Annotated in this window: 54 protein-coding genes and 1 tRNA gene (2 of these 55 running past the window's edge); 31 read left to right on the top strand and 24 right to left on the bottom strand. The window is 61.2% G+C overall.

What is annotated here, in order from left to right:
• The 4 genes from BM222_RS21005 to BM222_RS20990 all read left to right on the top strand — a co-directional run.
• On the top strand, positions 1-1,210 hold the 3' portion of the coding sequence (locus BM222_RS21005; RefSeq protein ID WP_092231438.1) for a substrate-binding protein. The gene continues 125 nt to the left of window position 1, outside the view; 1,210 of the gene's 1,335 nt are visible here — the last part of the coding sequence; the start codon falls outside the window, past its left edge; its stop codon occupies positions 1,208-1,210.
• Positions 1,211-1,310: 100 nt separating this feature from the next.
• The gene (locus tag BM222_RS21000) at positions 1,311-2,186 is read left to right on the top strand and encodes a branched-chain amino acid ABC transporter permease (protein WP_092231306.1); all 876 of its coding nucleotides are present in this window, start codon (positions 1,311-1,313) and stop codon (positions 2,184-2,186) included.
• Positions 2,187-2,197: 11 nt separating this feature from the next.
• Positions 2,198-4,042: a branched-chain amino acid ABC transporter ATP-binding protein/permease gene (locus BM222_RS20995; protein WP_092231304.1), complete on the top strand. Its 1,845-nt coding sequence runs from the start codon at positions 2,198-2,200 to the stop codon at positions 4,040-4,042.
• Positions 4,039-4,737 (top strand): ABC transporter ATP-binding protein, encoded by a 699-nt coding sequence (locus tag BM222_RS20990; protein WP_092231301.1) that lies wholly within the window; start codon positions 4,039-4,041, stop codon positions 4,735-4,737. Before BM222_RS20995 ends, BM222_RS20990 begins: the two co-directional genes overlap by 4 nt.
• Here BM222_RS20990 and BM222_RS20985 read toward each other — a convergent pair whose 3' ends face one another.
• Positions 4,738-5,163, bottom strand: a complete 426-nt coding sequence (locus BM222_RS20985; RefSeq protein WP_092231298.1) for an HIT family protein — start codon at positions 5,161-5,163, stop codon at positions 4,738-4,740.
• A 90-nt stretch (positions 5,164-5,253) separates the two neighbouring features.
• On the opposite strand from BM222_RS20985, the gene prmC reads away from it, so the two are divergent.
• On the top strand, positions 5,254-6,150 hold the full coding sequence (gene prmC / locus BM222_RS20980; protein WP_092231294.1) for a peptide chain release factor N(5)-glutamine methyltransferase: 897 nt from the start codon (positions 5,254-5,256) through the stop codon (positions 6,148-6,150).
• 462 nt (positions 6,151-6,612) lie between these two features.
• On the top strand, positions 6,613-7,401 hold the full coding sequence (locus tag BM222_RS20975; protein WP_092231291.1) for a DUF4167 domain-containing protein: 789 nt from the start codon (positions 6,613-6,615) through the stop codon (positions 7,399-7,401).
• Between the two features lie 139 nt (positions 7,402-7,540).
• Here the strand turns inward: BM222_RS20975 and BM222_RS20970 are convergent, their stop codons facing one another.
• On the bottom strand, positions 7,541-8,281 hold the full coding sequence (locus BM222_RS20970; protein ID WP_092231288.1) for a methyltransferase domain-containing protein: 741 nt from the start codon (positions 8,279-8,281) through the stop codon (positions 7,541-7,543).
• A gap of 108 nt (positions 8,282-8,389) precedes the next feature.
• On the opposite strand from BM222_RS20970, the gene gloB reads away from it, so the two are divergent.
• From gloB to BM222_RS20955, 3 genes are all read left to right on the top strand, one after another.
• Positions 8,390-9,157 carry a hydroxyacylglutathione hydrolase gene (gloB, locus tag BM222_RS20965; protein WP_092231285.1) on the top strand — a complete coding sequence of 256 codons (768 nt, stop codon included), beginning with the start codon at positions 8,390-8,392 and terminating at the stop codon, positions 9,155-9,157.
• Positions 9,158-9,194: 37 nt separating this feature from the next.
• Positions 9,195-9,617, top strand: coding sequence for a cupin domain-containing protein (locus BM222_RS20960; protein WP_092231282.1), 423 nt, complete (start codon positions 9,195-9,197; stop codon positions 9,615-9,617).
• A gap of 129 nt (positions 9,618-9,746) precedes the next feature.
• Positions 9,747-10,430 (top strand): flavin reductase family protein, encoded by a 684-nt coding sequence (locus BM222_RS20955; protein ID WP_092231279.1) that lies wholly within the window; start codon positions 9,747-9,749, stop codon positions 10,428-10,430.
• Positions 10,431-10,437: 7 nt separating this feature from the next.
• Here the strand turns inward: BM222_RS20955 and yddG are convergent, their stop codons facing one another.
• The 3 genes from yddG to BM222_RS20940 all read right to left on the bottom strand — a co-directional run bounded on the left by yddG (position 10,438) and on the right by BM222_RS20940 (position 13,556).
• Positions 10,438-11,307, bottom strand: a complete 870-nt coding sequence (gene yddG, locus BM222_RS20950) for an aromatic amino acid exporter YddG (protein ID WP_092231275.1) — start codon at positions 11,305-11,307, stop codon at positions 10,438-10,440.
• Between the two features lie 99 nt (positions 11,308-11,406).
• Entirely contained in the window at positions 11,407-12,132 is a 726-nt protein-coding gene (gene phbB / locus BM222_RS20945) for an acetoacetyl-CoA reductase (protein ID WP_092231271.1), read from the bottom strand.
• Positions 12,133-12,377: 245 nt separating this feature from the next.
• On the bottom strand, positions 12,378-13,556 hold the full coding sequence (locus tag BM222_RS20940; RefSeq protein WP_092231435.1) for an acetyl-CoA C-acetyltransferase: 1,179 nt from the start codon (positions 13,554-13,556) through the stop codon (positions 12,378-12,380).
• A 303-nt stretch (positions 13,557-13,859) separates the two neighbouring features.
• Between BM222_RS20940 and phaR the strand changes: the two genes are divergently transcribed.
• Both phaR and BM222_RS20930 read left to right on the top strand, forming a co-directional pair.
• Entirely contained in the window at positions 13,860-14,456 is a 597-nt protein-coding gene (phaR, locus tag BM222_RS20935) for a polyhydroxyalkanoate synthesis repressor PhaR (protein WP_092231269.1), read from the top strand.
• A gap of 102 nt (positions 14,457-14,558) precedes the next feature.
• The gene (locus tag BM222_RS20930) at positions 14,559-15,179 is read left to right on the top strand and encodes a class I SAM-dependent methyltransferase (protein WP_092231431.1); all 621 of its coding nucleotides are present in this window, start codon (positions 14,559-14,561) and stop codon (positions 15,177-15,179) included.
• 2 nt (positions 15,180-15,181) lie between these two features.
• Here BM222_RS20930 and BM222_RS20925 read toward each other — a convergent pair whose 3' ends face one another.
• A complete protein-coding gene (locus tag BM222_RS20925; RefSeq protein WP_092231265.1) occupies positions 15,182-16,069 on the bottom strand; it encodes a branched-chain amino acid aminotransferase in 888 nt (295 codons plus the stop codon).
• Between the two features lie 152 nt (positions 16,070-16,221).
• Between BM222_RS20925 and BM222_RS20920 the strand changes: the two genes are divergently transcribed.
• The 3 genes from BM222_RS20920 (at position 16,222) to BM222_RS20910 (ending at position 19,975) form a co-directional block, all read left to right on the top strand.
• The gene (locus BM222_RS20920) at positions 16,222-17,157 is read left to right on the top strand and encodes an alpha/beta hydrolase (protein WP_092231262.1); all 936 of its coding nucleotides are present in this window, start codon (positions 16,222-16,224) and stop codon (positions 17,155-17,157) included.
• Between the two features lie 160 nt (positions 17,158-17,317).
• Complete coding sequence (locus tag BM222_RS20915; RefSeq protein WP_092231259.1) at positions 17,318-18,190, top strand: hypothetical protein; 873 nt, start codon at positions 17,318-17,320, stop codon at positions 18,188-18,190.
• A gap of 201 nt (positions 18,191-18,391) precedes the next feature.
• Positions 18,392-19,975, top strand: coding sequence for a sensor domain-containing diguanylate cyclase (locus BM222_RS20910; protein WP_092231255.1), 1,584 nt, complete (start codon positions 18,392-18,394; stop codon positions 19,973-19,975).
• Between the two features lie 67 nt (positions 19,976-20,042).
• Here the strand turns inward: BM222_RS20910 and BM222_RS20905 are convergent, their stop codons facing one another.
• Positions 20,043-20,507: an Lrp/AsnC family transcriptional regulator gene (locus tag BM222_RS20905; protein ID WP_092231252.1), complete on the bottom strand. Its 465-nt coding sequence runs from the start codon at positions 20,505-20,507 to the stop codon at positions 20,043-20,045.
• A gap of 157 nt (positions 20,508-20,664) precedes the next feature.
• Here BM222_RS20905 and BM222_RS20900 point away from each other — a divergent pair, with 157 nt between their 5' ends.
• Entirely contained in the window at positions 20,665-21,681 is a 1,017-nt protein-coding gene (locus BM222_RS20900) for a 1-aminocyclopropane-1-carboxylate deaminase (protein WP_092231250.1), read from the top strand.
• Between the two features lie 189 nt (positions 21,682-21,870).
• Here the strand turns inward: BM222_RS20900 and recQ are convergent, their stop codons facing one another.
• From recQ to BM222_RS20870, 6 genes are all read right to left on the bottom strand, one after another.
• Complete coding sequence (gene recQ / locus BM222_RS20895) at positions 21,871-23,730, bottom strand: DNA helicase RecQ (protein WP_092231247.1); 1,860 nt, start codon at positions 23,728-23,730, stop codon at positions 21,871-21,873.
• Positions 23,731-23,832: 102 nt separating this feature from the next.
• Positions 23,833-24,576, bottom strand: coding sequence for a polysaccharide deacetylase family protein (locus BM222_RS20890; protein ID WP_177243345.1), 744 nt, complete (start codon positions 24,574-24,576; stop codon positions 23,833-23,835).
• Positions 24,577-24,700: 124 nt separating this feature from the next.
• Positions 24,701-25,702, bottom strand: coding sequence for a homoserine O-succinyltransferase MetA (gene metA / locus BM222_RS20885; RefSeq protein WP_092231236.1), 1,002 nt, complete (start codon positions 25,700-25,702; stop codon positions 24,701-24,703).
• 11 nt (positions 25,703-25,713) lie between these two features.
• Entirely contained in the window at positions 25,714-27,015 is a 1,302-nt protein-coding gene (locus BM222_RS20880; RefSeq protein WP_092231233.1) for an O-acetylhomoserine aminocarboxypropyltransferase/cysteine synthase family protein, read from the bottom strand.
• Positions 27,016-27,303: 288 nt separating this feature from the next.
• Entirely contained in the window at positions 27,304-28,194 is an 891-nt protein-coding gene (locus tag BM222_RS20875) for a LysR family transcriptional regulator (RefSeq protein ID WP_092231230.1), read from the bottom strand.
• A 90-nt stretch (positions 28,195-28,284) separates the two neighbouring features.
• The gene (locus BM222_RS20870) at positions 28,285-29,241 is read right to left on the bottom strand and encodes a MurR/RpiR family transcriptional regulator (RefSeq protein ID WP_092231227.1); all 957 of its coding nucleotides are present in this window, start codon (positions 29,239-29,241) and stop codon (positions 28,285-28,287) included.
• Positions 29,242-29,477: 236 nt separating this feature from the next.
• Here BM222_RS20870 and BM222_RS20865 point away from each other — a divergent pair, with 236 nt between their 5' ends.
• From BM222_RS20865 to BM222_RS20845, 5 genes are all read left to right on the top strand, one after another.
• The gene (locus BM222_RS20865; protein WP_092231224.1) at positions 29,478-31,019 is read left to right on the top strand and encodes an ABC transporter substrate-binding protein; all 1,542 of its coding nucleotides are present in this window, start codon (positions 29,478-29,480) and stop codon (positions 31,017-31,019) included.
• A gap of 74 nt (positions 31,020-31,093) precedes the next feature.
• Positions 31,094-32,038: an ABC transporter permease gene (locus BM222_RS20860; protein ID WP_092231221.1), complete on the top strand. Its 945-nt coding sequence runs from the start codon at positions 31,094-31,096 to the stop codon at positions 32,036-32,038.
• Positions 32,035-32,895: an ABC transporter permease gene (locus tag BM222_RS20855; RefSeq protein WP_092231218.1), complete on the top strand. Its 861-nt coding sequence runs from the start codon at positions 32,035-32,037 to the stop codon at positions 32,893-32,895. The genes BM222_RS20860 and BM222_RS20855 overlap by 4 nt, the downstream gene beginning before the upstream one ends.
• Before the next feature lie 3 nt (positions 32,896-32,898).
• Positions 32,899-33,867, top strand: coding sequence for an ABC transporter ATP-binding protein (locus BM222_RS20850; protein WP_092231215.1), 969 nt, complete (start codon positions 32,899-32,901; stop codon positions 33,865-33,867).
• Positions 33,864-34,829, top strand: coding sequence for an ABC transporter ATP-binding protein (locus tag BM222_RS20845; RefSeq protein WP_092231212.1), 966 nt, complete (start codon positions 33,864-33,866; stop codon positions 34,827-34,829). The genes BM222_RS20850 and BM222_RS20845 overlap by 4 nt, the downstream gene beginning before the upstream one ends.
• Positions 34,830-35,270: 441 nt before the next feature.
• On the opposite strand, the gene BM222_RS40135 is transcribed toward BM222_RS20845, so the two are convergent.
• Positions 35,271-35,450, bottom strand: a complete 180-nt coding sequence (locus BM222_RS40135; RefSeq protein WP_143106011.1) for a hypothetical protein — start codon at positions 35,448-35,450, stop codon at positions 35,271-35,273.
• 74 nt (positions 35,451-35,524) lie between these two features.
• Between BM222_RS40135 and BM222_RS20840 the strand changes: the two genes are divergently transcribed.
• The 6 genes from BM222_RS20840 to BM222_RS20815 all read left to right on the top strand — a co-directional run bounded on the left by BM222_RS20840 (position 35,525) and on the right by BM222_RS20815 (position 44,726).
• Positions 35,525-37,138 carry an anti-phage dCTP deaminase gene (locus tag BM222_RS20840; protein ID WP_210188511.1) on the top strand — a complete coding sequence of 538 codons (1,614 nt, stop codon included), beginning with the start codon at positions 35,525-35,527 and terminating at the stop codon, positions 37,136-37,138.
• Between the two features lie 315 nt (positions 37,139-37,453).
• Complete coding sequence (locus BM222_RS20835) at positions 37,454-38,911, top strand: class I SAM-dependent DNA methyltransferase (protein WP_092231209.1); 1,458 nt, start codon at positions 37,454-37,456, stop codon at positions 38,909-38,911.
• Positions 38,908-40,155, top strand: a complete 1,248-nt coding sequence (locus BM222_RS20830; protein WP_092231206.1) for a restriction endonuclease subunit S — start codon at positions 38,908-38,910, stop codon at positions 40,153-40,155. Before BM222_RS20835 ends, BM222_RS20830 begins: the two co-directional genes overlap by 4 nt.
• A complete protein-coding gene (gene hsdR, locus BM222_RS20825; protein WP_092231203.1) occupies positions 40,152-42,470 on the top strand; it encodes an EcoAI/FtnUII family type I restriction enzme subunit R in 2,319 nt (772 codons plus the stop codon). The genes BM222_RS20830 and hsdR overlap by 4 nt, the downstream gene beginning before the upstream one ends.
• A gap of 34 nt (positions 42,471-42,504) precedes the next feature.
• A complete protein-coding gene (locus BM222_RS20820; protein ID WP_092231200.1) occupies positions 42,505-43,716 on the top strand; it encodes an HNH endonuclease in 1,212 nt (403 codons plus the stop codon).
• 89 nt (positions 43,717-43,805) lie between these two features.
• A complete protein-coding gene (locus BM222_RS20815) occupies positions 43,806-44,726 on the top strand; it encodes a metallophosphoesterase (RefSeq protein WP_092231197.1) in 921 nt (306 codons plus the stop codon).
• A gap of 333 nt (positions 44,727-45,059) precedes the next feature.
• Here BM222_RS20815 and BM222_RS20810 read toward each other — a convergent pair whose 3' ends face one another.
• Positions 45,060-46,151, bottom strand: a complete 1,092-nt coding sequence (locus tag BM222_RS20810; protein ID WP_092231194.1) for a DUF4268 domain-containing protein — start codon at positions 46,149-46,151, stop codon at positions 45,060-45,062.
• 154 nt (positions 46,152-46,305) lie between these two features.
• On the opposite strand from BM222_RS20810, the gene BM222_RS20805 reads away from it, so the two are divergent.
• Positions 46,306-46,761 carry a DUF2971 domain-containing protein gene (locus BM222_RS20805; RefSeq protein WP_143106010.1) on the top strand — a complete coding sequence of 152 codons (456 nt, stop codon included), beginning with the start codon at positions 46,306-46,308 and terminating at the stop codon, positions 46,759-46,761.
• Positions 46,748-47,074 (top strand): DUF2971 domain-containing protein, encoded by a 327-nt coding sequence (locus BM222_RS40130; protein WP_143106009.1) that lies wholly within the window; start codon positions 46,748-46,750, stop codon positions 47,072-47,074. The genes BM222_RS20805 and BM222_RS40130 overlap by 14 nt, the downstream gene beginning before the upstream one ends.
• A gap of 218 nt (positions 47,075-47,292) precedes the next feature.
• On the opposite strand, the gene BM222_RS40125 is transcribed toward BM222_RS40130, so the two are convergent.
• Together BM222_RS40125 and BM222_RS20795 are read right to left on the bottom strand one after the other, a co-directional pair.
• Positions 47,293-47,541, bottom strand: coding sequence for a hypothetical protein (locus BM222_RS40125; protein ID WP_143106008.1), 249 nt, complete (start codon positions 47,539-47,541; stop codon positions 47,293-47,295).
• Between the two features lie 37 nt (positions 47,542-47,578).
• Entirely contained in the window at positions 47,579-48,238 is a 660-nt protein-coding gene (locus BM222_RS20795; protein WP_177243344.1) for a hypothetical protein, read from the bottom strand.
• A 148-nt stretch (positions 48,239-48,386) separates the two neighbouring features.
• Here BM222_RS20795 and BM222_RS20790 point away from each other — a divergent pair, with 148 nt between their 5' ends.
• The gene (locus BM222_RS20790) at positions 48,387-48,773 is read left to right on the top strand and encodes a hypothetical protein (protein WP_143106007.1); all 387 of its coding nucleotides are present in this window, start codon (positions 48,387-48,389) and stop codon (positions 48,771-48,773) included.
• A gap of 332 nt (positions 48,774-49,105) precedes the next feature.
• Here the strand turns inward: BM222_RS20790 and BM222_RS20785 are convergent, their stop codons facing one another.
• From BM222_RS20785 to BM222_RS20775, 3 genes are all read right to left on the bottom strand, one after another.
• Positions 49,106-49,399, bottom strand: coding sequence for a MerR family transcriptional regulator (locus BM222_RS20785; protein WP_092231178.1), 294 nt, complete (start codon positions 49,397-49,399; stop codon positions 49,106-49,108).
• Positions 49,400-49,413: 14 nt separating this feature from the next.
• On the bottom strand, positions 49,414-49,881 hold the full coding sequence (locus BM222_RS20780) for a hypothetical protein (RefSeq protein ID WP_092231175.1): 468 nt from the start codon (positions 49,879-49,881) through the stop codon (positions 49,414-49,416).
• A gap of 240 nt (positions 49,882-50,121) precedes the next feature.
• On the bottom strand, positions 50,122-52,731 hold the full coding sequence (locus tag BM222_RS20775; RefSeq protein ID WP_092231171.1) for a bifunctional DNA primase/polymerase: 2,610 nt from the start codon (positions 52,729-52,731) through the stop codon (positions 50,122-50,124).
• Positions 52,732-52,796: 65 nt separating this feature from the next.
• Here BM222_RS20775 and BM222_RS40120 point away from each other — a divergent pair, with 65 nt between their 5' ends.
• Complete coding sequence (locus BM222_RS40120) at positions 52,797-53,042, top strand: hypothetical protein (RefSeq protein ID WP_143106006.1); 246 nt, start codon at positions 52,797-52,799, stop codon at positions 53,040-53,042.
• Positions 53,043-53,122: 80 nt separating this feature from the next.
• On the opposite strand, the gene BM222_RS20765 is transcribed toward BM222_RS40120, so the two are convergent.
• From BM222_RS20765 to BM222_RS20755, 3 genes are all read right to left on the bottom strand, one after another.
• A complete protein-coding gene (locus BM222_RS20765) occupies positions 53,123-53,809 on the bottom strand; it encodes a hypothetical protein (protein WP_092231164.1) in 687 nt (228 codons plus the stop codon).
• 2 nt (positions 53,810-53,811) lie between these two features.
• Positions 53,812-55,101, bottom strand: a complete 1,290-nt coding sequence (locus tag BM222_RS20760; RefSeq protein WP_092231161.1) for a tyrosine-type recombinase/integrase — start codon at positions 55,099-55,101, stop codon at positions 53,812-53,814.
• Between the two features lie 162 nt (positions 55,102-55,263).
• Positions 55,264-55,353: transfer RNA gene (locus BM222_RS20755), tRNA-Ser, on the bottom strand.
• A gap of 196 nt (positions 55,354-55,549) precedes the next feature.
• Between BM222_RS20755 and BM222_RS20750 the strand changes: the two genes are divergently transcribed.
• Positions 55,550-55,891 (top strand): hypothetical protein, encoded by a 342-nt coding sequence (locus tag BM222_RS20750; RefSeq protein ID WP_092231158.1) that lies wholly within the window; start codon positions 55,550-55,552, stop codon positions 55,889-55,891.
• A gap of 17 nt (positions 55,892-55,908) precedes the next feature.
• Here the strand turns inward: BM222_RS20750 and BM222_RS20745 are convergent, their stop codons facing one another.
• Positions 55,909-56,199, bottom strand: partial view of a trehalose-6-phosphate synthase gene (locus BM222_RS20745; RefSeq protein WP_177243343.1) — the 3' end only. It continues 1,173 nt past the right edge of the window; 291 of the gene's 1,464 nt are visible here — the last part of the coding sequence; the start codon falls outside the window, past its right edge; it ends in the stop codon at positions 55,909-55,911.

The following is a 56,199-nucleotide window of genomic DNA, read 5'->3' as shown; positions in this document are numbered from 1 at the left end:
CACCTATCCCGCGGGCGTATCGGGTTCCACCGCCTTCATCGGCATCTCCGTGCCGCGCACGGGAACCTACGCCGTGCAGGGCGAGGACGAGCTCAAGGGCTATCAGCTCGCGATCGAGCACATCAACGAAGGCCACGAGTTGATCAAGAAGATCTCGCCCAAGACCAGCAAGGGCGTGCTCGGCAAGGAGCTGAAGTTCGGCGTTGCCGACTCCGCGGCCAAGCCCAATGAGGCGGTGCAGGCGCAGCAGCGCTTCATCAGCGAGAACAAGGCGATCATGATCACCGGCGGCACCTCGAGCGCCGTCGCGGTCGCGCTCAACAAGCTCGCCCAGCGCGAGCATGTGATCTTCGTGTGCGGCATTTCCGGCTCGAACGACACCACCGGCAAGGATTGCGTGCGTTACGGCTTCCGCCAGAATTTCTTCGGCCAGACTGCGGCTGCGGCGATCGGGCCGGTGATGGTGCGGGAGTTCGGCAAGGGCAAGAAGGCCGCCTATCTGACGCCTGACTACACCTACGGCCATACCGTCACCAAGTCGATGCAGGACTTCCTCGCCACTGCCGGCTGGACCACCGCGACCAACCAGGTCGCCCCGCTCGGTGCGCCCGACTATTCCTCATATCTGCTCAACGTCGCCAATTCCGGCGCCGACGTGCTCATCAACGTCAATTGGGGCCACGATGCGGTGCTGTCGACCCAGCAAGCGAAGCAGTTCGGCGTGCTCGACAAGATGAAGCTGGTCGTGCCCTACCAGGTGCCCTTCATCGCGCGCGAAACCGGCGGCCTGATGCAGGGCGTCTATGCCGCGACCGATTATTGGTGGACGATCGAGGACAAGTTCCCGCTGGCCAAGATGTTCAACGAGGCCTTCGAGAAGAAATACGGCTACAAGCCGGAATGGGGCGCCGAGAACGCCTATGTCAGCTTCGCCCATTGGGCCCGCATGTGCGAGGAGGCCGGCAGCTTCAATCCGCCCGACGTGATCAAGGCCTATGAGAAGGGCGAGACCATCCCCTCGCTCGTCGGCGACGTGCACTACCGCCCCGAGGATCACCAGTGCGTCCGCCCCGTCATCATCGTCAAGGGCAAGCAGCAGAAGGACATGAAGAACAAGGAAGACTGGTACGACGTCGTCGAGATCGTCCCGGGTGAGAGCCTGATGCAGAAGCCCGACGCCTTCGGCTGCCATCTCGGCGACTACACCTGAGCCCGCGCTAACCCCCTGTGACGCCGCAGGCCTCGACTCTGGACCTGCGGCGTCGCCTTTTTGACGCAAGCTCTTCGCGCGTCACAACAGCGGTCGCCGCATGATAAGTTGGCCCAATCTCGTTTCGCAGCTTTTCAACGGGCTCGCGCTCGGCGCCCTGCTTGCGCTGATCAGCTCCGGCCTGACCATCATCTACGGCACGCTCGGCGTGCTCAACCTCGCGCATGGCGCGATGTTCATGATCGGCGGCTATGCCGGCTTCGTCACCTACCAGTACACGGGTTCGTTCATCCTCGCCGTGATCGCGGGCTCGCTGTTCGTGATGCTGCTCGGCGTGGTGATGGAAAGAACCATCATTCGGCATTTCTATCATCGGCCCCACGAGGACCAGTTGCTCGTCACCTTCGGGCTCGGCATCTGCTTCGTCGAGATCATCCGGCTGATCTTCTCCAGCCAGTCGCAGATCGTGCCGCCGCCGGCACTGTTCCAGGGCATCACCAATCTCGGCTTCATGTTCTATCCGACCTACCGCCTCGCGGTCGTCGGCATCGTCGCGATCGCGCTTGGCGCGCTGTTCATCATCCTCTACCGGACCCGGCTCGGCATGATCGTGCGCGCCGGCATCGAGGATTCGGTGATGGTCGATTCGCTCGGCATCAACGTCTACCGCGTCTTCATGATCGTATTCGGCATCGGCGCAATGGCCGCGGGCTTCGCCGGCATCGTCAACGCGCCGGTGGTTTCGCTGACACCCGGTATCGGCGACGACATCCTGGTCCAGACCTTCGTGGTGGTGGTGATCGGCGGCGTCGGCTCGTTCCCCGGCGCGATTCTCGGCGGCCTGATCGCCGGGGAGATCATCAGCGTCACCTCCATGTTCAACCCCGGCTATGCCTATGTGATGCTGTTTGCGGCGATGACGATCGTGCTCGTGGTGCGACCGCATGGCTTGCTCGGCGTCCAGGGCCGCGAGTAAGTGATCCGCTGATGCTCAAGCAACGCCCGTTCCTGATCGAGACGCTGACGGCCATCGGCCTGATCCTGGCTCCCTTCGTGCTGCCCCATCTCGGCTTCGCGCCGAACACCGTGAACCGGATCCTGGTCTGGGGCCTGTTCGGCCTCGGCTTCGACATCCTGTTCGGCTTCACCGGCCTGTTGTCGTTCGGCCAATCCGCCTTCTACGGCACCGGCGGCTTCGTCGCGGCCTACCTCCTGACCCGCGCCGGCTTCAGCAACGTGCTCGGCGCGCTGGTCATCGGCATGATCGCGGCGGCAGCGACCGGCTACCTGATCGGACTGATCGCGCTGCGACGTACCGGCATCTACTTCGCCATGATCACGGTGGCGATCGCGGAGGTGTTCTTCTTCGTCGAGTTCAATCCGCTCTCCGATTTCACCGGCGGAGAGAACGGCCTGCCGGGCGTGCCGACGCCGAGCTTCAATCTCGGCTTCACGACCCTCCACTTCACCGATGGCTGGTCGCTCTATCAGTTCATCGCGCTGTGCTATTTCATCGGCGTCATCATCGCGCTCAGGATCGTGCGATCGCCGGTCGGGGCGATCTTCAGCGCCATCAGGGACAACCCGCTGCGCGCCACGGCCGTGGGTCACAACATCCACGGCTACAAGCTGACCGCCTTCGTGATCGCCGCCGCTTACGCCGGCTTCGCCGGTGGCCTGCTCGGCGTGCTTCAGGCCTTCATGCCGCCCGACGCCTTCACCTTCGACACATCAGGCCAGCTCGTGATGCAGACGGCCATTGGCGGCCGCGGCACGCTGTTCGGGCCGCTGGTTGGCGCAACCGTCTGGCTCTTCCTGCAGGATTTCCTGCAGTCCGCGCTGGGCTTGGGCGCGGCCTGGAAGCTCGTGCTCGGCGTCGTGTTCGTGCTGCTGGTCTGCTTCCTGCGCGGCGGCATCGTCGGCGGCCTCGTCGATCTCTACGGCCTCTTCTCCGGCAGGCGTCGGAAGGTCGCGGAGAGGGAGGAGAGGGAGGCGGAAGCCGGGTTTGCATTGGAGGCGCCGCCCGCGCCGATGCAGGCCAAGGAGGTCCAGCACCCCGCCTATTCCGGGCCGATCCTGAAAGCCACCGGTCTCACCAAGCGCTATGGCGGCCTCGTCGCCAACAGCGACATCGATTTCAGCGTCGATCAAGGCGAGCTGCGCGGCATCATCGGGCCCAACGGCGCCGGCAAATCGACCTTCTTCAAGATGCTGACCTGCGAGATCCCGCCGACCTCCGGCCGGATCGTGTTCGAGGGGCGCGACATCACGGGATTGAAGGTCACTGACGTCTGCCAGCTCGGACTGACCAAGAGCTACCAGGTCAATCAGCTCTTCACCGGCCTCACGGTGCGGCAGAACCTGACGATCGCAGCACTCGCCGAGCTACGCGGAAAGTTCCGGCTCGACCTGTTCCGCTCGCTCTCGGGCGTCAAGGGCCTGACGGAACAGGTGGAGCACACGCTGGCGCTGGTCAACCTGACGCGCCGTGCCGACACGCAGGTCGCCGAGCTCGCCTATGGCGAGAAGCGCAGGCTGGAGATCGGGCTTGCGCTCGCCACCTCGCCCCGCCTGTTGCTGCTCGACGAGCCGCTCGCCGGCATGAGCCCGCGCGAGCGTGTCGAAACGGTCAAGCTGCTCAAATCGATCGCGCGCGGCCGCACCATGATCATCATCGACCACGACATGGATTCGCTGTTCGAGCTGGTCGAACGCGTGACGGTGCTGCAGGAAGGCCGCGTGCTGGTCTCCGGGAGCCCTGAGGAAATCAAGACCAACGCCGCGGTGCAGGAAGCCTATCTCGGCGGCGTGCACGGAGAGATCGCCGCATGAGCCTGATCGAGGTGAACGGCCTGAACAGCTATTACGGGGACTCCCACATCCTGTTCGACGTCGCCATGCGCGTCGAGCAGCACGAGGTGGTGGCACTGCTCGGCCGCAACGGCGCCGGCAAGAGCACGACGCTGAAGAGCCTGATGGGCGTGGTGACGCCGCGCAGCGGCAGCGTGAAGTTCGAGGGTATCGACATCGCCGGACGCAGGAGCCACAAGATCGCGCAAGCGGGCATGCAGCTCGTCCACGAGGAGCGCCGCATCTTCGGCAGCCTCTCGGTGGAGGAGAACATCCTCCTCGCCGGGATCACCGCGCCGAAACGCTGGCCGCTCGGACGCATCTACGAGATGTTTCCGCGGCTGAAGGAGCGGCGCAACAACCGCGGGACCGAGCTCTCCGGCGGCGAGCAGCAGATGCTGGCGATCGCGCGGGCGCTGGTGCGCGATCCCAAGATCGTGCTGCTGGACGAGCCGTTCGAGGGGCTCGCGCCGGTCATCGTCCACGACCTCGTCAAGGCCTGCCGCGAGCTCGCGGCTGCCGGGCAGACCATCGTGCTGGTCGAGCAGAATCTGGCTGCGACGCTGGCGCTGGCGAGCCGGATCTACATCATCAACAATGGCCACATCGTGCACGAAGGCCCTGCGAACGAGCTCAAGGCTCAGCCGGAGCTGCTACAGCGCTATCTCGGCGTTTGATCAGCCGCGCAGCGCCGCGATCATCCGCTTGGCATGATCGGCAAGGACGGCCATGTCCTCCTTGCGCGTCTGCGCCGGCAGCAGCTCGACGCCGGCCCTGACCGGCATGACGTGCATGTGGAGGTGAAGCACCACCTGCCCACTCGCCGGCTCGCTGAACTGCTGCAGGATGATGCCCTCCGCCTCGAACGCCTTCATGGCCGCGACCGCGATCCGCTTCGCGGTCCGCGCGACTGCGGCGAGATCATCGTCGGCGATGTCGAGGATGCCACGCGCCGGCGCCCTCGGAATGACCAGCGTATGGCCGGGCGAGCGCGGCATGATGTCGAGGAATGCGAAGCTGCGCTCGTCCCTGAACACCTCGAAGCAGGGGATCTCGCCGCGCAGGATCTTTGCGAAGACATTCTGATCGTCATAGGCCGTCATGGATGTCCTCCCTTCGCTGCGCGGTAATCAAACGCGCTCCTTTCCGTTGACGCAAGCAAGGTCGCCGATCTATCCACGATGCCAGGCAGGATGGTTCCATTGGCGACAGGCTTCGAGTCCGGACACAGCATCGAGAGCGCGCGGCGCGCGCTCACGGCGCGGCTGCAGGCGGCCGGCATCGAGGAGCCGTCTCTCGATGCGCGCCTGCTTGTCGGCGCCGTGCTGGGGCTGGATCTGACCGGCCTGATCACGCAGGCAGCGCGATACCTCACGCCGGAGGAGGCTACGCGGCTCGAAGGATACGCGCAGCGAAGGCTCGCGCATGAACCGGTCGCCCGCATTCTCGGCGTCAGGGAATTCTGGGGGCTGCCATTCCGGCTGTCCGAGGCGACGCTGGTACCGCGGCCGGATACCGAGACCGTGGTCGAGCTGGCGCTCGAGATATTTCGCGAACGCACGATCTCGGGACGGCGCCCGCGCATCGCCGACATCGGCACCGGATCCGGCGCCATTCTGCTCGCACTGCTGCACGAGATCCCGGACGCATTTGGCGTCGGCACCGATCTCAGCCTCAGCGCCCTCGACACCGCCAGAGGCAACGCGGATGCCCTCGGCCTGGCCGATCGCGCCGCCTTCGTCGCCTGCTCCTATGCGTCGGCGCTTGGTGGCCCGTTCGACCTGATCGTGTCGAATCCGCCCTACATTCCGGCGGGGGAAATTCCGAAGCTGAGCATCGAGGTGCGCAAGCACGATCCGCATCTGGCGCTCGACGGCGGGAATGATGGCTATGACGCCTATCGCGCCCTGATCCCGCAGGCCGCCGAACGGCTCGTGCCCGGCGGCGCCCTGATCGTCGAGGTCGGCCGAGGCCAGGTCGGAGATATTGAAACCTTGATGGCCGCCGCCGCGTTATCGATCGACAGGCCGCCCAGATCGGACCTGGCGGGCATTCCCAGGGCCGTCTCGGCCCGAAAAATGCCCCCATAAAAGCCGGATTGGGCGCTAAAAACCTCTTGGAATATCCCGTGGGAACGACTACGTTCCGGTCAACACATCGGTACCGGCCCCGTAGACCTACGGAGGAAAGCCGGGCTCTCGGGCGAGAGCTTTACTGATTAAAGGTTCCAAGCCGCAGGTCCTGTTGAGCGCGATAGCTAGTCAAGCTGCGCTGCTTACCGACCGCAAAGTGAACGAAAGCCTGATATTGCGCTTGAAGACTTACGCAACAAAGCTGGGCTTGTTTCGGCAGGTGATATGAGTGGGTTCGCTGGCAATGAATGCTGGCGGGTGGGGAACGCGTCTTTGTTGAACGCGACGGTCGACGAACATCGGCAGGGTGTAATTCGCTCTTGCGCGCGGTGCGCGTGAGAGATGTGAACCGCTGTCATCGCGTCACTCTCTGCAATCGGTAATGCGTGCAACCTTTAGGGCTGGAATTAAAGGCAGGACATGAGAAACGGTCAGAACAAGCAGCGGATGCGCAACCGCAACAACAACAATAACAACAACAATAACCGGCGCGGCCAGAACCCGATGACCCGGGTCTATGAATCGAACGGACCCGACATCAAGATCCGCGGTACCGCCTCGCACATCGCCGAAAAATATCTTCAGCTTGCGCGTGACGCGCGCTCCTCGGGTGACCCGGTTGCCGCCGAAAACTACTATCAGCACGCCGAGCACTATTTTCGGTTGATCGCAGCGGCCCAGGAACAGTTCCGCCAGAATCAGCAGCCCCGCGGCGACGAGCCGATCAGCACCAGCAGCGGCGACGATGGCGAGGACGACGGCGAGAATTTCTCGAATTTCGGCCAGGAGCCGGGCTTCGTTCCACAGCCGCCGCAACAGCAGCCCTTCATGCGTGACCGCGACGGCCAGCGCGATCATCAGCGCGACTACCAGCAGCGCGATAACCAGCAGCCCTATCAGCGCGATCAGCAGCAGCCGCGCGAGCACCGCGAACGCGACCATCGTCCGCAACCGCAATATCATCAGCAGCCGCAACCGCAGAACCAGCCGCAGCCCGTCGTTGCCGATGCCGGCAACGTCGATCGCCTGCCGTCCTTCATCACCGGTGCGCAGCCCCAGACGAATCCGGCTCCGGGCGGCTTTGAGGGTGGCAATCCCGGCGGTGGCGAGCGCTATCCGCGGCGCCGTCGCCGGCCCCATAATGGCCCGCGCCCCGAGCGCGAGGCGGCTCCGGCCGCGACCAGCGACGACCTCGCCCCCGGCGAGTAAGGCGCAGCAAAGGTACTGATTGTCATGGACTTCAATCGTCCCGGCCTCGCCGGGACGATTTGTTTTTGAAGCTTCAAATTGGCGGAATCGACGGCAGCGACAGGCACAGTTCGCCTCTGCCGAGCACCGAGAGGGGAAGCTAGGTCCGGGTCACCGTCGAGGACGGCACCAGCACCGGCTTCAACGAGGGAATCAGCCGCGCCCGTTCGCGCTTGGCGGGGATCGCACGATAGACCTGCTTGGTCGCTTCGACGATATGGACACCGGCAAAAGGCAATGACAGCGCCGCGCCGGCGCGCTCCCACATCTGCGCCGATTTCAGGACCCAGCGGCCCGCATAAGGCGGCATGAACAACGCCTCGCCCCAGGCGGTCGGCGTGAACCAGGTCTGACGCAGCAGATCCGTGATCTGCGAGCGTGAATAGGGACGGCCGTGGCCGAAAGGCGTGTTGTCGCTGCGAGTCCAGACCCCGCGCCGGTTCGGGATCACGGCAATGACGCGGCCGGACGGCGACAGCACCCGCCAGACCTCACGCAGCAGCGCGGCCGGATCGTCCGACATTTCGAGCGCATGGACCAGCAGGATGCGGTCCACCGCGGCTTCGGGAAGTGGCAGCGAGAACTCGTCGACCAGTGTGGCGAGCGCCGGTCTCCCGGTCGGCCATTTCAGCACGCCCTGGGCCGCCGGCATGAAGGCGATGCAGCGCTCGGCGTCCTCGCGGAACAGCCCGAGATAGGGCGTGGGGTAGCCGATGCCGAGCACGCGCTGACCCGCGGCATTCGGCCAGCGCTCTCTTATGCCGCGATTGATCATTTGCCGCGCCACAATCCCCAGGCGACGGGAATAGAACTCGCGGAGGTCGACGACATCGATGCTCATGGCGGCAATGTAACATGCACAAGGTGGCGGCTGTGCGCGGAATATTGCATTGCCTGCGCAACGTTAACGCCATATTTGTCTGGCGGGGCTGAGCGCGATGGAGATGTCATGGCCGCCGAAATTCGTACTTTCAGCTGTTTAAACGACAATTTCGGTTACCTGATCCACGATGTGGAAACCAGGGCCACCGCATCGATCGATGCGCCGGAAGCCGGTCCCATCATCCAGGCGCTGGAGCGCGAGGGTTGGCAGCTCACCGACATCCTGATCACCCATCACCATGGCGATCATGTCGGCGGGGTCGCCGAACTCAAGCAGAAATACAATTGCCGCGTCGTCGCGCCGCACGACAAGTCGGCCAAAATCGCTGACGTCGATTTGCGCGTCGCCAATGGCGATGTGGTCAAGGTCGGTACGCTGCTGGGGCGCGTGCTCGAGACCCCCGGCCATACGCTCGATCACATCTCCTACGTATTCGACACTGAGAAGACGCTGTTCGCCGCCGACACGTTGTTCTCGATCGGCTGCGGCCGCGTGTTCGAGGGTACCTATCCGATGATGTGGGACTCGCTGTTGAAACTGCGAGCCCTGCCCGACGATTTCAAGCTCTATTGCGGCCACGAATACACGGCGTCCAACGTCAAGTTCGCGCTTACCGTCGATCCCGACAATGCGGCGCTCCAGGCGCGCGCGGCGGAGGTCGCGAAGCTGCGGGCGGACAACAAGCCGACCATCCCCTCAGTGCTTGGTGAAGAGAAGCGAGCAAACGTGTTCCTGCGTGCGGATGAACCCTCGATCGCAGCCAGGCTACACATGAAGGGTGCAGAGGCCGCCGCGGTGTTCGGCGAATTGCGCGAGCGCAAAAACAAGTACTGAAGACCAAGTCCTCAAGAACAAGCCCTGACGGGGATCGATGCCGACCGCAGCCGAGATCATCGCGCGCCTCGAACTCCGCCCGCATCCCGAGGGCGGGCATTACCGCGAAACCTTTCGCGACCAGACCACCGACGCCAACGGCCGGTCGCGGTCGACCTCGATCTATTACCTGCTCGCGCGCAACGAGCGCTCGCACTGGCATCGCATCGATGCGGTCGAGACCTGGCACTTCTACGCCGGCAGCCCCTTGATGCTCCGTATCGCCCACGAGGGCTGCTCCCAGCACGAGGTGCGGCTCGGCACGGACCTTGTGAGCGGCGAACGGCCACAGGCGATCGTGCCGGCAGACGCGTGGCAGATGGCGGAGACGTCAGGCGAGTGGACGCTGGTCGGCTGCACCGTGGCACCCGCCTTCGAGTTTGCAAAATTCGAACTCGCGCCCAAGGGTTGGCAACCGTAGAGATTCTTGTTTTGACGCGTTTTCTTCACGCGAACCGGTATCCACCGAAAACGCTCTGCTATCCGGAATCGGGTGGGTTCGATTAACTTCCCCCACTAGGACTGCGCTTCCAGTCAACAGGAGCGTACGATGCACGGAACACACGGTCCCGCCGCCGTCCAGATCGACCCGGCCATTTTATATTTTGGAACGCCGGTCGTCCTGATCGGATCGACCAACGACGACGGCACTCACAATCTCGCACCGATGTCCTCGGCATGGTGGGTCGGCTGGCGCTGCATGCTTGGGCTCGCGCGCAACTCGAAGACCACCGAGAACATGATTCGCAGCGGCGAATGCGTGCTCAATCTGCCCTCGGCCCATCTTGTCGGCGCCGTCGACCGCCTTGCTCGCACCACGGGCTCGGATCCCGTGCCGCCAGGAAAACTCTATCGCGGCTATCGGCACGAGAAGGACAAGTTCGAACTCAGCGGTCTGACGGCGTTGGCAAGCGAAACGGTCAGCGCGCCGCGTGTGGCCGAGTGCCCGGTGCAGATCGAAGCCAAGGTCGCTTATGTGCATGAGATGGCGCAGGACGATGCGGCCTGGGGCGGCAATCTCACCGCGATCGAGGTCCGCGTCACCCGCGTGCACGCGCATCCCCATATCATGATGGATGGCGTGCCGAATCGCATCGATCCAGACCGATGGCGGCCGCTGATCATGAGCTTCCAGGAGTTCTATGGCCTGACGTCGCAACGCTTGCAGCGCTCCGAGCTCGGGCGGATTCCGGAAGCGACGTATCGGCCGCCGGGCTGGCAGCCGGCGCTCTGATCGCGCCTCAACGCTTCCGCAGCACCATGTCCTTCGCCGCGATCAGGCCGCCGCCGGCGATCAGGATCGCGGCGATGGCGATGTTGGCGCTGGCCTTTGCAAAGCCGGCAGCGATCAGGAACCCGGTCGACAATAGCGGCGTCGCATAAGAAGCGGCGCCAAGCACGCGAATGTCGCCGCGCTTCATGCCGATGTCCCAGGCGTAGAAGGCCGCCCCGACGGGACCGATGCCAAGCGCGACGACCGAGAGCCACTGCAAGGTGGTCTCAGGCCACACCGTTGTTTCCAGCAGGCCGTGCATCAACGCGGCCAGCACTGACGTGGCGAGGCAGAAGCCCGCGACCGCATCGGTCGGCACCGCCTTCAATCGCCGTGACAGCACCGAATAGGCGGCCCAGACGAAGGCCGCGATGAGCGCGGCAATCAGTCCCGGCATCTGGCCCGGCGCGAAGCCCGTGGTGCTACCGGCAAACAGCAGCACGGTACCGACGAGGCCGAGCACGGCGCCGATGATGTGATGCACCGCCAGCCGCTCGCCCGGCAGAAAGGACGAGAACAGCACGATCAGCAGCGGCCACATGTAATTCAGGAGGCCGGCTTCGGCCGGCGGCGCGAATCGCAGCGCGAGGAAATACAGCGCGTGATAGCCGAACAAACCACCGACGCCGACCACCCATACGACCAGAGGCTGACGCAGGCTCTTCGCCGCGTCGCCGCGGCCGATCCAGGTCAGCAGACCGACGAGACCGCCGATCGCAAAGGTCATCGCAGCGAGCTGAAACGCCGGGATCTTGCCGGTGGCCACCGTCATCACCGACAGCAGCGACCACATCAGGATCGCGGTCAGTCCGACCAGGGTTGCACTGCGCGGATTCATGGATGAGAGGCTCTGAGGACGCTTATGCCCGGCACGGGGCCGGGCATTGCGCCTTCATTATCGTCTTGTCGCGCCTGACGCTACCTGCTTGGCGGCCGATCAGGCGTGGTACTGACCACCGTTGATGGTCAGGGTCGAGCCGGTGATAAAGCCGGCTTCCTCGGCTGCCAGGAACACGACCGCGCGCGCAATCTCTTCCGGCTCGCCGAGCCGGTTGACCGGGATCTGCGGGATCACGTTCTTTTCCAGAACGTCCTTCGGCACTGCCTGCACCATCTCGGTGTTGATGTAACCCGGCGCGATCACGTTGACGGTGATGCCGCCCTTGGCGTTCTCGAGCGCCAGCGCCTTGGTGAAGCCGATGTCGCCGGCCTTCGCCGCGGAATAATTGACCTGGCCGAACTGCCCCTTCTGGCCGTTGATCGACGAGATCGAGATGACGCGGCCGAACTTGCGGGCGCGCATGCCCTCGATCACCTGTCGCGTCATGTTGAACAGCGAGCCGAGATTGGTGTTGATCACGGCGTTCCACTGTTCGAGCGTCATCTTGTGGAAGGCGGTGTCGCGGGTGATGCCGGCATTGTTGACGAGGATGTCGACGGGGCCGAGCTCGGCCTCGACCTTCTTCACGCCTTCGGCACAGGCATCGAAATTGCTGACGTCCCACTTGTAGACGGAGATGCCGGTCTCGGCCTTGAACTTCTCCGCCGCCGCATCATTGCCGGCATAGCTCGCCGCGACCTTGTAGCCGGCCGCCTTCAGCGCCTTGCTGATCGCAGCTCCGATGCCGCGCGTACCACCCGTGACCAATGCAACTCGTGCCATATCGTATTCCTTCCCTTGGACTCTGCGGACGTTTCTGAGTGATGCTTTTTAGATACGGATTATGCGGTTGGTTTGACGGACATCAAGAACAAAACGCCCGGCGTTGAGCCGGGCGTTTGTATTTAGTCGAAGCTTGCGCGGTTGCGAAGAATATTTGATTTGCAACCGCTGCTTTTTTGGTCGCGTGCAACGCACTCAGTGGCGGTGTGCAGCGCACGCGCTGGTTCATCAGTCAGACGTCAGCTTCAGTCGCGCGCCAGACACATCGCGATACCCATGCCGCCGCCGATGCACAGCGTGGCGAGGCCCTTCTTCGAATCGCGCTTCTGCATTTCGTGCAGCAGCGTCACCAGCACGCGCGCGCCGGACGCGCCGACCGGATGGCCGATCGCGATCGCCCCGCCATTGACGTTGACCTTCGACGTATCCCAGCCGAGATCCTTGTTGACGGCACAAGCCTGCGCCGCGAAGGCCTCGTTGGCCTCGATCAGGTCGAGATCGCCGACGTTCCAGCCGGCCTTCTTCAGCGCCGCGCGCGAGGCCGGGATCGGGCCCGAGCCCATGATCTTCGGATCGACGCCGGCCTGCGCCCACGACACGATACGCGCGAGCGGCTTCTTGCCTTCCTTGGCGGCCTGCTTCGCGGTCATCAGCACCACGGCGGCAGCGCCGTCATTGATGCCGGAGGCCGAGCCTGCGGTGACGGTGCCGTCCTTCTCGAAAGCCGGACGGAGCTTCGCCATCGCATCGAGCGTGGCGCCATGACGCGGATATTCGTCGGCGCTGACGACGGTATCGCCCTTGCGGCCCTTGATCGTGACGGGGACGATCTCGTCGTTGAACTTGCCGGCCTTCTGCGCAGCTTCAGCCTTCTGCTGCGAGGCGACCGCGAACTCATCCTGCTGGGCACGCGTGATCTGCCACTGCCGTGCGACGTTCTCGGCGGTGTTGCCCATATGGTAGCCATTGAAGGCATCCCACAGGCCGTCCTTGATCATGGTGTCGACGAACTCGACCGCGCCCATCTTGACGCCGCCGCGAAGATACTGGGCGTGCGGGGCCATGCTCATGGATTCCTGGCCGCCGGCAACCACGATCTCGGAATCGCCGTTGAGCAGCGCCTGATAGCCAAGCGCGACCGTGCGCAGGCCAGAGCCGCAAAGCTGGTTCACGCCCCAGGCCGGGCTTTCCACCGGAATGCCGGCGCCGATCGAGGCCTGGCGGGCCGGGTTCTGACCCTGAGCAGCAGTCAGGATCTGGCCCATGATGACCTCGGAGACCCGGCCGGGCTCAATGCCGCCGCGCTCCAGCGCGGCCTTGATGGCGATCGCACCAAGATCGTGGGCGGGAAGGGTCGCGAAGGCTCCGTTGAAGCTTCCGACCGGGGTGCGGGCGGCGCTGACGATGACGACATCGTCTGACATGGGCATCTCCTGGGGTTCAAAGGGGGCAGACGGGGCTGGGAAACGGCTCGCCAGTCTCGGATGGCATCCTGTTAACGTCATTGCGGCATGTCAATCGGAAGGTCGCCGAATTCATCCCGCAGCGCATTCAAAATAGCGTTCTTGGCCATTTCGCAAGCACGTTTTTGCTGTGCGATTAACCGTGCCGCACAAAACGGTAGCGTGCCCCCTTTGAAAATGCTTACTTTGTTGCGTTGCGTACTCTTCCCGCCCTGCGGCATTGGCCCCGCAGGTTCCCGTTCTCAGTGCTGCAAGTGAGAGCCCATGGCGAAATCAGACCAACCCACCACGATCAAGAAATACGCGAACCGCCGGCTCTATAACACCGGGACGAGCACCTATGTGACGCTGGAAGACCTCGCCGCCATGGTCAAAGATGGCGAAGATTTCCTGGTCTACGATGCCAAGACCGGCGACGACATCACCCGCTCGGTGCTTGCCCAGATCATCTTCGAGCAGGAGAACAAGGCCGGCCAGAACCTGTTGCCGACCACCTTCCTGCGCCAGCTGATCCGCTTCTACGGCGACAGCATGCAGATGGTGGTGCCGAAATATCTGGAGCAGTCGATCGCGACACTGACCCAGGAGCAGGAGAAGTTCCGCAAGCAGATCGCCAACACGCTGTCGGGCACGCCCTTCGCCCCGCTGGAAGAACAGGTCCGCCGCAACATGGAGCTGTTTCAGCAGACCTTCTCGATGTTCAAGCCGTTTGCTCCCAATGCGGGCCGACCGGCAACGACCCCGGAGCCGGAGCCCGATGCCAACGCCCCGGCGGCGACGGACAGCAATATCGACGACCTGCGCCAGCAGATGAAGGACATGCAGGAACGCCTCGAGCGCATGTCGAAGAAGGACGAGTAGACCTCCGCACCGACGCGTCCGCATGCGGCGGGCGCGCGAACTGCCAGTTTGATTGCGGCATTGCCTTTGCGCGGTGCCGTCCCGGCGAAGGCCGGAGCTGCCATGTCCGACCGCACCACGCATTGGGACAACGTCTACGCCACCAAGGGCGAGGCCGAGGTCAGCTGGTTTCAGGATAGCCCGGCGCTCTCGATCGAGATGATTCGCGCCGCCAATCCGGATCGCGACGCGGCCATCATTGATATCGGCGGCGGGGCATCGCGGCTGGCCGACGCACTGCTTCAGGACAATTACCGCAATCTCGCCGTGCTGGACCTCTCTGCCAACGCCCTTGATGCAGCGAGGAAGCGAATCGGTGCAGCCGCATCGGCGGTCGACTGGATCGTTGCCGACGTGACCACGTGGCGCCCGGTGAAGGCCTACGACGTCTGGCATGATCGTGCCGCGTTTCACTTCCTGACCGATCCGCGCGACAGGGCCGCTTACGTCGAGCGTCTGCGATCGGCGATTGCGGCGGACGGACAGGTCATCATCGCCACCTTCGCGCCCGATGGTCCGCAGACATGCAGCGGCCTGCCGGTGCAGCGACACGACAGCACGAGCCTTTCAAGGGAGCTCGGGCCGGAGTTCGAGCTGGTCGAGACGCGCGGCGATACCCATCGCACGCCGTGGCATTCGACGCAGGCGTTTCAGTTCAGCCGCTTTCGTCGGCGGGCCGGCTAGCGTCAGGCCGCCAGCTGCGACGCATGGGCAAAATCCCAATAGAGCTTTCGCGCCTTGCTGTAGAGCGGGCCCGGCTTCAGCTCGCGTGCGTCGATGCGAATCACCGGCGCCACCTTCGCAAAATTGCCGGTGGAGAAGATCTCGTCTGCGGCAAGGAAATCCGCATAGCGCAGCGTCTTCTCGACCACGGTGACGCCATCGCCCCGGAGCAGGCTGATGACGCGCTGGCGGGTGATGCCGTTGAGGAAGGTACCGTTCGGCACCGGCGTGAAGACCACGCCGTCCTTGGCCATGAACACGTTCGAATTGCCGAACTCCGCGACATTACCGAGCATGTCGAGCATCAGCGCATTCTGGAAGCCGCGCGAGGCCGCTTCCGCCAGCGCGCGCGAATTGTTCGGATAGAGGCAGGCCGCTTTGGCCTCGACGGGCGCGCATTCGGCCGTGGGCCTGCGAAACGGCGACAGTGTGATCGCATTGCCTGTCGGCTTCGGCATCGGCGCCTCGTAGATGCACAGGCACCAATTGGTGGTCTCGGGATCGAACAGCACGCCGCCACCCGCACCGTGCTGGGCCCAGTACATCGGGCGGACATAGAGCTCGGCATTCGGCGCAAAGCGTGCAATGCCGTCGTTTGCGAGCGTCATCCAGGTGTCGGCATCGACCACCGGCTTCAGGCCGAAATTGATCGCGGATTGATTGGCGCGGGCGATGTGACGGTCGAGATCGGGCGCGACGCCTTCGAACGCGCGCGCACCATCGAACACCACCGAGCCGAGCCAGGCCCCATGCGTGCGCGGTCCCATGATCGGCACGTTGCCGTCGTGCCATTTGCCTTCGAAGAAGGTCCAGCTCGGCGAATAGTCGATCGGTTTCGTGATCTCGGCCATACCAGGCCTCCCCTCGAGAAATTTCCGGGTACTATTGTCCCGACTTCTAAACGATTTGCTGCGGCGAAGCATCAACTCTCCCCCTCGCAGGAAGGTTAGGACGACATCTCGTCCAAACAGGTTATAGTTTCGGCCAGGTCACGGAGTTTCCCATGCCGCTCGATCCACTCGCCAAGCGCTTGTTGACAATGATGGCTGCGGCCGCGCCGCAGGCGCGCAGCCGGCCGAGCGTCGAGGCGCGGCGTCAATCGCTGGCCAAGCTGATGCAGTTCGCGCGTGCCGAGGCGCCTGACGTGACCACGTCAGACGGTATGCTGCCCGGCCCCGGCGGAGAGCTGCCCTATCGGCTCTATTCGCCCGCGTCCGCCGGAGCGCGCGCGCCGGGTTTCGTGTTCTTTCATGGCGGCGGCCTCGTGGCCGGCAGTATTGCGACGCATGACCGCATTGCAGCGGCACTCGCGCATGCGACGGGCTGCCGCCTCGTCTCGATCGACTACCGGCTGGCGCCCGAACACAAATATCCCGCCGCCGTGGACGACGCGATCGCGGCGACCGAATGGGTGGCGCGCGAGGCTGAAACACTCGGCATCGATGCCGAACGGCTTGTGCTCGGCGGCGATTCCGCAGGCGCTACGTTGGCCGCGATCGTGTGCCAGGAGGCGGCGCAAAGCGCCGGTCTCTCCATCGTCGCACAATGCCTGATCTGCCCGGTGCTGGATTTCGAGGAGACTTCACCCTCGCGCGAGGCCTTCGCCGAAGGGCATCTGATCGACCGCGCCACCATCGAGGCCGATCTGTCGGATTATCTGTCCAAGGGCCTCGATGCCGCCGATCCCCGCATCTCGCCCTTGCGCGCGACGCGGCTCACGGGGCTGCCGACCGCAATCATCCATACCGCCGAGTTCGACCCGATGCGCGACGAAGGCAACGCCTATGCGCGCAAGCTGCTCGCCGCCGGCGTGCCGGTCGAGCACGTCTGCCACGAGGGGATGGTCCACAATTTCCACGCCATGGGTGCGATCCTGCCGCAGGCTCAGCTCGTGCTGTCGCAGATCGGCGAGCAGGTGCGGCGAGCGGTAGAGAAATAAGGGCGCAGATCACACGCGCGCGTCGAGCCCGGTATGCGTCGTCCATTGCTTGCGGATAGCACTTGACCACGGAACCGATCACGTTCCATCTATCAACGGCAGTGCCATCAACGCGTCGGATCGTCACGTGTCCCATCGCAGCCAATCATCCCGCTCAGCTTTGCGCGGTGTCGCGAAGGGATTGCTTTGTCTGACGATGTCGGCGGGGGCGGCCTTCGCCGCCGACGATGACAAGGACGCACCGTCCAAGCCCGCCGTCCCGAACATCTATCTCGATCTCCGTACGACCTATGCGACGATCCCGGCAGGCACGCTCGGACTCGGCTTCGGCGGCACCTCGTTGTCAGCAGCCTTCGAAGCGCTTGCAGTGCGACGTGGCGTGACGTTGCCGAACGGCTTGCCGAGTGCGAAATCGATCGCCGTCGACCTGCCGCTGACCGTCGACGTCAGCGATCGCGTGTCGCTCTATGGTGGCGTGTCGGGCTCGACGACGGACGTCGGCGGAGGCTGGTCGGCGTTCGACATCACGAGCTGGAATATCGGCGTGCAGGCTGACCTCTACAAACAGAACGGCGGCAAGATTCCAACCATCACACTGCAATCCACCTTGACGCAATCGGTGCCGAACGAACAGGACATGACGAATTCGTTCAACAATATCCTGGAATTCGATTACGCGCTGGACGAGGACGAGACGCGCGGCTGGCTGGCCGGCGTGCAATACACCCACACCGACATCGCCAGCCCGGTTGCCCGGATCAAGCCGAACACGATTCTCTATGCCGGCGGCTACTATCAATGGCCGAGCAACTGGAAGTTCACGGGACGCTTGGGCGTGCAATCGTTTGGCGGCGCGCAGATCGCGGGCCGGACGCTGGCGGAGTCCTTCACCCAGCCGATCCTGCGGCTCGACATCGACCGCATGGACGACAATGACAACCGCCTGTTCGGGATCACGGGGCAGATCGCGTGGATGCCGAAGCCATCCTATCGGATCACGCTGCGCACGCCGCTGTATGCCGTGCGCAACTGAGTGCCGTCGTGGCGGAATCCACTCAGCGGCAGCGTTCTGACGGCTCGCGGGTGGAGTGCTGTCGCAACAATCCATCGGCTTTGTGCGTCAACCAATTGTTAATCTTCATCCAAAAACATCAAACGCGTTAGATTGTCGCAAGGAACCTTGCGCGACATTGAGGCGGCATCGTCGCATGCTGTTCAGCCTTGGAGACTGCGAATGTCCCGCTTGGTGCCGGAACGGACGTTCCTGGCCGGGAAGATCATCTTCAATTACGGCCAGTCGACCATCGATTGCGTCGTGCGGCGGTTATCCCAGGAGGCCGCGACGCTGGAGATGCAAAGCGGCCTCGGCGTGCCCGATCGCTTCCAGCTCAGACTCGAGGGACGCGCTATCCAGAGCTGCCGCATGGTCTGGCGATCGGACCGCCAGGTGGGGGTCGCCTTTGAACAGCCTGAGAGCGTGGGGCGCGCCGCCGGCGACGAACAGGAGCGCTCATCCGACTCGCTGATGCGCGCCCAGATGCTGGCTCTGCGTGCCGCCCTCGATCATGTGCCGACCGGCATCGTGCTGCTCGATCCAAGCCTCAGGGCGCGCCTCATCAACCGATCGTTTCGTCAAATGTGGCACCTGCCCGACGAGGTTGCCGATAGCAATCCATCCATCATCACCCTCCTCCTCCATGGACGCAACATCGGAGCGTACGAGGTGCCGGACCCCGCTCTCGATGCGCACATCAAAGAACGAGTTCGCGTGGTCGAGGCAGGCGACCCGGCTCCGGTCGATGTGCGTCGAACCAATGGTGATGTCGTGCGCGTGCAGGTGACGCCATTGCCGGACGGCGGACGCATGCTGACCTATACGCCGGTGACCGACATCGTGCGCGCCTCGGACGAGTTGAAGCAGCTGCGGGACGCGCTGGAGAATGTCCAGGATGGCGTCCTGCTTCTCGATGCCGATCTGAACGCCACCTTCATGAACAGGCGCATGCGGCGCTTTTGGGATGTCAGTGAAGACGAGGCGGCGAGCCGGCCGGCCTATTCGTCGCTGGTGCGGCGCGTGCACCGCGCCAGCGCTCCCAATCTGCCGGCGAACGAACTGGCGAAATTTCCGGCGCGGCGCGTCGAAGAGGTCAAGGCCGGCGATCATGTGCGCGACCTCGCGACGCTGGACGGCCGACGCATCAGGGCCCATTGCACCACGATGTCCAACGGCGGCCGCATGCTGACCTATGTCGACATCACCGATCTCAACGACAAAGCCACCATGCTGGAGCGGCTGGCGACCACCGATCCGCTCACGGGCCTGTACAACCGCCGGCACTTCCTGGGTTCGCTCGATGCGGAATGGAGCCGCTTCCAGCGCTACTACCGCTCGGTCTCCGTCCTGATGCTCGATATCGATCATTTCAAGTCGGTCAACGACCGCTACGGTCACGCGGTCGGCGACGAAGCGATCAAGGCTGTTGCAGCTGCATGCAACGAGGGCAAGCGCAAATCCGATCTCGTCGGCCGCATCGGTGGCGAGGAGTTCGCGGTTCTGCTGCCCGAGACCAGCCTGTCCCGGGCCAAGCTCGTCGCCGAACGAATTCGCAAGCAGGCGATGGCGGCCCGGCTAAGCGCTCATCAGGCGCAGTTCGGTGTCACCGTGAGCATCGGCATTGCGGAGGCCTCCGTCAGCATGTCCGGCATCGACGCACTGATGGGCGCAGCCGATCAGGCGCTCTATCAGGCCAAAGCCGAAGGCCGCAATCGCTGCGTCGCCTGGAAACCCCCGCCGCCCGCGAGCAAGGCGGCGGAGTGATTGTCGGAGCTGCCTGGCGGTCCGCGCCTGACTTACAGCAGGCGCCGTCCTCGATCGTCCAGACCGCTCAGAACTCCAGTGGCGCGTTGTCGACGACCTCTTTCATCACGAAAAAGGTGCGGGTCTGCCGGACGCCGGGCAGTGCAATGAGCTGCTCGCCATGGATACGGTTGAAATCTTCCATGTCGCCGACGCGGATCTTGAGGAAGTAGTCGAAATCGCCGGCGACGAGGTGGCAGTCGAGCACGCATTTCAGCCTGGCGATGGCCTGCTCGAAGGTGGCGAAGCTCTCCGGCGTGGAGCGGTCGAGCACCACGCCGACCATCACCAGCGTCCCCTTCGCCACTTTCTTCGGCGCGACCATGGCACGGACGGCAGCGATAAAGCCGTCCTCGAACAGGCGCTGGGTGCGGCGATGGCAGGTGGCGGGGCTGATCGCAACGGTTTCGGCCAGCTCGGCGTTGCTCAGCCTGCCGTTATTTTGCAGCAATCTCAACATCTTGAGGTCGATACGGTCGAGACGTCCGGACATGGAAGAAGCTTCCGTAAATCAGTGCTAATCCGGAAGAAATCTTATTAGAAAACTCAATTACTGCAAGATCGCGCGCAATATGAGCGCAATATTCGAGAGCACCTTTTTATGGCGCAATGCTAGCACATCCCGACACAACGCCATCAGGGATGAACCCATGAACCTGGACAAATTCGCGCGCTATCCGCTCACCTTCGGCCCGACGCCCATCGAGAAGCTGGAGCGGCTGTCGAAACATCTCGGCGGCAATGTCGAGATCTACGCCAAGCGCGAGGACTGCAATTCGGGTCTCGCCTATGGCGGCAACAAGCTGCGCAAGCTCGAATACATCATCCCCGACGCGATCGCCTCGAATGCCGACACGCTGGTCTCGATCGGCGGGGTGCAGTCGAACCACACCCGCATGATCGCGGCTGTCGCGGCCAAGATCGGCATGAAGTGCCGCCTGGTGCAGGAAGCCTGGGTGCCGCACGAGGACGCCGTCTATGACCGCGTCGGAAACATCATGCTGTCGCGCATCATGGGCGCCGACGTGCGCCTGGTCGACGACGGTTTCGACATCGGCATCCGCAAGAGCTGGGAGCAGGCGATCGAGGAAGTGAAGGCCGCCGGCGGCAAGCCCTACGCGATCCCGGCCGGCGCCTCCGTGCACAAGTTTGGCGGCCTCGGCTATGTCGGCTTCGCCGAGGAAGTGCGGAAGCAGGAGAAAGAGCTCGGCTTCAAGTTCGACTACATCATCGTCTGCACCGTCACCGGCTCGACCCATGGCGGCATGCTGGTCGGCTTTGCCGCCGACGGCCGTGCGCGAAAGGTGATCGGCATCGATGCGTCGTTCACGCCTGCGCAGACGAAAGCGCAGGTGCTCTCGATCGCACAGAACACCGCAAAGCTCGTCGAACTGGGCAAGGAGATCGTTGCAGACGACGTCGTGCTGATCGAAGACTACGCCTATCCCGCCTATGGTGTGCCGTCGGAAGAAACCAAGGAAGCGATCCGTCTCACCGCCCGCCTTGAGGCGATGATCACCGACCCTGTCTACGAAGGCAAATCGATGCAGGGCCTGATTGACCTCGTCAAGAAGAACCATTTCGAGAAGGGCGCGAAGATCCTGTACGCCCATCTCGGCGGCGCGCCGGCACTCAACGGCTATGGCTACGCCTTCAGGAACGGCTAGGGTAGCCCAGCCCGCGCCTCCCCACCGCTGTCGTCCCGGGCAAGCGTAAGCGCAGACCCGGGACCCATAACCCCAGGGAGCCGTTTGGCGAAGAACGTCGTCGCGTGTGCCCTAAGATGGATCACGCGGTATGGATCCCGGATCTGCGCTTACGCTTGTCCGGGATGACGGCGGAGTTGTTGGCGTGCCCTACCGCGTCCGGACGATCTGCAGCAGCTCGTCACCGTAGTGCTCGAGCTTCTTGTCGCCGATCCCAGGGATATTGCGCAGCTCGTCGAGCGTGGTCGGCCAGGCCCGGACGATGCCATCGATGGTGGCATCGTGCAGCACGACATAGGCAGGCACGCCGCGCTCGCGCGCCACATCCGAACGCCAGGACCGCAAGCGCGCGCGCAATTCCGGATCGACATCGCCCTTCGACGCACTCGCCGCAGGCGCCAAATCGCCGCGGCGCGACTTCGTGCGGCCGGCGCGAACGCGCGTGGCGGGCACCTCCTCGCGTAGCCAGACCTCGGTCTCGCCGCGCAGGACGCCGCGCGCAGAGTCGGTCAACTTGAGCGCGCCAAAGGCCTCGCTGTCGGCCCGCAAATGCCCCATCGCCACCAGCTGTCGCAGCACGGTGCGCCATTGCTTCTCGTTGAGCTCGCGCCCGATACCGAACACCGACAGCTTGTCGTGGCCGAACTGCGTCACCTTCTCGGTCAGGCGTCCGACCAGCACGTCGATCAGGTGCATCGCGCCGAAACGTTGTCCGGTGCGGTAGGCGCAGGACAGGAGCTTCTGCGCCAGCACCTTGCCGTCGCGCATCTTTGGCGGCGTCAGGCAGTTGTCGCAATTCCCGCAGCTCTCGCCATGCTGGGTTTCGCCGAAATAGGCAAGCAGCCGTCTGCGCCGGCACTGGGCGGTCTCGGCGAGACCGACCAGCGCATCGAGCTTGCCGATCGACACGCGCTTGAAGTCATCGGACCCACTGGACTCATCGATCATCCGGCGTTGCTGCACGATGTCGGAGAGGCCATAGGCCATCCAGGCTGCGGACGGCTTGCCGTCGCGCCCCGCGCGCCCGGTCTCCTGATAATAGGCCTCGATGCTCTTGGGCAGGTCGAGATGGGCGACGAACCGCACGTCCGGCTTGTCGATGCCCATGCCGAAGGCGATCGTGGCGACGATGACGATGCCGTCCTCGTTGAGGAAGCGATCCTGGTTGCGCGAGCGCACACCGCCGTCCAGTCCGGCGTGATAGGGCAGCGCTGCAATACCGGCGTCAACCAGCGCGGCGGCGACCTCCTCGACGCGATTGCGGGAGAGGCAATAGACCACACCGGCATCGCCGGCATGGCGCTCCCGGATGAACTCCTTCAGCTGCGATACCGCATTGCGCTTGTCGACGATCTCGTAACGGATGTTGGGCCGGTCGAAGCTCGAGACGAATTGCGGGCTATCCGTCAGCTGGAGCCGCTGGACGATCTCCTTGCGCGTCAATTCGTCGGCGGTCGCGGTCAGCGCGATCCGCGGCACGTCGGGAAAGCGCTCTGCGATGATCGAGAGGCCGACATATTCGGGCCGGAAGTCGTGGCCCCATTGCGAGACGCAATGCGCCTCGTCAATCGCAAACAGCGCCACCTTGGCCTGCGCCAACATCGAGAGGCAGCGCGGCGTCACCAGACGTTCCGGCGCGACGTAGAGCAGGTCGAGATCGCCCGCAATCAGGCGACGCTCGACGTCCGAGGCTTCCTGCAATGATAACGACGAATTCAGCGCGGCGGCGTTGACGCCGGCTTCGATGAGGCCCGCGACCTGGTCGCGCATCAGCGCGATCAGCGGCGAGACCACGATGCCGCAGCCTTCGCGCAACAGCGACGGCAATTGATAGCATAGCGACTTGCCGCCGCCGGTCGGCATCAGCACCAGACAATTGCCGCCATCGGTGACGTGCCTGACAATCTCGCCCTGTGCCCCGCGAAAGCCCGGCAGGCCGAACACCGAATGCAGCACGGACAGCACATCGCGGCCATCGGCCGGCGCGGGCGCGGTTGAAGAGGAGGACATGGGCGCGTCGCGGGGTTTCAAGAGATTCGTCACAACGCCAGTCGCATGGCGGGGCTGGCGTTGCAAGTCCATCCTCTTCCCCGAGAGGGGAAAGGCGAAAAGCTACGCCCCGATCCTGCGCAGGGCCTCGGCGACCGTCACGATCGGCATGCTGCGCGTCACGGCGGCCTTCAGCGCATGACGCAGCAGCCCCGGGGTGCAGCCATAGGGGCTCGGTGCGTCGACGACATCATGGCCGTAAAAGATCAGCCAGCCGCCGCTTGCGACCGCCTCGTCAAAATAGCGGTCGACGCCATCAGTATCGATCTCGCAATTGATCAGCGGCGAAGCACGCAGGAACTGGAGATCGATCACGTTGCTGTTGACGCCGGGAAGAATACCGCGCGCCGAGCGGAATATCCTGGCGAGTTGCGGCTTTCGCCAGACCGAGGCGAGACCATAGGGATAAGCGAAATTCTCGAGCCGGATCGAGGACTCGATGCCGAGAAGATAGCTGCGGTTGCGTTCGATCTCGCGCGCCATCGCGCTCTCGTCGAGATCGACCGCGCGCAGATGCGAATACGTATGGCAGCCGATCTCGTGACCGCTGCGATGCAACCGAACGATCGCATCGCTCGACAGGCCGCGCCAATGATCTCCAGGCTGATCAATCAGGCTGCCGGCGAGATAGAACGTGCCGTACCCACCATGCGATTCCAGCATCGCGGCGCCCTCGGCTGCCGCACTATCGGGGGCATCATCGAACGTGAAGCTCACCATCGGCGCGTGCGCCGGCAAACGGTGCGGCGCGGCGTGGAAATGCCGAGCCAGCCGATTGCTCAAGCGTCCGTTGAGAGTCGACAGCACGGGTACATTCCCTGTGATTCCGATATTTCCATACTGAAACATTTGCGCGCCATCCAAGGCAAGCTGAACGCTTGAGTAATCCTAACGCGGAACCTGATTCCACCGCGGAACCAACGGCCCGAAATCAGCGCGCGAGCAGCGGAGCATCCGTGTCCGCACCGAGATAATGCAGCCAATTGCGGAAAAGCGCTGCGGCGGCGCTGCCTGCGGCAATATCGGTACGCAAAGTCAGTGCGGGCAGGTCGTTGGTCAGTGCAGGATGGCGCTGGTGCTTGGCACGCTTTTCGAAGCGCGCCAGCTTCTCTTCGGTCGCTGCGTCAAAATAGCCCACCGGCAGCGTGGGATAGACCTCGCGCTCTCGGGCCAGGTAGCGGCCGATGTCACGCAGATATTCCCGCTGCAGCGAGAGCGCGTCATACTCAGGGTGGCCCTGGAAGAACACGAACCGGCTGGCGTATTGCCTGACGAAGATGTCGACGCCGGCAAGGGCGGACCGGGTCAGCACCTGATAGCCCGCCTGCGCGAGATCGTGCTCCGTGACTTCGTTCAAGCGTGAATGCGAGACCTTGAGCGGCGCCGGCGCATTGCGCGTCAATGCGTCACCGTTCACCGTCTCGCAGTCGAAGATGCCGTGACATTTGGACGGCAGCCGCCGTCGTCCGATGCGATCAAGATGCAGCACCGCCGCATGGGCGGCGAGGCATGACCAGATCGTCGAACGCGTGTTGATCCTGGCCCAGTCGATCAGTTCGGTGAGATCGCGCCAGTACGGCTCCTGGTCGAGCTCAGGTGCGACCGGCTCGGCGCCAGTCACGATCAGCCCGTCGAATTTCTGACGCTTGAGATCGGAGAGATCGCAATATTCGCTCTCGACATGCCATTTCGCTTCCGGCGAGCGCTTGACCGACGGCAACGAAAAGCAGCGGAAGCGGATGCGGTGCGGCCCTGCGGCAGCCTGGAGCAGTCTCATGAACTGCCGCTCGGTCGCCTTCAGCGCCGGATCGGGCATATTGTTGATCAGCCCGATGGTCAGTTCGGCGCCGCCGCGATCGCGCGCGAGATCACCCTCTGCCGGAACGAGCGCCGGGCTTGCGATACCTTGATCCTTGGCGATCAAGACGCTCATGGCCCGTGTGCCTACTCCGCGGCCTGGAGACGCGCAGCCGGGCAGGCCTTTTCCAGGGCTTGGTCGATGTCCTCGATGATGTCGGAGGCATGCTCGATCCCGATCGAGAGGCGGATGGTTTCGGGCAGCACACCGGCAATGCGCTGATGCTCCGGCGGCATTTGCCGGTGCGTGGTCGAAGCCGGGTGGCAGGCCAAAGACTTGGCATCACCAATGTTGACGAGGCGAGTGATCAGCTTCAGCGCGTCATAAAAGGTCTTGCCGGCTTCCATGCCACCCTTGATGCCGAACGTGAACAGCGATGAAGCATTTCCGCCGAGGTATTTCTGGACCAGCGGATAGTATGGGCTGTCCGGGAAGCCCGTGTAGTTCACCCAGGCGACGCGGGGATCCTTACGCAGGAATTCGGCGACCTTGCGGGCGTTCTCGCAGTGGCGCTCCATGCGCAGCGCCACGGTCTCGATGCCCTGGAGCAGCAGGAAGGCGTTGAACGGCGACAGCACCGAACCCATGGTGCGCTGATAGACGCTGCGCGCGCGCTCGATATACGCGGTCTTGCCGAAGCGCTCGGCATAGACGAGGCCGTGATAGGAGGCGTCCGGCGTATTGTAGGCCGGGAAGCGGTCAGCATGCGCAGCCCAGGGGAAGTTGCCGGAATCGACGATCGCCCCGCCGAGCGTGGTGCCGTGGCCGCCCAGGAACTTGGTCAGCGAGTGCACGGCGATGTCCGCACCGTAATCGAACGGCTTGAGCAGGATGGGCGTGGCAACCGTGTTGTCGACGATCAGCGGCACGCCATGCGCATGCGCGACTTTGGCCAGCGCCTCGATGTCGCAAACATTGCCGGCGGGATTGCCGATGCTCTCTGCGAACACGGCGCGGGTGTTCTCGTCGATCAGCTTTGCGATCGCATCAGGCGCGTCGCTCTCGGCGAAGCGGCCCGTGATGCCCTGGCGCGGGAGAATGTGGGAGAGCAGCGTGTGCGTGGTGCCGTAGAGCTGCGGCACGGAGACGATGTTGCCGCCGTGATCGGCGACATTGACGAGGGCGAAGTGCAGCGCTGCCTGGCCGGTCGCGACCGCGAGTGCGCCGACGCCACCTTCGAGCTGTGCGATGCGCTTCTCGAGCACGGCGCTGGTCGGATTGGCGATGCGGCTGTAACGGAAACCTTCGGCCTCGAGATTGAAGAGCGCCGCGCCGTGGTCGGCGCTGTCGAAGGCGTAGGCGGCGGTCTGGTAGATCGGCACGGCGACCGCGTGCGTGGTGGCTTCGGGCTCATAGCCGGCGTGAATAGCGATCGTCTCGTTGCGCATCGTACCACCTCCGCATGGAGCGGGCCGCACTCATTGGCCTGTATGGGGCATGTGCGTTGTCCGTCCCTTCTCCGTGTTAGAGGCGGGGGGTAAAGCGGACAATAATTCGCTTAGAGATCGAGGAAGTAACCCTAACGATTGTTGGTGAATTGGCTAAAATCTGAGTCAATTTGGATTAAATGGGAACCAATGATCCCGGCGTGATGTTCCAACTGTTCAACCAGCCGTGCGTTTCCAAACAATTGATGCCGTTTCATCGGGCTGAGATGCCGCGGGCAGGGCCGCGTGCTAATCGATGAAAGCCGCGAGTTCCTCGGGCGTGCCGGAGGGGAAGGCATTCTTCAAGAAATCGAGAAACGCCGATACGCGGGCGCTCAGCAATCTGCGTGACGGGTAAAGCGCCCAGAGCGCGATTTCCGGTCCCTCGACATCGCCCCAATGGATGAGCCTGCCGGCGCTCAGATCGTGACTGACGAGCGACGCCGGAAGGCGCGCGGCGCCGACGCCGGCGCGTACGGCATCGCGAACCATGATGAGCGACGACAGGCGAAGCACCGGAGTGGTCGTGATCCGGACTTTCCTGCCCCGTGCAGTCACGTCCCAGGCAGGGTTCAGATCACCTGCCCCCCGCACGACGGCCGGAACGGCGCGATCGGCTTTCGGCCTCCTCAGGTCGGGGCCGGCGACGACCACCAGCCGGTCTCGCATCAGAACCCGTCCGACGAGTGTTTCATCCGGATCCGGATTGACCCTGATCACCAGGTCGTAGCCTTCCTCGATCATGTCGACGGAACGATCCTCCGTCGTGACCTCGAGCCGGACATCGGGGTATTTCAGCGCGAAGGCGGCGGCGAGCTTTCCCATTGCTGTCTGCGAGAACAGCAGGGGTGCACTGACCCGCAGCCTGCCTCGCGGCTTGTCGCTGCCTGACGAGATCGAGGCCGTCGCGTCATCAAGTTCGGCGAGCAACGCAGCGGTCCGCTCATGAAGCGCACGCCCTTCCTGCGTGAGCTTCAACGTGCGCCTTCCGCGCTCGAAGAGACGCAGGTCGAGGCTGCTCTCCAGTTCGGAGACCCGGCGAGAGAGCGTCGCCTTCGGCCGTCCAGACGCCCGGGCGGCTCGCCCGAAGCCTCCGTGTCGGGCGACGAGGTTGAAATCGGCGAGTGCCAGCAAATCCATGTCGTTCCACCAATGAGACGCCTTGTTGTTTTGTAGCGCATTCAGAGTTGCAGGCGGATTGCGATCGTAACCGGCGGCAGCCGCGTAACCTCAATCGCCGAGCGGCCCATTCGAGTTGCCGTCCGTGCCCTTCAGCAACTCGTATTTGATCCGTCGCATGCGGGCCTGCGCCTCGAGCGGCTTGCAATAGGCGGTCGAGGCGGCGAGCAGGTCGATGGCAGCGAGAATGGCATAGCGCGACGCGGTCGGCTTGAGCGCGTCAGGCGCCTCGGGCACGTGCACGCCCAGCACGATATCGGCGATTGAAGCCAGCCGACTTCGCGGCTTGGTGATCGCGACGACAAGGGCGCCATATTGCCTGGCGATCGCCGCGGCCTCGATCACCTCCTTCGCCATCCCGGTCGTCGAAATCGCAACGACGACGTCGCCCTGGCCGAGCGTCGCCGCGATCATGCGCATCAACCGGGGATCGGAGGCGTGGGAGACGGCGATGCCAAGGCGAAAGAACCGATTCTGAACCTCCGCCGCAGCGAGCGTCGAGCCGCCGCCTACGCCGAAGGCGGCAAGCTTCGAACAGCGCGAGATGGCTTCGGCGGCCTTCTCGATATCCTCTTTCGCCAGCCCCTGTTCGGCGGCCGCAATGGCGCGGCGGATTTCCTGAAACACCGAACGCCAGAGCGCCGGTCGCGCCAGATCCGTCCCGACATGTGGGGGTGGCTCGATGTAGATCCGGCCAACCGCCATGGCTTGCGCCAGCCTGACCTTGAAGTCACGGACCCCGCGGCAACCGACGGAGCGGCTGAACCGCGTGACGGTGGGTTCGCTGACGCGGGCGCGGTGGGCGAGCTCGGAATTGCTCGCGTGAATGGCAAATTCGACATCAGCCAGCACTACCGTTGCGACGCGCTGCTCCGAGGGGCTGAGACCCGGCGCACTCTGTCTGATGACGGAGAGGATGTCGCCGAGGACCAAATCCTCGCGGCTCGGCTGGGTCGCTGCCGCAGTTCGAGCGGCTCTCGCCGGGTGAATTCGCTTCGCGCGCGGCATTGCCCGCCTTCCTCGCCCCCGCATCGACCCGCACCCGTTGGCCGGGAGCTCTCGTAAGAAACTTACTAAATAGGCCCGGCCGCGGTTCGCTTTTCGAACAATCCAGGCAATTTTAGGCTTGAAAGCTAGCATATTCTGTCTGTAGCTTTCAAACAAAGGATAACGTGTTGCGGTCTCCATGACCGCAGCATGTCCGCTGTCCGGTGGTGGCGGTGGACCAAACGGGAGTGGTGAACATGAGACGCGCTCTCAATGTTTTGGCGCGTGGCGCCGTCGGCATGACCGCCGCCTTGCTCCTGATGGCGCAGGCGAGCGCCGCCACACTGCTTCGAGAAGCCACCGTTGGAGAGCCGCCGCCACTCGATGTCATGTTGACGACAGCGGACGTCGCATCCGTCATCGGCCGCCACATCTTCGAGACGCTGTATGCGCTGGACTCGACCTACACGCCACGCCCGCTGCTGGCCGAGAGCGCCCGCGAGGACGACGGCGGACGAACCATCGTCATCAAGCTCCGCGAGGGCGTTCTCTTCCACAACGGCAAGGAAATGACCGCGAAGGACGTCGTCGCCTCGATGACGCGCTGGGGTAACTACGGCGCACGGGGCAAGCTCCTGATGGCGACGGCCAGTTCGGTCGAGGCGACCGGGACTTACGAGGTCACGCTGAAATTGTCGGCGCCGAATGGCGCCTGGAAGGCACTCGTTGCGGACGTCAATGGCGGGCTCGCGATCTATCCGGAAGAGATTGCAAGCAAAGCCGGCAATCGACCGATCGAGCAGAAGGACTATATCGGCACCGGTCCGTATAAGTTCGTGGAGTGGCGGCCGAACCGTTACGTCGAGGTCGAAAGATTCGACGGCTACAAGCCGGTGAAGGACAAGGCCGACGGCTTCGCCTGCGCGCGCGTCGCCATGTTCGACAAGATCCGGTTCATCCCGGTGCCTGACGTCGGCACGCGCGTCAGCGGCGTGCAGGCGGGTGACTATGACTATGCGGAAATGATCTCCGGCGATCTGTACGAATCGCTGAGCAAGGACGCCTCGGTCCAGGTGCAGCGGACCAACGCGCCGATCTTCGGCCTGTTCTTCATGAACTCCAAGCAGGGCATCCTGAAGGACAATTACAAGCTCCGCCGCGCCATCCAGACCGCGCTGGACAAGTCGCAGGCGCTACGTGTGGCGTTCGGCCCCAAGGACCTCTGGAATGCCGAGGGATCGATCTTCCCCAAGGGCACGCCCTGGTACTCGAGCGAAGGTGTCGCCAGCTACAGCCCTCATGATCCGAAGAAGGCAGCGGAGCTCGCCAAGGAGGCGGGCTACACGGGGGCTCCCATCCGCCTCCTGGTCTCCACGAACTACCAGGCGCACTATGACGAAGCCTCCGTCTTCACCCGCCAGCTGGCCGACGCCGGGATCAATGTTCAGATGATGGTCGTCGATTGGGCGACCCTCCTGAAGATGCGGGGCCAACCCGAACAATGGGACATCTTTGTCACCCACCATTCGTTCTCGGCCGACCCGCTGCTCCTCACATTCCTCAATGCGAGTTATCCCGGCTGGTGGGACAGCGCCGAGATCAGCTCGCTCCGGACGGAGTTGATCAGCTCGACCGAGCCGGCCGCACGCAAGGCGACATGGGACAAGATCCAGGCGCTGATCTATGATCAGGTGCCGGTCATGAAGGTGGGCGATGCCTACACCTATGACATTGCCTCGCCCAAGCTCAAGGGGCTCAATCCGAACGGCCCCGCCTTCTGGAACGTATCGGCGAAATAGGGAACGCGGGACGAAAGCCGTGGGGACGATCGGCAGCGGCACGCGTCGTCGCCGTTGATCAGCAGCGCAATCACATGTGGTCATTTGCACTCAAGCGCGCGGGAACGACGGCGGTGACGCTCGTGGCGGCGTCCGTCATGATTTTCGCCTTCATCCATGTCGTGCCCGGCGACCCCATCTATGTTCTGCTCGGCGACACCGCGACGCCCGACCAGATCGACGCATTGCGGCATCAGCTCGGTCTCGATCAACCGATCATCCTGCAATATCTGACCTGGGCGGGCCACGTGCTCGAGGGCGATCTCGGGCGATCGATCTTCTTCCAGGCGCCCGTCACTTCGGTGATCGCCGATGGCGCCGAGACCAGCATCCTGCTCGCCACCATGACGATGATCTGGGTCGCGTTAATCGGGGTGCCGGTCGGGGTGATTGCGGCGGTCCGGCACGGCACCTGGCTTGACCAGGGCCTGTCGGGCGCGGCGATGCTGATGGCCTCGATCCCAACGTTCTGGGTCGGGCTCTATCTGATCCTGATTTTCGCCGCCCGGCTCGGCTGGTTTCCGAGCTCCGGCTATCCTTCGATCTTCGAAGGCGGCGTGATCAACCTGCGCTATCTCGTTCTGCCCAGCCTGGCGCTGGCGGCTCCGAATGCCGCGCTGATCCTGCGGCTGACGCGCGCCAGCATGCTGGATGTCTCGCGCGAGGATTACGTGCGCACGGCCCGGGCCAAGGGAATCCGGCCCTGGCAGGTGGTGCGCCGGCACATCCTGCGCAATGCGCTGTTGGCCGTCGTCTCGGCATTCGGCTTCACCTTCGCGGCGCTGCTCTCCGAAGCCGTGGTGACGGAAACCGTGTTTGCCCTGCCGGGCATCGGTCGCCTCGTCGTTCAATCGATCCTGCGCCGCGACTACCCGGTGATTCAGGGCGTCATCCTGGTCATCGTCGTCGCCTACCTGCTGATCAACTTGCTTGTCGACCTCAGCTACCGTGTGCTCGATCCCAGGGTCGAACTGCAATGAGCCGCGACGCCGCGATCCTGTGGCTGAAGCCATTCATCGCCCGGCCGATCGCGCTGGCGGGACTGGGCATCCTCTTGACGACGGTGCTCGCTGCGCTCCTTGCACCCTGGCTGTCGCCTTACGATCCCAATGCCATCGATCCGGTGATCCGCCTGACGCCGCCGAACGCGATCCATTGGTTCGGAACCGACCAGTTCGGCAGGGACACCCTGTCACGCGTCATCCACTCTGCGCGGATGGCGCTGCTGATCGGATCTGGCGTGGTGCTCTTCGCCCTCGCGACGGGCGTGCCGGTCGGCATTCTGTCGGCCCTTTTCCCCCGTCTTGGTCACGTGCTCATGCGGATGATCGACGTCCTGATGGCGTTCCCGACGCTGCTGCTCGCGCTCGGGCTGATCGTCATCCTGGGGCCGAGTTTGACGAATGCCATTCTCGCCATCGGGCTCGGCTACATGACGACAACCACGCGCATCGTCTACGGCCTGACGCTGCGCCTGCGCGCCGAAACCTATGTCGAGGCATCCCGCAGCATGGGCGCCGGGACGATATGGCTCATCGGCAGGCACATCCTGCCGAACCTGATCTCGCCGCTTCTCGTCCAGGCGAGCTTCGTCTTTGCCTTTGCGCAGCTTGGCGCGGCGTCACTCGATTTCCTCGGCCTCGGCGCCCCACCGGAAATTCCGAGCTGGGGCAACATGCTGGCCGAATCCCGCACCTTCGTCACGCGCGCTCCGTGGCTGCTTTTTTTCCCGGGCATGATGATCGTGGCGACGGCATTCTCTCTGAACCTGGTCGGCGACGCCTTGCGCGACCGGCTCGATCCGCGGTTCCGTCAAGTCTTTGGCGAGAAGGGCTAGGCCGTGCTGACGGTTCGAGATCTCACGGTATCATCGGGGTCAGCGACCGAACCGGTCGACATCGTCGCGGGTGTATCCTTTGGCGTGGCCAAGGGCGAGATCCTCGGCCTCGTCGGCGAGTCCGGCTGCGGCAAGAGCATGACCTCGCTCGCGATCATGGGCTTGCTGCCGCAGCCGGGCCCGCGGGTTCGCGCCGGGCGGGTCGAGCTCGATGGCCGCGACGTGACCCAATTGCAGCCCTGGCAGCGCGTCGAAGCGGGGCACGGTCGCATGGCCATGATCTTTCAGGAGCCGATGACCTCGCTGAACCCGGTTCGCCGGATTGGCGATCAGATCGTCGAAGCCGTGCGGGTGCATGACGACGTCTCCGCTGCCGCGGCCCGGGCGCGCGAGCTTCTCGAACTGGTGCGCATGCCCGATCCTGAAATGCAGCTGGCCGCCTATCCGCACCAATTGTCCGGCGGTCAGCGCCAACGGGTCATGATCGCGATCGCGCTGGCCTGCAGGCCGCAGGTTCTCATCGCCGACGAGCCGACCACCGCACTGGACGTCACCATTCAGGTCCAAATTCTGGGCCTGCTGCGCGAGCTCTGCGGACGGCTCGAGATGGCGATCTTGTTCATCACCCACGACATGGGCGTGATTGCGCAACTCGCGGACCGCGTCGCCGTCATGTATGCCGGCCGGATCGTGGAAACCGCCGCGGTCGATGCGGTTTTCGGCAGCCCTCGTCACCATTATACGCGCGGATTGATGGACTGCATGCCGTCGCGAAACGCCGGCGCGCGTCGCTTGCCAACCGTATCGGGCCAGCCGCCGGCGCCCGGCACGATAAGGGCGGGCTGCGTTTTTGCTCCGCGGTGCGGAGCGGCGCGTGAACAGTGCCACGTGATGACCCTGTCTCGCGTCGAGGTCTCGCGAGGGCACGAGGTGCTCTGCGCCTTCCCGTTGAACGGTGGAGAACCGGCGTGAGCGGGGACGACATTCTGGACGTTCGGGATCTCAAGGTTTCCTTCGCCGTCAGACGCGCCGGCCGGAAATACCGGGTGCAGGCCGTAGACGGTGTGTCGCTGGCGTTGGCCGAGGGCGAGGTGCTCGGGATCGTCGGCGAATCCGGTTGCGGCAAGACCACCGTAGGCAGGGCCATTGTCGGCCTGGTCCAGGCCAACGGCGGCAGCATCAGGTTCAAGGGCGTCGATGCGATGGGAGCCGGCCGGGCCGGCCGGCGCGCGATGCATCTGAACGTCCGGATGGTTTTCCAGGACCCCTACGCATCGCTCAATCCGCGGCGAACGATCGGAGATTCGGTGGCCGAGGCCGGTGACATCAACGGCATCTTCAGGGATCGTGCCGAGCGAAGCGCCATGGTCGCCGAGACGCTGGCGGCTGTCGGCTTGAATCCGTCTTTCGCCGCGCGCTATCCCTATGAGCTGAGCGGCGGGCAGCGTCAGCGGGCCGGTATCGCCCGCGCCATCCTGCCCACGCCGTCCATCGTCATCGCCGACGAGCCGGTCTCGGCCCTCGACGTATCCGTGCAGGCGCAGGTCTTGAATCTGATGATGGACCTGCGTGAGCAGCTGCGGCTGTCGATGCTCTTCATTTCCCACGACCTCGGCGTGATTGGACAGATCAGCGACCGCGTTGTCGTGATGTATATGGGACGGATCGTGGAGCGAGGCAGGACGCGGACCGTCCTGGATCATCCATTGCATCCTTACACGCGTTCGCTCATCGCAGCCATTCCGCTGCCGGATCCATCGAAGCGGATCCTGGGCGCGATCGAAACGAGCGAACCACCAAGCCTCTTCAAGCGGCCAAGCGGCTGTGCTTACGCCGCCCGGTGTCCCCTGGCCAGCGAGCGCTGCCTGATCGATGTTCCGGAGCTTCGCTCCACCGGCACTGACGAGCGAGCACTGGCCTGCCACAACGTTTAGGTGAGCGCCTCCACGGCTGCCCAAGCGCGTGAATCACGGTGTGGCCTGCACATTCTGAGCAACCCGCGAGATAGGCGACAACTGCCCTGCCGCGCGCTGGCCTCAAGGCGCTGCTATGCCGGCCTGCCAGAACCGACGTCGACCTGGAGCAGAAAACCCTGCAACCCCTCGACAACCCGTTCGGCACGAGGTTGTCACCCATGTCTCAGGTACGATCCGTTACCTATGTGTCCGGGCTGGACAGATAATAGATGGCGGAGAGAGTGTCCGCCCAGCAGAACTCTAAGTACCTGTAATATATACTAAATCATGAATAAGCGTGACGTTACATACACCCGCACATACACCCCTTCTGCCCCCTTGGGCAGCCAAGATCGGGCAAAGCGAAGAGCTAGTGGCAATCGTCTGATGGTTGTGTAAGTTCGGACGCGCCATGCCCTCTTACGAGAACTTCACCGCCACGCCTTCATCGTCTCTGGTGAAACGATCCCGCTCAGCCGGTTCGTGGAGATCAAGGCGATCAGTCGCAACAACAACCCTTGAGTTGGTACGCTTCGCAGCGCGTTCAGCTATTTCTAGGACGCGCTCATAATCATCTTTGCGAATTGAGACTTTTGCCATGTTCTCCCCCGGGAGCGAATCAGCACACTCTCGCAGCTAACCGCTACAATTGAAATACTAAGGTTGTGTTCCTAATGGCGACCGCTTCACGACAAAAAATCCTTCCGGAACTTGTGTTCGGCGTTGTCGGACCTATGGGGGTCAATGTTGAGGCTATTTGCGAAACCCTAGCAACTGCACTCCGTGCAGTCGGGTACGAGCCACACACCGTACACCTGACGAAAGAGATGTTGAGGGAAGAGCGCTACGAACTCCAACGATACCCTGTCCCCGTCCCTTCCGACAAAAACTTCTACACTGAAGTAAATTTTAAAATCAACTACGCGAACGCGCTCTGCAAGGAGTTTTCCGACTTCTCTACAATGGCGCGGATTGCACTTCGCGCCATCGGCGATGAGCGAGAGAGAATATCGGGCGACCGGAATAAGATAGCTGACCGTGCCATAGCGTATGTAGTGCGGCAACTAAAACGCCCAGACGAAGCCATGCTGTTGCGTCGTGTCTATGGCAAACAGTTCGTTCTAATTTCTGCGTACGGCTCCGCTGAAGAACGGCAGAGATTGCTGGAAGAGCGCCTCCAACGCAGTTTGCCGCCAGCAACTCCAGCTTATGAGATTTCCTGCAAAGCACTCGAACTCATTGAAAAGGACGCCAGAGAAGACGACGAAGAATTCGGCCAGAATGTTCGCGAGACTTTTCACCTCGCCGACGTTTTCATTGACGGGCTATCTCGCCCAGAAATGGAAGAGAAAATCACTCGCTTCATTCAAGCATTTTTTGGTCGGACTGACATCGCGCCTTCGAAAGCCGAATATGGAATGTATGCAGCGAAATCAGCCTCGTTGCGCTCTAGTGATCTTTCACGCCAAGTGGGCGCAGCAATTTTCACCGATGATGGCGAACTAATCACGCAGGGTTGCAACGAAGTTCCGAAGGCTCACGGCGGCACCTACTGGGACCTTGAGCAACCTGATTTTCGCGACGTTAGATTGGGGTACGATCCGAATGATCTCGTGAAGACAGAACTCCTGCGAGAGCTTTTTGATAAGATGAGTGAGGCGGGACTACTGTCTGCGAAGGCAATGTCGGTGGGTAACCCTGCTGAAATGGTCGAAGAGTTCACCCGCAAGAAGGCGCCTGGCACCGAGGGGAAAGACGGTCCACTGGCCAGGTGCGCCGTGCTCGATCTGACAGAGTTCGGACGAGTTGTTCACGCTGAAATGTGCGCGATCTGTGATGCGGCTCGGCTTGGGCGAAGCGTAAAGGATAGCAACCTGTTCGTAACCACATTTCCATGTCACAATTGCACAAAGCACATCCTCGCCGCGGGAATTAAGTGCGTTGTCTACATGGAGCCTTATCCTAAGAGCCGCGCAAAGGAATTACACAAAAACGAAATTGAGATTGAGAAGATCACGGCGGGGAAAGTGTCTTTTTTGCCATTCCTCGGAATTTCTCCCCTTCGCTATCGTGACATCTTTCAAAAAGGAAGGCGCAAGAGCCGCAGCGGAGCCGCGGTTCATTATCTAAATCAGCCGCCCTCCCCAATGCTTGAGTTGGCTTCTACGGCTTACTTAGAGAACGAAAACCTGGAATGGTTCGAGCTATTCGGTTCATTGCAGCCACAGTCTGAGGAAGGAACATCTGCCGCCAATACGGCGCAAGCTCCCGCGCCTCAGTCAGAATGATATGCGCCCTTCGAGGCTGCACCGCCCTAAGTCTACATTGTACAAAGGAATATCTTGAACCGGCGCCCTGGGTCGCGGCATGCTACGCGGCGTAATCCACAATCTCTTTCTTTCGCTTCTGCTTCGGTTGGCTCTCACAGTTAAACTCAGCAGGCCGCCGAAATCGGCCAGTTTAGTTTCTTGCCAAGCAGTACCCGGACCATATCGGGGGGCGCGGGGCTGCGAGCGCTATTTTTCCGATGATCCAGTCGGTCGCCGGATGGTGACTGGTTGTCGGTATTTCGGTAGAAGCATCGCAAATGGGGGACCGAATACGTGTTCGAACAAACTTTTAAGAATATCGACGATGTTCTGTGGAAGGAAGCCGGGTGCGCCACGGAACTGGACTACACCGAGCAGACCTCGTGGATCTTGTTTCTGAAGTATCTTGATGATCTTGAGCGGGCCAACGAGCAGAAGGCCGAGCTCGAAGGCAAGACATACCAGCCGATTATTGACGCAAAACACCGCTGGTCCGTGTGGGCCGCGCCCAAGAAGAAAGATGGCTCGTTCGACCACGACAAGGCCAAGACTGGCGATGACCTCATTGCGTATGTCGATGACAAGCTGTTTCCCTACCTGAAAGGCTTCCGTAGTCGCGCTGAGGGCGCGAACACAATCGAATACAAGATTGGCGAAATCTTCTCCGAGATCGAGAACAAATTCCGCAGCGGCTATTCGCTGCGCGACGCGCTTGAACTCGTCGACCAACTCAGCTTCCGGTCGCAGCAGGAGAAGCACGAGCTGTCGCATCTCTACGAAGCGAAGCTCCGCAACATGGGCAATGCGGGTCGAAATGGCGGCGAATACTACACGCCGCGTCCGCTGATCCGCGCCATGATCCAAGTCGTGAAACCAGCTATCGGCGAGCGCATCTATGATGGTGCCTGTGGTTCGGCTGGGTTCCTGTGTGAGGCGTTGGAGTATTTAACCCACGAGCGCGGCAAACTATCGACGAAAGATCTCAAGACGCTTCAAGAGAAGACATTCTTCGGCAAGGAAAAAAAGAGCCTCGCCTACGTGATTGGCATCATGAACATGATCCTGCACGGCATTGAGGCGCCAAACATCATTCACACCAACACGCTCGCTGAGAACATTGGCGACATCCAAAACAAGGATCGCTTCGACGTGGTGCTGGCCAATCCGCCCTTCGGTGGCAAGGAGCGTCCAGAAGTACAACAGAATTTCCCGATCAAGACCGGCGAGACGGCTTTCCTGTTTCTTCAACACTTCATCAAATCGCTAAAAGCTGGCGGCCGTGCCGCCATCGTTATCAAGAACACATTCCTCTCGAATACCGACAATGCATCGGTTGCGCTGCGGAAAGAACTTCTGGAGAACTGTAACCTGTACACGGTGCTGGACATGCCAAGCGGCACCTTCCTCGGCGCGGGCGTTAAGACCGTGGTGCTGTTCTTCGAGAAGGGGGCACCGACGCGTAAACTCTGGTTCTATAAACTCGATCCCGGCCGCAATCTCGGTAAGACCAACCCCCTCAACGACGAGGACCTCAAGGATTTCGTCGCATTACAGGCAAAGCTCAAGGACAGCGAGAATTCGTGGACGGTCGATGTCAAGGCTATCGACAAGGCAACCTATGACCTCGCGGTGAAGAACCCCAACAAGGTCGATGACGCCGAGCTGCGCGATCCAAAGGACATCATTGCCGAGATGGTTGCACTTGATGTCGAAAGCGCCGAAATCCTCAAGGACATTGGGAGGATGTTGTGAGCGCTCTCTGGCCGACTAAGGCACTTCGTGAAGTTTGCAATATTAGGCCGCCAAAGAGCGAAGCGAAGCGCAAGTTAACCGATGGTGATCGTGTTTCTTTCGTTCCGATGGAAGACCTTTGTATTGGCCTGAAATTTCTCGAGCCCAAAGCCGAGCGCAAGCTCGCCGAGGTTGCTGGCAGTTACACATACTTCGCAGATGGAGATGTGTTGCTGGCAAAGATCACGCCCTGCTTCGAAAACGGGAAGCTCGGGATCGCCAAAGGGCTAACAAATGGAATTGGCTTTGGTTCGAGCGAGTACATTGTCTTTCGGCCAACTGAAAGCTTGAGCAGCGAATATCTCTACTACTTTCTGTCGCAGGATAGCTTTCGGGCCGAAGGCGAAAGGACCATGAGCGGCGCCGTCGGGCATAAGCGAGTTTCAAAAGAATTTATCGAGAATTGCAGAATACCGTTTCCAGCACTCAGAGAACAACATCGTATCGTTGCAATTTTGGACGAGGCATTTGCTGGGTTAGCGACCGCGATTGCCAACGCCGAGAGAAATCTCAAAAATGCCGGCGAGCTATTCGAGAGCTATCTCAATTCCGTTTTCACTCAGAAATGCGCTGGATGGACAACGTCAGAATTAGGGAAAGAAGTTAGGTTCGTGGATTATCGAGGGAAAACGCCCCCAAAAAGGGAAACGGGCATTCGATTGATAACAGCAAAAAACGTGAAAATGAACCGTGTGCAGCGTGATCCGGAGGAATTCATCGATCCGGGAGTTTACGACAAGTGGATGACTAGAGGCTATCCGCGAAGGGGCGATGTGCTGTTTACGACGGAAGCTCCTTTAGGAAACGTTGCGCAGCTCGACACAGACGAGACGGTCGTCATCGGACAACGGTTGATCACGATGCAGCCTAACGATCAGGTGCTTGATCGTACTTTCCTTAAGTACGCGCTTATGTCGCGTCCGACGCAGGCGGAAATACTCAAACGCGGCACCGGCGCGACGGTCGTTGGGATTAAAGCAAGCTTGTTGAAGCAAGTGCCAATTTCATTTCCACCAAAGATCCGTGATCAACAGGCGTTAGCAAACGCAATGGAGAGCACTGCCCATCTTGCAGCGCGACTTGAGGAGACCTATCGGCGGAAGATGAATGAGCTGATTGCGCTGAAGCGATCCGTATTAGATAAGGCTTTCGCCGGTGAACTAACCTCGCCACCGTCGCAGGCGCTTGAAGAGGCAGCGGAGTGAACGAGGCCGAAACCCGGGCCGAGCTAATCGATCCCGCACTGCGGTCAGCGGGCTGGGGCGTAGTCGCGGACAGCCGGGTCCGTCGCGAGGAAATCTGCCCAGGTCGGATCGAAGGGGCGGGACGACGAGGCAAGGCCGAGATCGCGGACTACGTGCTTACGTTCCGAAATCACAAGTTAGCTGTGATCGAGGCAAAAGCGCGTGACAAGGGAGATACGGATGGTCTTCCGCAGGCGAAGGCATATGCGCAGCGGCTTCAAGCACGGTTTGCCATTTCCACCAATGGCCGACGCATCTATCGCGTCGACATGGCGACCGGCGCCGAAGCTTACGTCGATAACTATCCGACGCCGGATGAACTCTGGGCCGAGGTTTTCAAGACGAAGAACGAGTGGCGCGACCGCTTTGCCGCCGTGCCTTTCGAGGAACGCGGCGGCGCGTGGCAGACGCGCTATTATCAGCACAATGCAATAGAGAATGCGCTGGAGGCTATTGCCGTAGGCAAGCAGCGCATTCTGCTGACGCTCGCCACCGGCACCGGCAAGACAGCTATCGCTTTTCAAATCGCTTGGGCGCTGTTCCAAAGTCGCTGGAACCTGTCGCGGAAGCCGGAGCGGCGTCCGCGCATCTTGTTTCTTGCCGACCGCAACATCCTGGCCGATCAAGCCTACAACGCATTTTCCGCTTTCCCCGACGATGCGCTGGCACGCATCAAGCCGGACGAAATTCGCAAGAAGGGCCGCGTGCCGAAGAATGCCAGCATCTTCTTCACGATCTTCCAGACCTTCATGAGCGGCACCGACCAGAACGGTCAACCGTCACCTTATTTCGGCGACTACCCGAAGGATTTCTTCGACTTCATCATCATCGACGAGTGCCATCGCGGCGGCGCCAACGACGAGAGCAACTGGCGCGACATCCTGAACTATTTCTCGCCCGCAGTGCAGCTTGGCCTCACGGCTACGCCGAAGCGACGGGATAACGTCGATACCTACGCCTATTTCGGCGAGCCGGTTTACACCTATTCCCTGAAAGACGGCATTAACGACGGCTTTCTGACACCGTTCAAGGTCAGGCAAATAGCGACCACCCTCGACGACTATGTTTATACGCCCGACGATACCGTCATCGAGGGCGAGGTCGAAGAAGGCAAGCGTTATACCGAAACGCAGTTTAACCGCATTATCGAAATATCGGAGCGAGAGCGTTATCGGGTGAAACTATTCATGGACCAGATAGACCAGCGGGAGAAGACGTTGGTCTTTTGCGCCACGCAGGAGCATGCGCGCGTGGTTCGCGATGCAATCAACCAAATCAAGACCAGTAGCGATCCGAATTACTGCGTCCGTGTGACGGCGGAAGACGGTGCGCTGGGCGATCAATGGCTGCGCACGTTTCAGGACAACGAGAAGACCATCCCGACGATCCTGACCACGTCGCAGAAGCTGTCGACCGGTGTCGACGCACGCAACGTCCGCAACATCGTCTTGCTGCGGCCGGTCGGGACCATGATCGAGTTCAAGCAGATCATCGGACGCGGCACGCGCCTCTTCGACGGCAAGGACCATTTCACGATCTACGACTTTGTGAAGGCGTACGAGCACTTCAATGACCCGGAATGGGATGGTGAGCCGATTGCGCGAGAGGCCGGAAGTACCCAAGCAAAAGGAGAAGAGCAAAGGGACAAGAAGGAGGGCGGCGAACAGACTGAGCGCCCGGCGCAAATCAAGATCAGGCTGGCGGACGGGAAGGAACGAACCATCCAGAGCATGATGGCGACGAGCTACTGGAGCCCTGACGGCAAGCCGATATCGGCCAACCAGATGATCGAGAAGTTGTTTGGCGAATTGCCGCGACTGTTCAAGGACGAAGACGAACTGCGAAACTTGTGGAGCAAGCCAGACACCCGCAAGGCGTTGCTGCAGGGGCTCACCGAGAAAGGCTTCGGTCCTGAACAGTTGGGTGAGGTTGGCCGGATGATCAACGCCGACAAGAGTGACGTGTTTGATGTGTTGGCCTACATCGCATTTTCACTCCCGCCGATCACGCGGCTGGACCGAGTGCAGGAGCGCCGATTGTCCATCATGTCGGACTATGATGCCAAACTGCAGGCCTTCCTCGATTTCGTTCTGACGCAGTACGTCCAACAAGGCGTGAATGAACTCGATCAGGAAAAGTTGGGGAGCCTGCTCGAACTGAAGTATCACACGATTGACGACGCAACGTCTGCACTCGGCAGTGTAGGAGTGATCCGGGACGCCTTTGTCGGCTTCCAACGACACCTTTATGAGCGCACGACAAAACCAGGCGGATGACGGACTGTAGTTGTTCTATTGTGGAGTATCGGCGATGACCTTTAAGATTAAGACCTTTGCCGAGGCGAGATCGATACTGGATGAATTCTGCCAGCGGATAGATAAAAAGCCCGCATCAACGAACAAGACATTAAAAAAAGAGCCAAATCGGGATGGCTACAGTGAAGCGTGGTGGCTGGCACAAAAGGGCACGACACCGGCTTTTAATAGTGACCGCAGCATCGCCTATCTAACTGCGTATGTTGAAATCGCGGGGCCGCATTTTTACGGCTCCGGAATTCCTCTTGAAGACGGGTTCATGTATCCGGATCGAGGGGTGATGAAGGCAATGCTTCACGCAGGCTGCGTGGCAATCCGGAAAAATAGTAAGGGTCTCTTCGAGCTGACCCCCAAGGGACGCAAGTTGATTTTAGGAACTAAAATTGCCTCACTTGCACAGCTTCGTCCAGACCGAAAGCGTCTAGTCTTTGATATTCTCAAGGAACTGAAGATCGATGTCAGTGATTGGGCGAACTATAAAGGGCCGCCCGCTGCAAATCCAAAATACTGCTACCAATGGGCATTTGAAAAGCCGGACAAGTTCGTGGTCTTGTGCTTATGGCACGATGAGTTAGAGGAAGAGAACGGACGTATTTTTCAGATCAAGAATTATCGCCGGAGATCAAGGAGCCCGCATCCGGTACGCGTGAGGCGTGCAGAAAGAGCCGATGAACACATCGCGAAGGCTTATAACCAGGGTCTGCCGATTAGGGTTGTCGTCGTTGCCGGTAAAGACCGCACAAAGGGACGCATTCTTGACGAGGTCGCTTGGGCGGTCACGTCTTATGACTTTGATACAGGTGAACACCTTCTGGAGCGTGGGGCGAAGCCGGAAAAGAACGAAGGCTACCAGGAGATTGAGTATAGCGCCCATGAGGGTGAGGCTTGGAAGCGCACAGCGCTAATCACCCAGCGAAGACGCGAGCACAAATTTCGAGCGAAGAAGATCGAAGAAGCTCTTGCAAAAAATCATGGCCATCTGATTTGCGAGGTCAAAGGCTGCGGCTTTGATTTCCTTCGTCGGTATGGTGACATTGGTCGCAACTATGCCCACGTTCACCATCGAGAGCCACTTAGCAAGGCCCCGAAGTCGGGGAAAAAACTGACACTAGCGGACCTCGCAATAGTCTGCGCGAACTGCCACGCCATGGTGCACATAGGGGGTGCCTGCCGCGATCTCGACACGTTAATTCCCCCTGCCGGATAGTTCGCGGCCGAACCAGCGCCTTAGGCTAGTAGTCGGCTATTCGTAGGGCGTCGCTGATTGATTTCTGAACCATCCTCGTAAGAACTCACATGCCTGACAAATTCGACATCATCGGCGACATCCATGGCCACGCAGACGCGCTTCGGCGGCTGCTAACTCGAATGAGTTATAGCGACAAGGACGGCACCTTTCGGCATCCGGACCGTCGCGTCATCTTCGTTGGTGATTTCATCGACCGTGGTCCCAAACAGCTCGACGTGCTGCGCATTGCAAAAGATATGTGTGATGCGGGAGCTGCCTTGGCCGTGATGGGCAACCACGAATTCAACGGGCTCGGTTGGGCAGAGCCTGACGAAAATGGTGGCTTTCTTCGGCCACACGACGAAAAGAACAAGCACCAGACCAAGGAATTTCTTGAACAGATCGGAGAAGGCTCGCCTGCTCACAAGCAGGCGCTGGATTGGTTCAGGGGCCTGCCCGTCTGGCTCGATCTCCCCGGCTTGCGTGTGGTCCACGCCTGTTGGAACGCCCCTGCACAAACTGCGCTTGCTGGCTGCCTGGACGCCTCCCATCGGTTCACTCCAGAGGGATTTTTGCTGGCTAACCGCCGCGGATCTGCTGCCTATGAGGCAGCCGAGGTTCTACTGAAAGGGCCTGAAATCCCACTACCGCCAGGACATTTCTTCTTCGACAAAGATGGCTACAAGCGCCACCATGTCCGCATTCGCTGGTGGGACCCTGCGGCCGTCACGTATCGAAGCGCTGCACTCGGTATGGACGGAAAGGAGGCCGACTTGCCTGATCTGCCTCTAACGAGGGATTACTTCTACAAAGACGAGAAGCCAGTCTTCTTCGGCCACTACTGGCTGCGCGGTAAGCCAGCGCTTTCAAACGAATATGGATGCTGTTTAGATTTCAGCGTGGCAAAGGGCGGCTTCCTCACCGCATATCGATGGTCTGGCGAAAAGACCCTCTCTCCAAATAACCTTGTCTACGCAGCCGCCAGTTAGTCTGCTTTGATGCTTATTTCTTGCGACTAGCGGCGACAATGTGCGTAACTCCGAACGACGAGCCGTTTGGTTCTGATCAATCGGACTTCTACCTTGATTGCCGTAAGCTCAACCGCGTTGAGAGTTACAGTTAGGCGCATCCGCTCAGATTTGGCGAGTGGCTTCAACGAATGCTTTCCGTCGAGGCTACTCAAGGCCATCCGCCCGGCTACATCCGCCGTGCCCTCCAATCCTTCATATTATCGATTACCCGATCTGGTGCGGAACGTGGCACGGCTGACGCCTATGCGTCACGAAAGCGGCTGCGGGCGGCTACACGGGACAGCCTGCTTATCATCCAATTTGTTGTATCGGTCCACGCAGGGCTGCCTCCAACCGAACAAGCGTATCAAGTGCCGCATCCTGCATCGCAGGCCAGTCAGCTTCAGGCGTCCGCCATCCTCCATCAAGGTCCCGACAAATCCTGCATCCCTTGCGGCCTGGCAACTCCTGCCAATCAAGCGATGCTCCAAATTTCGCTTCTAGCGCTTCGCGCTGGTCGTAAAGCTTTTTGAACGCTGCAAGGCTGGCTTGTTCGCCTTCCTTCACACTGATGTAGCATTCCACTCGGGTACGGTCTTCGGTGAGAGAAATGCTAAGCCAGAAGCCGGCTCGACCGATCCCGGCGGAAATCCAATGGTCAGTCGATGTGCTACGATTTGCGAGTAGCGAGATTTTCTTAGCAATGGACCGCTCAATGAGCTGAGCCCAAAACTTTTTGAATATCTCCTGTCTTGCCGTTTTGACCTTACTCTTCTCTCTACTTTGCTCGCGAATTTTTATCGTGTAGTCCATGGCCTCGGGCAGCGGCACGATCTGTGTGGCGTCGATCAAAACCTTTCCGTCCAGCTTATATGGCTTCAGGCGAATGCAGGTGATGTCCAGACCGCTCTTGTTCAGCCACATAACCGACGTAATAAGTTCGTCTGAAAAATTCGAAGCCGCAAGAACGATCCGGACATCCCCAGAAAGCTCAACTTCCTCGATGGTATCGAATTCAAGAAATTCCAAGATTTCTTTTTTGGCTCGTTCGGGATCGTCATTCAAATAATGTGAGTGCGCGAGCACGGCTTGATCGAGCGTCATGCTAGACACCATTGCTGCATAGCGGATCGCCTGAAGCTCCATGTGCCCACCATCCTCAGTGCGCTTGAGTTCGATCACCGCCAACTGAGCCTCCTTAGTAAGGCAAAGGATGTCGATACGCCGTGAGCTGTCCTGCCAATTCGAGAACTCATCGCATAGGACCATCAAGTCGTCACCAAGCGGGGCAATGTGTTGTTTTAAGAGGCCTTGAAGATGTTTCCGCTCTAGAATTGCCTCGTTCACGTAGGACGTCTCAGAAACCGGCTCCAATTTGTTTTGACTTACAGCAAACAGAACCATCGAAAAGCTCCGCTCTACTCGGCTGTCGTGCCGCACCCATTATGCCGCATGAAAGTGTTCAAGCTAAATGCTCTCGTGAAGGTCAGCAAGCTTACTGTTCAAGCGACTTTCGGCTTAGTGACGCAAAGCTTGGTTAATAGCAACGAGCGTCATTGTGAGAAACATGATTATGGCGGCGCACAAAAGATACCGACAGCGATGGGTCAAAGCCGGCTACGACCACCGGATGGGAAGCGCTTGGTGTTGCCTGCCACCGAGCGCAGATCACATCCGGCTCTACCATTTCACGACCGCTCAACACGCCTACAGCAACATCGAGCGCGGGCGTTTGAAGGTAGCTCGCTTCTCCGAGTGCAACGATCCGTTTGAACTGCTGGCACTCAATTTCAACGCCTCTCAATCACGGAAGGCCGGTCGCTACTTCAAGAGCAAGGTCGACAACACAAAGGGGTTCGTGTCCTTCAGCGAGAACTGGATTGATCCCGTTATGTGGAGCCATTACGCAGATCGCCACAAAGGCATCTGTTTGGGGTTCACGCTTCCTCGAAGTGCTATTCAGCGGATAGAATACAACGACAGCCGATTGAGGGCAGAACTTGGCCAAGGATGATCCTGACCCAACGAAGCTACCGACAGCATTGCAGGAACGGCTACTTTATACAAAAGCAAAAGCGTGGGCTTACGAGAATGAAGTTCGCCGACTAGTCGATTTGAAGGACATGGACCAGGATGGATCGCTCTGCTTTTGTCCGTTTTCGAGCTCCCTGATTTTGCACGAGGTAATTATAGGCGCGCGTTGCTCTTTGCAGTTGCGGGCGGTGCGAAAGTTGTTACGCACCTATCAACCTCAGGCCATCGCTTTCAAGGCTCGTCTCGCATTCAAGTCATTTAGCATCGTGCCGGTGGAGCACACTGTCCCTTAGGGTGAAGCGATGGCCTTGGCGAGGTGGTTTGAACAAGGTGAAGGAATTGAACCGCAGACAAGAATGGCCCCGACGATGCTGCACGTCGGGGCCATTCGGGATCACAAGGCCGGTTACCTCCGCCCGACCTTCCGATCCCTAATGTTGCCGGTTAAACCACTAGGCAGATAGGCTGTGGTCGATTTGGCCAGAGTGTTTTCCTCCACCGGCAGCATCAATCACCGCGTCAGCAGCCCGAACCGCCGCCGCCACGCCAGACGAACTTTCTTGGCACGTTCATATTTCAACTGTCGCGCCAACATCCGCGTCCGAATGCGGTCGATTTCGCCGCGGCCATTCAAGGAGGGAAATGCTGCTCCAATCTCCGCTGCAATTGAATTTGGGATATGAGTAGGATCGCTCCCGAGCCAGCCATCAAGCCTGATCAACGTCCGGTAGGGTTCAGCGCCGGGTGGCGAGAATTTCATGGGGTTGCCTCCTGTTTGCGAGTGGGCTCCAACGTGATCACCGCGTCACCAGACCCTTGAAGGTTGGCTTGACCGGCAGGTACCGGAAGTGCGGCTCCTCCGGCTGAGCGGGGGCGGGCGGCTGTGCTTGATTGTCAACGCGCGGCAACGTAGCCGGTGCGGTACCAGCGACCACGGCATCGGCATGCGCACGCAGCAGCTTGTTGACCATGTCGAGTGCTTGCGGCACCTCAGCCAGACAGAGCTTGGTGAAGTTATCCAAGCCGAGCGCTTCGTACACGAGCGGAACCGCCGAGCGCGTCTGCTCCGACAAGCGCTCTGCCGTGCGGTTGAACTCTGCGCCAGTCTCCGTCAGCTTGCGGGCCAGCAGTTCGATTTCGGCAGCCGTCTGGGCACGCAATTTGCGGTCCAGCATGTCGGCCTTGTTGCGTTCCAGATTGGCGATCTGTTGGTCGATCTCAGCCAAGGCGCCGCGCAGCGAAACAGCGCGGTCCTGGGTGGAACGCAGTGAATTCTCCGCCACGTCAAGGCCAGCGTCATCACCATTCAACGCGCAGTCCTTGGCAGAAGCCGCGTGACGCGCCACGGCTTGATCACACTCGGCAAGCCGCGCCGAAACACGCTCGCGATTTGCTTTGGCGGCGTCGATGTCGCGCTGCAAAACTTTTTCGGGGTTCGATGATTTGAATAATGCCATTTGTCTAGCTCCTTCAGTTGAAACTAGTGTAGGCGGGTGCAACGCGCGTCGCACACATTGAAAACCAAATTATTACAAACGCGGGACGCCCATATCCGTCCCGCTGATACGATGCCAGCCAGATACAAGCAGAGAGGATTTAAGCCAGATGAGCGACTATGCTTCGGCGGGAAGCCAGCGATGGCTACAGATTGCAGTAAATAGGAAGCCTGACATTCTGGAAGGCGCGTTGCGGTTAAGTGGGGCGATTGGTTCACATTCTTCGGTGAAATGGTCGTCACCATTGGAGAGCGACGGCTTCCGCGAATATCGCGATATGCCTGCTATTACAAAAGCGGGTATCGCTAGCCTAAGAAAGCCGCTCGCAGAGTTCTGGCCAGCGCGCGGACCGGTTTGGGATGCGATTGGCGTCACCACCGACCAAATCCCGGTTTTTGTTGAGGCTAAGGCTCATATTCCGGAAGCGGCTTCGCCTGGATCGAAGGCGACACCGCAGTCATTCGCGCTGATCGAGAAGAGCCTCGGTGAAGCGTGAGGGTTCTATGCGCCCAAAGCGACAGCAATCTGGACAAACCTATTCTACCAATATGCCAACCGGCTCACGCATCATTACTTCCTGACACAGCTCAACGGCCTGAAGAGCAGCTTGGTGTTCGTGTACTTTGTGAATGCAGATGACATGCAAGGACCGCTCTCTGAAGAGGAGTGGCATGGTGCTATTCGGCTTATCCACGCTGCCCTGGGACTGCCCAAGGACCTTCGGTCACGCGGAGTGTTTGATGCATTTCTGGACGTTAGGTGTCTTCAGGACGCTGCCGAGCAATTACAAGTTATGGCGGAGCAATATTCTCCTGCGCGCGCTAAGACTTAACGCGCGAGGAGCTGCTTGCGTGCCTTGAGGCTTACCAGGTTGGCGAACCATCGCTTGCCGTCTCGACGAGCCTCGATCAGGCCGCGCTTCGCCCACACGCGGGCGGTCTCGTATTCGACGCCAGCGTCATGAGCGGCCGCCTTCAGCGGCAACCACCGTGCAGGCTGCTGTTCGAGTTGCGCGACCCGGGCTTCCAGTTGGGCAACCGTGCGCTTGAGATCGGCAATGACGGGATGGTCATCATAGTTTGGCGTGTCAGCAGCTGTGCCGTGCGGTAAGCTATTCATCATTTAAGCCCCAATTGTCAGGTGTCGTCTAAGAGCGGGATGGGCTTGCTCAGTTCTTCGAGCAGTTCGTAAACCTCGTCGCGCATGACTTCCTCCACCTCCCGCTGCTCGCGCATTCCACAGGAGGACGCGAGTTTGCGGGGCATCGACACGAGCCGTTCGCGCAGGATCGCAAACATCGTCTCCACCTCCCGCCGGACGACCGCGAGACTGACATACTCCCGGCGCGCGACAGCGTTCTTAAGTTTGAGGGCGGCCGTCTGCTCCCGAGCAAGCGCGGTGCGCGCTTCGGACAACTTGAGCTTGGTTGCGAGATCGCCATGACCGCCCTTTACGGCTTGCCGATCCTTGATCAGAGCGCGCGCGACCTCCCGAACGTCATGTTCGCCGCGCGGCCTTTTCGTGATGACGCCCCTTCTTACCGCGTCATGGAAGGTCGTCCGACTGATGCCGCACCAGCGACAAACTTCCAAAATCGTAGCCATACAAAGGTACACCCCTTAGAAAAACCTAGCCCTAGCTACCATCCGCGCGTCCGCGACCACCGCATTGGCCGGGCGTTGGGAAGAACCTATCCACGCTGCCAGGGGAAAGATGGGAAAATGGGGGATTGCTGTGCTCCTCCCCGCACATTTGGCACATACCCCCACAACCAGTATGATGGGTACATCTGACATCTGCGCGCGCGACGAACAGAACATTCCCCCATTTTCCCATCTTTCCCCTCACGAACCCTCACGCTCAGGCTCGGCGGAATTGAAGTCGACGCCATCCTGCTGCCGATCATCATCAGCCTGCTGCTGCTCAGGCTTGCTCGTCTGCTGCGGTCCCTCGACCCACCACTGTGCACCGTGCTTGGGATCTGGCAGGTTCATGAATTTCTTGCCGCCAACAGGACGCCCCTTAAAGCGCTGCAGCCATTTGCCGAGCAAGCGCGCGTCGGGAAGTGTCGGCTTGCCCAAATAGCGCTGCCCGACCACCTTTAGCGCAGCATTCAAGCGGGCATGCGTAGACGTCAGCTCTCCGCCTTCACTCTCCCGGCTCATCGCATCAGCGCGCAGCAAAACGTCGGAGAGCTTGGCGCGGTTCTCGCCACCGATGCCCATGACCTCGCTCCACGCTTCCAACATCTCGGCCAATTCGAGGAGTTCAGGGTCTTCCTGCCGGGCAAACTCCATCGATTTCACCGGGTCTTCCTTGCCAAGCCAGATCAATGCAGAGCGCACCGTGTCGCTCCAGCCTTCGAACGACGCCAGCTTCGGTGCCTTGTCTGGACGACCTGCAACGAAGTAGGCGCGGACAATGGTCAACGCCGCCGCGATATACTTCCCGCGATCCGCGAGCACGCGCTCGATGGGGTCGAAGTCAAACTGACGCATCTCAGGCCGCTCCATACCCGCGTCGAGATTGATCGTGATGACGCGGCGGCATATGTCGCCCACCAGTGTGAAGTTGTTGCCCGTCGCAAAGACGGACGTACCCCGCGCCTCGATCCGCATGTTCTTCGACTGGCCCAACACGCGAATGTCCACCACCGGACGCTCAATGATCTGGCACAAGGCGTCGCCACCAAGTTCGCCAGTGATATTGTCAATCGAGATCAACGGCTGGCCAGTCATGAGAGCAGCGCCGAGACGCTTCTCCATCTCGATTTCATCTTTGCCGGTCGAGATGACAGGCATGGGATGGCCACTGATGATGGCTGCCACTATGTCCCACAGAAAGCTCTTGCCGGAGCCAGCGGTCGGGGCGCGACTGGCGTGGAGCGGTGTCACAGCGAATGCGCCGCGCGCTACAGCTGTGATAATGGCCGACAAGGCTCCGGCGCGAGCAACCTCATCGACAAACGGGAACCCCGCGAGCAGGTCTTCCAGCAGCTTCAAGGCGGCCTCTGCGTCAGCCTTCGTCGGCTTTTCGGGAATGTCCGGCATCGTCGGCGGCTCGACCAGCAAAAGCCCCGTTTTGTGGTCAAAGCCCGGCTCCGTCACTAAGGAGCCATCGGGCCGCATCGTCGGCGCAGACGTCACTCCGCAAACAGCCGGAAACAGCCGCCACTCACCGGTGCGCGCCAGGATAGTGGCGGCGACGCCACGCGGCGGATCAATCGGCACATCCTGTTTGCTGCGCGCATCATATATCTGCCAGTCAGCGTGGCGGCACAGCAGATCACGCAGGTAGTCTGGCACAACAGGGATGAGCTGGCAGATTTTGGTTTTCCGGCCGCGCGTCGCGTCAACCTCCTCAATCACTGGCCGCACCAACTGGCGGCTGCGCTGGAAGATTTGAACACCAGCCTCACCCAGGATTTCCTCACCCCGGCTCGCCAGGTTCGACAGCTCGCCACCACGGACATCAACGACGGGGACCGATGTCGTGTGTGTTGCATCCTCGTTGGTCTTTGAGGTGCCACCGTCAAATGCACGATCATTCTCCGCGCGCGCATCATCATTGCGCGACGCGCTATAGCCGAGCCATTCAGCAACCTTGGAGGCCACCTTCTCGCCGAAGGTCTCCTTGAGCTTACTATAGCCGCGCGTCTTTTCGCCTTTCTTATAGGCGAGCGCCGCGTCATGGGCGGTCTTGATCCGGTCGCGCCATTCTTCGTCCTGCGCGCCTTTCGCGATCCACTCGGCACAGAGCTTGACGTAACTCGGCTTGAACCCGCAGCGAGCCAAGAAGCCACCAACCGTGAGCGCCGCATCGTGTCGGCCGCCGCTCTCACCCGCCTTGGGTTTCGGCGGCCAGTGACGCGCGAGCAGGCAGAGCGCAGCAAGCTGCTTAGCCTGGCGCAACAACTCTTCAGCATCGACCTTCGCCGGATCACCTTCCGTTTCCCACACGATCGGCTCACCCGTCTCGTGAACCGAACCGGGGAAGACAGTCTGCGCACCCTTGTCACCACCGCCAATGCGAACTTCCAGCATCGTGCTGTTGCTGGTTGGGTCCTTGAACGGTAGTACTGCCCGGTCAGACTTTGACGCGAGCGACGTGTTATACAAATAATGGCTGTGGCGCTTCGACGCGCGACCGAAGATGGACGGCGTTTTGGGCAACACCGCCGCCGCGATCTCGATGGCCTCTGCGCAGTCGAGATCGATGTCGGTCAGGCCGCCCGACTTCAGACCGAGCTGCACGCCGATGTTCTGCGGTTTGTCGCTAAAGAAGCTACCGACGTTGGTCTCGGTGATGACGCGGTTTTGCCAACCCGAGCCGACGGGTTTTTTCTTCCGGTACGGGATCGGCAGCGTATTCCAACCGCGCTTGATGTAGTCGAGCGCAATTGCGAGCGGTGATGCTTGCGAACGCGCGCCAGCATCGTTAGAATTGCCATGCATTCGAGTAATCCAAGACGTAAGAAAGCCCGGCGCGCGCCACGCACCGGGCTTTTAATTGACTAATCGTGGATGAAGCCGAGACGGACCGCTTCGCTGTACGGCACCATCGGCATCGGGCCGACGTAAACGATGCGCAGGTCGCCGCGTTTGACCTGACGCCAGACTGTCGGGCGAGAAGTGCCGGTCTGCGCAACCCATTCGTCGATGCGCCAACCGAGACGGCGATGATCAATCGCGTTGCGCTGTTTCTTGGAGCGACGCTGTTTTTTGCGACGCGTGATTTGCTTGCGGGGAGTTCGAGCCATTTCTGAGCCACCATGTTTCGAGATGGCTCAAGTCTAGTTGTCTATGCGGGGACGATTACCGCGTTTGCCTCGCGAAGTATGGGCCGCTAACGCGGCAAGTTTTCAGCGACGTTACCCAACGCTCCTTCGCCACTTTGCGGGAAACTCAGATCGGTCCACGCAGCATCAAGAAAATCAACGAACGGTCCGGTTCTGCCTTTGGGCGCGGGTTTGCCCGTTTCGTGTTCGTAGAACTGCGCCATCTGAGCCACGAATACACTCGTCAGTACCTTGAAGTTGCTGGGTAGTGGCTCAGACCGCGCAAATCGCTCGATTTTTTCGCGGCAGGCGCGGGCCGCTCTCATGTGATGGAGAAGTTGCTCCCATACGCTGCTCGGCGCAATCCATCCATCGTCCCACTCTCCCGACGCAGGCGCGATGAAAGCGGGCGCGAAATCACGCGCGTCCCTGCGCACGATCCAATCTGTCTGTTGGTCTGCTCTCTTGATGTCTTCAAGTGCACTATCAGCCAGCGCCTTCTCGGCTGGCATTGTCTTGAGGAAAAGAGCCGCCGCCCGCACTACCTCGCGCCCGATCCGCTCGACCTCAGATCGCAGAAACCTCGTTCGATCCCTACTGGTCGTTCGTTTCGCGAGGACTTTTGTGAAGCGGTCGATAGCCAAATCATCGGCGGTGATGTCAAGCAATGATCCCGATGCCATCCTATCAAGAAGGCCGTCTATCTCTTCGCGCTGTTGCTGCAAGCCGTGTTTGGGCGCCGCTCTCTTAGCCATGGTTACGCCCGCAGCGGGACGACATTGTCGTCGCCGACGACAGCACGTGCGCAGTAGTCCGACCAGTCGGCCATCATCTGGTTGCGCAACTCAAAAAAACGAGTGCGCTTGTATGCTGCTACAACCTTGTCGCTGATCTTGTGCGCGAGCGCAGCTTCGGCGACCGGATCGTCGTAGCCGTGCTCAGCGGCCCAGTCGCGGAACGAAGAGCGGAAGCCATGAGGCACGACTTCGCGGTCTGATGCCGGATCGATCCAGCGACGCTCGTCTTCATTCATCCGGTTGATGACAGCACCCATCGAGGCGTCGCTCAACGGCACACCGTCAGGGTTGGCGAAGATATACTCGCCATCACCGGTCAAGTCCTGCATACGATCCAGAACATCAAGAGCAGCGCGGCTGAGCGGAACCTTGTGCTCGGCGTCGCCCTTCATCTGATTGCCGGGGATGGTCCACACGGCGTTCTGCCGATCTACTTCCGACCATTTGGCGGCGACGGAATTTCCCGGCCGCGGGACTGTCAGAATATGAAATTCCAATGCCGCCGCAGCGACCCCATCGCGTGCGCGCAGCTCGCGCATGAAGGCGGGCAACTGGCGGTAAGGCAGGGCGGGATGGTTGCGCACCTTGTGAACTTTGGACGGTGCCGGAAGCAAGTTCTCCAGATGGCCGCGCCAGCGAGCTGGATTTTCTCCCGTGAACTCGCCCCTGCTCTTCGCGGCGTCGATGACGCACTCGATGCGTCCGCGAATACGATTAGCGGTTTCGTTCTTGGTCGCCCAGATCGGCTCAATAATTTTCAAGATCAGCGACGTATCCAACGCGCCGATGGGAAGATCGCGGATCGTCTTACAATAGTCGTGCTTGGCAGGCTTGCCCTTGGGGCCGATGCCCAGCAAGGTCGTGCGCCATTGATCGGCATGCTTGACGCTCTTCCACCCCGGCTCGTGCGTCTTGATGTAACGCTTGGCGGCCGCGCCGAACGTGATCGACTTGGCGGCCTCGACCCGAGTAGCGGACCTCACAGCGCGTTTGGCTTCGATGGGGTCACCGCCATTAAGCCGGACGCGGCGGGCATCCGCTGCCTTGATCCGGGCATCGGCAAGGCTCACGTCGCGGGCGGAGCCAAGCCCGTGCCATCGGCTGCGGCCGTCAGTCTTGTACCGGAACAGCCACGACATGCTGCCGCCCTTGGCAATCTGCAGGTACAGGCCACCACCATCGCCATACAGGCCGCGCTTGGTCAGGTGTTCGATTTGTTTGGCCTTCAGCTTTCCGTAATCTCTCGCCATCGACCGGCCCCCCTCGCCTACCCACACTTCTACCTACACTTGGGCGTGAGATTTGTCGATGCGAGGTGAGCCAGCTCGAAGCAAATTTCTCCAAAAACAGTCGTTTTTAGAGTAGCTTGCCGAGCAGGATGAGGCTTGGTGAAATAACTTGAGACTTACGTCTGGCGGAGAGAGTGGGATTCGAACCCACGGTACGGTTTCCCGCACACACGCTTTCCAAGCGTGCGCCTTAAGCCACTCGGCCATCTCTCCGGAGCGCCCTCTCTTGAAGGGGCGCCGGTGATTTTGCAAGGGATCGCACGGAAATCGGGTGAATTTTCTGCAACTTGCTGTATTTACAAACGATTCTCGACTGCCGCACGGCCACCCGGCGCGATCTTTTGGCTGAACCGAGGGCGGGTTTGGCGCGACGATTCACTTGAAAACGCCAAACAGGACCGGGGACGCCATGACCATCCGCAAGACCATCGCCGGGTTGAGCCTGATTTCGGCCCTTGGCGCGAGCTTCACCGCGCCGGCCAACGCACAGGCCTGCACCCGGCAGGGCGTCGACGTGACCTGCGATGACGGGCGGCGGGGGCTGCTTTCAGGCGATGCCATCCTCTGGCCAGACGGGACCCGCTCCAGCTCCACGCCGCACCAGAGCGTCATCATCGGCAACAAGAGCTCCGTGCATATCGGGCCAGGCGTGTTCGTCGGCCAGGGCAAAGGCATGGCACCGATGGATGATCCGAACGCGCCCGACAAACGGCAGTGCGCGATTCTGGATGGCGTGTCGTATTGCTATTGAGGCGTACCGTTCCCGGCTCAGATCAATCGCACACCCGAGATCGCCGACTTCAGCCAGCGCAGCGCCTGCGGTGGCTGGGCTGCGAGCGGCGCGGCCGCGGCCTTCTCGGTGCGGCACTTTTCCAACTGGGCGACGAAATCCGACGACCATTGCTGGATGGTGTGTCCGCGCAATGTCTTCATCATCGCGTCCCAGCGCATCTTGCGCTCGGTGAGCGGCATCGCGGCAGCGACCGCGATCGCGCGCGCCATGCCGTCGATGTCGTGCGGATTGACCAGAAGCGCGGTCTCGAGCTCATTGGCCGCCCC

The sequence above is a fragment of the Bradyrhizobium sp. Gha genome, from assembly GCF_900113735.1.
Classification (GTDB): Bacteria; Pseudomonadota; Alphaproteobacteria; order Rhizobiales; family Xanthobacteraceae; genus Bradyrhizobium.
This window is presented reverse-complemented; position numbering and strand designations above follow the sequence as displayed.

Excerpts from the sequence above, each read along its gene's own strand:
- BM222_RS20840 (WP_210188511.1), top strand. The coding sequence starts at position 35,525 with ATGGCGACCGCTTCACGACAAAAAATCCTTCCGGAACTTGTGTTCGGC.
- BM222_RS20985 (WP_092231298.1), bottom strand. The coding sequence starts at position 5,163 with ATGACGGCCTATGACGATCAGAATGTCTTCGCAAAGATCCTGCGCGGC.
- BM222_RS20795 (WP_177243344.1), bottom strand. The coding sequence starts at position 48,238 with ATGGCATTATTCAAATCATCGAACCCCGAAAAAGTTTTGCAGCGCGAC.
- phaR (WP_092231269.1), top strand. The coding sequence starts at position 13,860 with ATGGCGAAATCAGACCAACCCACCACGATCAAGAAATACGCGAACCGC.
- BM222_RS20940 (WP_092231435.1), bottom strand. The coding sequence starts at position 13,556 with ATGTCAGACGATGTCGTCATCGTCAGCGCCGCCCGCACCCCGGTCGGA.
- BM222_RS20790 (WP_143106007.1), top strand. The coding sequence starts at position 48,387 with ATGAGCGACTATGCTTCGGCGGGAAGCCAGCGATGGCTACAGATTGCA.
- BM222_RS20760 (WP_092231161.1), bottom strand. The coding sequence starts at position 55,101 with ATGGCGAGAGATTACGGAAAGCTGAAGGCCAAACAAATCGAACACCTG.
- BM222_RS20785 (WP_092231178.1), bottom strand. The coding sequence starts at position 49,399 with ATGATGAATAGCTTACCGCACGGCACAGCTGCTGACACGCCAAACTAT.
- BM222_RS20880 (WP_092231233.1), bottom strand. The coding sequence starts at position 27,015 with ATGCGCAACGAGACGATCGCTATTCACGCCGGCTATGAGCCCGAAGCC.
- recQ (WP_092231247.1), bottom strand. The coding sequence starts at position 23,730 with ATGTCCTCCTCTTCAACCGCGCCCGCGCCGGCCGATGGCCGCGATGTG.
- BM222_RS20855 (WP_092231218.1), top strand. The coding sequence starts at position 32,035 with ATGAGCCGCGACGCCGCGATCCTGTGGCTGAAGCCATTCATCGCCCGG.
- BM222_RS20930 (WP_092231431.1), top strand. The coding sequence starts at position 14,559 with ATGTCCGACCGCACCACGCATTGGGACAACGTCTACGCCACCAAGGGC.
- BM222_RS21000 (WP_092231306.1), top strand. The coding sequence starts at position 1,311 with ATGATAAGTTGGCCCAATCTCGTTTCGCAGCTTTTCAACGGGCTCGCG.
- BM222_RS20905 (WP_092231252.1), bottom strand. The coding sequence starts at position 20,507 with ATGTCCGGACGTCTCGACCGTATCGACCTCAAGATGTTGAGATTGCTG.
- yddG (WP_092231275.1), bottom strand. The coding sequence starts at position 11,307 with ATGAATCCGCGCAGTGCAACCCTGGTCGGACTGACCGCGATCCTGATG.
- BM222_RS20780 (WP_092231175.1), bottom strand. The coding sequence starts at position 49,881 with ATGGCTACGATTTTGGAAGTTTGTCGCTGGTGCGGCATCAGTCGGACG.
- BM222_RS20995 (WP_092231304.1), top strand. The coding sequence starts at position 2,198 with ATGCTCAAGCAACGCCCGTTCCTGATCGAGACGCTGACGGCCATCGGC.
- BM222_RS20815 (WP_092231197.1), top strand. The coding sequence starts at position 43,806 with ATGCCTGACAAATTCGACATCATCGGCGACATCCATGGCCACGCAGAC.
- BM222_RS20960 (WP_092231282.1), top strand. The coding sequence starts at position 9,195 with ATGCCGACCGCAGCCGAGATCATCGCGCGCCTCGAACTCCGCCCGCAT.
- BM222_RS20920 (WP_092231262.1), top strand. The coding sequence starts at position 16,222 with ATGCCGCTCGATCCACTCGCCAAGCGCTTGTTGACAATGATGGCTGCG.
- BM222_RS20865 (WP_092231224.1), top strand. The coding sequence starts at position 29,478 with ATGAGACGCGCTCTCAATGTTTTGGCGCGTGGCGCCGTCGGCATGACC.
- BM222_RS20975 (WP_092231291.1), top strand. The coding sequence starts at position 6,613 with ATGAGAAACGGTCAGAACAAGCAGCGGATGCGCAACCGCAACAACAAC.
- BM222_RS20900 (WP_092231250.1), top strand. The coding sequence starts at position 20,665 with ATGAACCTGGACAAATTCGCGCGCTATCCGCTCACCTTCGGCCCGACG.
- BM222_RS20860 (WP_092231221.1), top strand. The coding sequence starts at position 31,094 with ATGTGGTCATTTGCACTCAAGCGCGCGGGAACGACGGCGGTGACGCTC.
- metA (WP_092231236.1), bottom strand. The coding sequence starts at position 25,702 with ATGAGCGTCTTGATCGCCAAGGATCAAGGTATCGCAAGCCCGGCGCTC.
- BM222_RS20955 (WP_092231279.1), top strand. The coding sequence starts at position 9,747 with ATGCACGGAACACACGGTCCCGCCGCCGTCCAGATCGACCCGGCCATT.
- BM222_RS20910 (WP_092231255.1), top strand. The coding sequence starts at position 18,392 with ATGTCCCGCTTGGTGCCGGAACGGACGTTCCTGGCCGGGAAGATCATC.
- BM222_RS40125 (WP_143106008.1), bottom strand. The coding sequence starts at position 47,541 with ATGAAATTCTCGCCACCCGGCGCTGAACCCTACCGGACGTTGATCAGG.
- BM222_RS20970 (WP_092231288.1), bottom strand. The coding sequence starts at position 8,281 with ATGAGCATCGATGTCGTCGACCTCCGCGAGTTCTATTCCCGTCGCCTG.
- BM222_RS20775 (WP_092231171.1), bottom strand. The coding sequence starts at position 52,731 with ATGCATGGCAATTCTAACGATGCTGGCGCGCGTTCGCAAGCATCACCG.
- BM222_RS20925 (WP_092231265.1), bottom strand. The coding sequence starts at position 16,069 with ATGGCCGAGATCACGAAACCGATCGACTATTCGCCGAGCTGGACCTTC.
- BM222_RS20810 (WP_092231194.1), bottom strand. The coding sequence starts at position 46,151 with ATGGTTCTGTTTGCTGTAAGTCAAAACAAATTGGAGCCGGTTTCTGAG.
- phbB (WP_092231271.1), bottom strand. The coding sequence starts at position 12,132 with ATGGCACGAGTTGCATTGGTCACGGGTGGTACGCGCGGCATCGGAGCT.
- BM222_RS20870 (WP_092231227.1), bottom strand. The coding sequence starts at position 29,241 with ATGCCGCGCGCGAAGCGAATTCACCCGGCGAGAGCCGCTCGAACTGCG.
- BM222_RS20750 (WP_092231158.1), top strand. The coding sequence starts at position 55,550 with ATGACCATCCGCAAGACCATCGCCGGGTTGAGCCTGATTTCGGCCCTT.
- gloB (WP_092231285.1), top strand. The coding sequence starts at position 8,390 with ATGGCCGCCGAAATTCGTACTTTCAGCTGTTTAAACGACAATTTCGGT.
- BM222_RS20875 (WP_092231230.1), bottom strand. The coding sequence starts at position 28,194 with ATGGATTTGCTGGCACTCGCCGATTTCAACCTCGTCGCCCGACACGGA.
- BM222_RS20765 (WP_092231164.1), bottom strand. The coding sequence starts at position 53,809 with ATGGCTAAGAGAGCGGCGCCCAAACACGGCTTGCAGCAACAGCGCGAA.
- BM222_RS20990 (WP_092231301.1), top strand. The coding sequence starts at position 4,039 with ATGAGCCTGATCGAGGTGAACGGCCTGAACAGCTATTACGGGGACTCC.
- BM222_RS40135 (WP_143106011.1), bottom strand. The coding sequence starts at position 35,450 with ATGGCAAAAGTCTCAATTCGCAAAGATGATTATGAGCGCGTCCTAGAA.
- BM222_RS20820 (WP_092231200.1), top strand. The coding sequence starts at position 42,505 with ATGACCTTTAAGATTAAGACCTTTGCCGAGGCGAGATCGATACTGGAT.
- prmC (WP_092231294.1), top strand. The coding sequence starts at position 5,254 with ATGGTTCCATTGGCGACAGGCTTCGAGTCCGGACACAGCATCGAGAGC.